This is a genomic window from Streptococcus infantis, from assembly GCF_047464415.1.
Taxonomy (GTDB): Bacteria; Bacillota; Bacilli; order Lactobacillales; family Streptococcaceae; genus Streptococcus; species Streptococcus infantis_AE.
Map to the genome: position 1 here is coordinate 115,343 of NZ_JASHBX010000003.1, position 50,937 is coordinate 166,279.

42 protein-coding genes and 2 pseudogenes (1 of these 44 running past the window's edge) are annotated in these 50,937 nt (G+C 38.6%); 7 read left to right on the plus strand and 37 right to left on the minus strand.

Annotated elements, in window-relative coordinates:
- A protein-coding gene (locus QM460_RS02870; protein ID WP_414289188.1) for a glyoxalase crosses the window boundary here: on the plus strand, positions 1–113 show its 3' portion. It extends 256 nt beyond the left edge of the window; 113 of the gene's 369 nt are visible here — the last part of the coding sequence; its start codon lies off the left edge, out of view; it ends in the stop codon at positions 111–113.
- A gap of 43 nt (positions 114–156) precedes the next feature.
- Here QM460_RS02870 and QM460_RS02875 read toward each other — a convergent pair whose 3' ends face one another.
- From QM460_RS02875 to tgt, 3 genes are all read right to left on the minus strand, one after another.
- Positions 157–498: a metal-sulfur cluster assembly factor gene (locus tag QM460_RS02875; protein ID WP_049530778.1), complete on the minus strand. Its 342-nt coding sequence runs from the start codon at positions 496–498 to the stop codon at positions 157–159.
- A gap of 251 nt (positions 499–749) precedes the next feature.
- Complete coding sequence (locus QM460_RS02880) at positions 750–2,567, minus strand: acyltransferase family protein (RefSeq protein ID WP_414289189.1); 1,818 nt, start codon at positions 2,565–2,567, stop codon at positions 750–752.
- Between the two features lie 132 nt (positions 2,568–2,699).
- Positions 2,700–3,842: a tRNA guanosine(34) transglycosylase Tgt gene (tgt, locus tag QM460_RS02885; protein WP_301559860.1), complete on the minus strand. Its 1,143-nt coding sequence runs from the start codon at positions 3,840–3,842 to the stop codon at positions 2,700–2,702.
- 116 nt (positions 3,843–3,958) lie between these two features.
- Here tgt and QM460_RS02890 point away from each other — a divergent pair, with 116 nt between their 5' ends.
- The gene (locus tag QM460_RS02890; RefSeq protein WP_414289190.1) at positions 3,959–4,816 is read left to right on the plus strand and encodes a DUF975 family protein; all 858 of its coding nucleotides are present in this window, start codon (positions 3,959–3,961) and stop codon (positions 4,814–4,816) included.
- 119 nt (positions 4,817–4,935) lie between these two features.
- On the opposite strand, the pseudogene QM460_RS02895 reads toward QM460_RS02890, so the two are convergent.
- The 4 genes and pseudogenes from QM460_RS02895 to QM460_RS02910 all read right to left on the minus strand — a co-directional run bounded on the left by QM460_RS02895 (position 4,936) and on the right by QM460_RS02910 (position 9,833).
- Positions 4,936–6,307, minus strand: a pseudogene (locus QM460_RS02895) (IS1182 family transposase).
- 133 nt (positions 6,308–6,440) lie between these two features.
- Positions 6,441–7,868: a cytosine permease gene (locus tag QM460_RS02900; protein WP_414289191.1), complete on the minus strand. Its 1,428-nt coding sequence runs from the start codon at positions 7,866–7,868 to the stop codon at positions 6,441–6,443.
- Positions 7,868–8,053 carry a hypothetical protein gene (locus QM460_RS02905; protein WP_153225647.1) on the minus strand — a complete coding sequence of 62 codons (186 nt, stop codon included), beginning with the start codon at positions 8,051–8,053 and terminating at the stop codon, positions 7,868–7,870. The genes QM460_RS02900 and QM460_RS02905 overlap by 1 nt, the downstream gene beginning before the upstream one ends.
- 1 nt (position 8,054) lies before the next feature.
- On the minus strand, positions 8,055–9,833 hold the full coding sequence (locus QM460_RS02910) for a phosphotransferase (RefSeq protein ID WP_153225646.1): 1,779 nt from the start codon (positions 9,831–9,833) through the stop codon (positions 8,055–8,057).
- A 216-nt stretch (positions 9,834–10,049) separates the two neighbouring features.
- On the opposite strand from QM460_RS02910, the pseudogene QM460_RS02915 reads away from it, so the two are divergent.
- Positions 10,050–11,215, plus strand: a pseudogene (locus QM460_RS02915) (IS30 family transposase).
- Between the two features lie 514 nt (positions 11,216–11,729).
- On the opposite strand, the gene QM460_RS02920 reads toward QM460_RS02915, so the two are convergent.
- The 8 genes from QM460_RS02920 to QM460_RS02955 all read right to left on the minus strand — a co-directional run bounded on the left by QM460_RS02920 (position 11,730) and on the right by QM460_RS02955 (position 19,795).
- A complete protein-coding gene (locus QM460_RS02920) occupies positions 11,730–12,092 on the minus strand; it encodes a DUF1304 domain-containing protein (RefSeq protein WP_414289192.1) in 363 nt (120 codons plus the stop codon).
- A 10-nt stretch (positions 12,093–12,102) separates the two neighbouring features.
- Entirely contained in the window at positions 12,103–12,519 is a 417-nt protein-coding gene (locus tag QM460_RS02925; protein ID WP_414289193.1) for a MarR family winged helix-turn-helix transcriptional regulator, read from the minus strand.
- A gap of 167 nt (positions 12,520–12,686) precedes the next feature.
- Positions 12,687–13,550 carry a DUF2262 domain-containing protein gene (locus QM460_RS02930; protein ID WP_414289194.1) on the minus strand — a complete coding sequence of 288 codons (864 nt, stop codon included), beginning with the start codon at positions 13,548–13,550 and terminating at the stop codon, positions 12,687–12,689.
- Positions 13,551–13,701: 151 nt separating this feature from the next.
- Entirely contained in the window at positions 13,702–14,823 is a 1,122-nt protein-coding gene (locus QM460_RS02935; protein WP_414289195.1) for a LysM peptidoglycan-binding domain-containing protein, read from the minus strand.
- A 176-nt stretch (positions 14,824–14,999) separates the two neighbouring features.
- Entirely contained in the window at positions 15,000–15,614 is a 615-nt protein-coding gene (locus tag QM460_RS02940) for an HAD-IA family hydrolase (RefSeq protein WP_414289196.1), read from the minus strand.
- Between the two features lie 3 nt (positions 15,615–15,617).
- Positions 15,618–16,898 carry an MATE family efflux transporter gene (locus tag QM460_RS02945; protein WP_414289197.1) on the minus strand — a complete coding sequence of 427 codons (1,281 nt, stop codon included), beginning with the start codon at positions 16,896–16,898 and terminating at the stop codon, positions 15,618–15,620.
- A 60-nt stretch (positions 16,899–16,958) separates the two neighbouring features.
- Entirely contained in the window at positions 16,959–18,443 is a 1,485-nt protein-coding gene (gene thrC, locus QM460_RS02950; RefSeq protein ID WP_414289198.1) for a threonine synthase, read from the minus strand.
- Between the two features lie 74 nt (positions 18,444–18,517).
- Entirely contained in the window at positions 18,518–19,795 is a 1,278-nt protein-coding gene (locus QM460_RS02955) for a gamma-glutamylcysteine synthetase (protein ID WP_414289199.1), read from the minus strand.
- 372 nt (positions 19,796–20,167) lie between these two features.
- Here QM460_RS02955 and adhP point away from each other — a divergent pair, with 372 nt between their 5' ends.
- From adhP to QM460_RS02975, 4 genes are all read left to right on the plus strand, one after another.
- Positions 20,168–21,187: an alcohol dehydrogenase AdhP gene (adhP, locus tag QM460_RS02960; RefSeq protein WP_049502676.1), complete on the plus strand. Its 1,020-nt coding sequence runs from the start codon at positions 20,168–20,170 to the stop codon at positions 21,185–21,187.
- A 351-nt stretch (positions 21,188–21,538) separates the two neighbouring features.
- Entirely contained in the window at positions 21,539–22,528 is a 990-nt protein-coding gene (locus tag QM460_RS02965) for a PTS sugar transporter subunit IIB (protein WP_414289200.1), read from the plus strand.
- Positions 22,529–22,557: 29 nt separating this feature from the next.
- Positions 22,558–23,370, plus strand: a complete 813-nt coding sequence (locus QM460_RS02970; RefSeq protein WP_153225636.1) for a PTS mannose/fructose/sorbose transporter subunit IIC — start codon at positions 22,558–22,560, stop codon at positions 23,368–23,370.
- Positions 23,371–23,384: 14 nt separating this feature from the next.
- A complete protein-coding gene (locus QM460_RS02975; protein WP_414289201.1) occupies positions 23,385–24,296 on the plus strand; it encodes a PTS system mannose/fructose/sorbose family transporter subunit IID in 912 nt (303 codons plus the stop codon).
- A 234-nt stretch (positions 24,297–24,530) separates the two neighbouring features.
- Here the strand turns inward: QM460_RS02975 and QM460_RS02980 are convergent, their stop codons facing one another.
- The 22 genes from QM460_RS02980 to QM460_RS03085 all read right to left on the minus strand — a co-directional run.
- Positions 24,531–24,950, minus strand: a complete 420-nt coding sequence (locus QM460_RS02980; RefSeq protein ID WP_223339927.1) for a leucine-rich repeat domain-containing protein — start codon at positions 24,948–24,950, stop codon at positions 24,531–24,533.
- A gap of 338 nt (positions 24,951–25,288) precedes the next feature.
- A complete protein-coding gene (locus QM460_RS02985; protein ID WP_004238875.1) occupies positions 25,289–25,534 on the minus strand; it encodes a hypothetical protein in 246 nt (81 codons plus the stop codon).
- Between the two features lie 166 nt (positions 25,535–25,700).
- Positions 25,701–26,279, minus strand: a complete 579-nt coding sequence (locus QM460_RS02990; RefSeq protein ID WP_301392167.1) for a DUF4230 domain-containing protein — start codon at positions 26,277–26,279, stop codon at positions 25,701–25,703.
- Between the two features lie 261 nt (positions 26,280–26,540).
- Positions 26,541–27,857, minus strand: coding sequence for an ISL3 family transposase (locus QM460_RS02995; protein WP_414289202.1), 1,317 nt, complete (start codon positions 27,855–27,857; stop codon positions 26,541–26,543).
- A gap of 138 nt (positions 27,858–27,995) precedes the next feature.
- Entirely contained in the window at positions 27,996–29,330 is a 1,335-nt protein-coding gene (gene pepC / locus QM460_RS03000) for an aminopeptidase C (protein WP_045763910.1), read from the minus strand.
- Between the two features lie 110 nt (positions 29,331–29,440).
- Positions 29,441–30,163, minus strand: coding sequence for a pseudouridine synthase (locus tag QM460_RS03005; RefSeq protein ID WP_414289203.1), 723 nt, complete (start codon positions 30,161–30,163; stop codon positions 29,441–29,443).
- A gap of 346 nt (positions 30,164–30,509) precedes the next feature.
- Positions 30,510–30,734: an accessory Sec system protein Asp5 gene (gene asp5, locus QM460_RS03010; RefSeq protein ID WP_070458808.1), complete on the minus strand. Its 225-nt coding sequence runs from the start codon at positions 30,732–30,734 to the stop codon at positions 30,510–30,512.
- 4 nt (positions 30,735–30,738) lie between these two features.
- The gene (gene asp4, locus QM460_RS03015) at positions 30,739–30,918 is read right to left on the minus strand and encodes an accessory Sec system protein Asp4 (RefSeq protein WP_045763912.1); all 180 of its coding nucleotides are present in this window, start codon (positions 30,916–30,918) and stop codon (positions 30,739–30,741) included.
- Positions 30,911–32,257 carry an accessory Sec system glycosylation chaperone GtfB gene (gtfB, locus tag QM460_RS03020; RefSeq protein ID WP_414289204.1) on the minus strand — a complete coding sequence of 449 codons (1,347 nt, stop codon included), beginning with the start codon at positions 32,255–32,257 and terminating at the stop codon, positions 30,911–30,913. Before gtfB ends, asp4 begins: the two co-directional genes overlap by 8 nt.
- A complete protein-coding gene (gene gtfA, locus QM460_RS03025) occupies positions 32,241–33,761 on the minus strand; it encodes an accessory Sec system glycosyltransferase GtfA (protein ID WP_414289205.1) in 1,521 nt (506 codons plus the stop codon). The genes gtfB and gtfA overlap by 17 nt, the downstream gene beginning before the upstream one ends.
- Before the next feature lie 12 nt (positions 33,762–33,773).
- Entirely contained in the window at positions 33,774–36,155 is a 2,382-nt protein-coding gene (secA2, locus tag QM460_RS03030) for an accessory Sec system translocase SecA2 (RefSeq protein WP_414289206.1), read from the minus strand.
- A complete protein-coding gene (gene asp3 / locus QM460_RS03035; protein WP_045763916.1) occupies positions 36,145–36,624 on the minus strand; it encodes an accessory Sec system protein Asp3 in 480 nt (159 codons plus the stop codon). Before asp3 ends, secA2 begins: the two co-directional genes overlap by 11 nt.
- Positions 36,624–38,156, minus strand: coding sequence for an accessory Sec system protein Asp2 (gene asp2, locus QM460_RS03040; RefSeq protein ID WP_414289207.1), 1,533 nt, complete (start codon positions 38,154–38,156; stop codon positions 36,624–36,626). Before asp2 ends, asp3 begins: the two co-directional genes overlap by 1 nt.
- Positions 38,149–39,720 carry an accessory Sec system protein Asp1 gene (gene asp1 / locus QM460_RS03045; RefSeq protein WP_414289208.1) on the minus strand — a complete coding sequence of 524 codons (1,572 nt, stop codon included), beginning with the start codon at positions 39,718–39,720 and terminating at the stop codon, positions 38,149–38,151. Before asp1 ends, asp2 begins: the two co-directional genes overlap by 8 nt.
- Before the next feature lie 15 nt (positions 39,721–39,735).
- The gene (gene secY2 / locus QM460_RS03050) at positions 39,736–40,965 is read right to left on the minus strand and encodes an accessory Sec system protein translocase subunit SecY2 (protein WP_375555559.1); all 1,230 of its coding nucleotides are present in this window, start codon (positions 40,963–40,965) and stop codon (positions 39,736–39,738) included.
- Between the two features lie 128 nt (positions 40,966–41,093).
- Positions 41,094–42,101 (minus strand): sugar transferase, encoded by a 1,008-nt coding sequence (locus tag QM460_RS03055; RefSeq protein WP_045763919.1) that lies wholly within the window; start codon positions 42,099–42,101, stop codon positions 41,094–41,096.
- 8 nt (positions 42,102–42,109) lie between these two features.
- Positions 42,110–45,328: an SP_1767 family glycosyltransferase gene (locus QM460_RS03060; protein ID WP_414289209.1), complete on the minus strand. Its 3,219-nt coding sequence runs from the start codon at positions 45,326–45,328 to the stop codon at positions 42,110–42,112.
- A gap of 109 nt (positions 45,329–45,437) precedes the next feature.
- Positions 45,438–46,328: a glycosyltransferase family 2 protein gene (locus QM460_RS03065; RefSeq protein WP_414289210.1), complete on the minus strand. Its 891-nt coding sequence runs from the start codon at positions 46,326–46,328 to the stop codon at positions 45,438–45,440.
- Positions 46,318–47,547 (minus strand): glycosyltransferase, encoded by a 1,230-nt coding sequence (locus QM460_RS03070; protein ID WP_414289211.1) that lies wholly within the window; start codon positions 47,545–47,547, stop codon positions 46,318–46,320. Before QM460_RS03070 ends, QM460_RS03065 begins: the two co-directional genes overlap by 11 nt.
- A complete protein-coding gene (locus tag QM460_RS03075) occupies positions 47,516–48,763 on the minus strand; it encodes a glycosyltransferase family 8 protein (protein ID WP_414289212.1) in 1,248 nt (415 codons plus the stop codon). The genes QM460_RS03070 and QM460_RS03075 overlap by 32 nt, the downstream gene beginning before the upstream one ends.
- Before the next feature lie 97 nt (positions 48,764–48,860).
- A complete protein-coding gene (locus QM460_RS03080) occupies positions 48,861–49,739 on the minus strand; it encodes a glycosyltransferase family 2 protein (RefSeq protein WP_414289213.1) in 879 nt (292 codons plus the stop codon).
- A gap of 232 nt (positions 49,740–49,971) precedes the next feature.
- The coding region (locus tag QM460_RS03085; protein ID WP_414289214.1) for an LPXTG cell wall anchor domain-containing protein at positions 49,972–50,937 on the minus strand (966 nt) is incomplete at its 5' end.

A 50,937-nucleotide genomic window follows, 5' to 3' on the forward strand; every position in this document is an offset into this window, starting at 1 on the left:
ATGAACGCCTAGCTGCAGTAATTGATACCACCAGTCCGATCAGTACTCAACCTTTCCCTAACTTTAACTTTGCAAATCCAAGTGGACACTATTTCGCAGTTAGAGGAATCTAATAACAAAACAGCTCTCTGTTTATTAGCAGAGAGCTCTTGTATTTTAGCGTGGTGGTAGTCCAAGCGCTATGCGACCATAGCGACTGATGCGTGTAATCTTCCAGGCAGGTGACCAGGTAACTTCAACCCTGACATCTTCAATTCCTTCAATCTGTTTCAAGCCTGCCACGATTTCGATGGGTAAACTTTCTGCACAGTCACAGGCAGTATCGGTGAAGGTCATGACAATTGTACAAAGACCAGCCTCGTCCAAATGAATCTCGTAAATCAAGCCAAGATTATAGACATCTAGTTCCACATCTGTATCGTAAACTTTTTCTAGTTTTTCAATGATTTGTTCTCCTAATGCTAGAGCACGATCATTGATTTTGATATCTTCTCTCATTGCATTCCCTCCATTTGTAAACTGCACCTATTTTCTCATAATTCTGACAATTTGGCAAGTCTTTCCCAATCAAGACCGGATTCGCCATAAAAACTACAGACTAGAAATTAGTCATAGCTTGGACCAAACTGCCCAAAAACCTAGCAACCTAGAGCAAGAGGATATTGGCATAGGTTAGAGAATGATTGAGCTTCTAAGACATACTTTCTAAACAGAAAAAGTAGAGAAAGGTCATCTCTACTTTTAAAATATTATTTTGACTTCACAGGTTTATCTGCCAAGGCCTTGATAGCTGATGCTATAGTTTCTGCGTAGAGCTTAGCACCCTCTTCTAGTTTGGTATTATCACTTCCAAAGTGAACCTGGTCCGTTCCTTTCCAGATGTCTGGATGATCTTTAGATACCTGATTCCAGTCTGCAACCTCAATGTAAGGATACTTCTGAGCTACTTCACGCACATAATTAGCATACTGTTCTACATAAGGCTGAGTTGCTTGAGTTTTGTCCCCTTCATAAGGTGTCACAAGTACAAGCTGATGGCCCTTAGGTAGATTTGTTATCAAAGAATCGATATCAGCCTTATAATCCTCAGGGTTATTCACTCCAGTAGCAATAACCACTATTTTAGGGAGGACTTTATTCTGACTGCGGTTGAGCATAATAGCATTGGCTTGCTTGGTATTTCTGCTGACTTGACCATCTGTCTGAGCGTCTGGTAGAACCTCTTTTAGTCCAGGTGTTGCACGCAAGGTTACAGAATCTCCGATGATGGATACACCTTCGGCAATATTGTAGCGACTTGCTTCTGCTTGATCCACCATGGTTTTTGTACGGGTAATATTGGTTTGAGCTTGATTGAGGCCATTTACCATCAAATCCGTTTCAAAAGCACCTACTTGGGGAGCAATAAGCATCACAATCAGTGTCAGCAAGCTAAGGAAACCAACGCTACCCGCAAAAATTGGTTGAATATGCGGAATTTCTTTTACCTTTTGCAATAAGCTACTGTTCTTCCCTGCAATGAAAGGTTCAATCACATAGAAAGAAAGGCTTGCAAAGAGATAAGAAAAGATAGTAGTGAGAATCACAGCTGGTAGATTGCTCATCAACTGAGAGAAAATGATATAAAACGGCCAGTGGAAAAGATAAACGGCATAGCTGGTATCAGCTAAGAAGCTAATTACCTTTGGCTCTTCAATCGTCGGAGTTTTCTCATGTAAAAGTCGTGCTGCAACGATCATCAGAAGAGCAGCTAAACTTGCCAACAAGAAGCCAAGCAAGTAGGCAAAAAGATAATTGAATTTCACGAAGAAGGTCAATAAGAGTAAAAGTCCGAGACCAGCTGAAAAGACTAATAAGGTCTGTTTCAAGTCCAGGGTTTGATTCAAACGTTTAAGAAGAGGTGTCGTATGACGGACCCCTATCAAGGTAGCTAGGACACTACCTAGGAAGAATGGATAAACATGAGTTAGACTTGAAAAGTAAAGCGTTGAGTAGGAAGAAACGATAAAGCTACCAATAAACATTGAAAGGAAGCTAACAACAAAGGTAATTGAAGATAGTAGAAAAACCATTCCCCGTAGTTGCCCACCTGTTTTGGCTTGCTTAGACATGAGCCAAACTGCCAAGCCCCACAAGATATAGTAATGAACTTCAACTGCTAAACTCCAGTTATGAACAAAGAGATGAGGAATGAACTGAGATTCATAACTTCCCCCTGTTAACATTTCATAGAAGTTGGTCATAAAACCAAGGACACCAGCAATCTGACCACCAATTCCGGCTACATAATCCTGCCGAACCAAGAAAGTAAAGGGCATAACGACGAGGATCATTAAAACGACCGGTGGAAAAATCCGATAGAAACGTCTTCTGAAAAATCCTAGGATATCAATCTTACCTTTTTGTCCAAATTCTTCTAATAAAAGTGACGTAATTAGGAAACCTGAGAAGGTGAAAAAGACGTCAACCCCGAAGAATCCTCCTGGAAAAATCGTCTGAAAGAAATGGTACAAGAGTACCAAGAGTAAGCCTGTAATCCTGATCAAGGAAAACCATTTAATACGCATACGAGGTTATTCTCCGTTCATTAGAGTAGTAAAAAAACCATCTAATGTTCATTCCATATTACCTTTATTTTATCAAAAAAAGAAGAAAAATCCTAAGAGAAAACTTAGGATTTGAGCTTTAGATTGATAATCTTAGAAATTACGACCTGATTTATTGTAGCCATATTTTTCAACAAAATGCTCACGGAATTCCAAGAGATTGTCATCCATAATAGCCTGACGAACCTGCTTCATAAGATTGAGCAAGAAGTAGAGATTATGGTAACTGGTCAAGCGAATACCAAAGGTTTCATCAGCCTTGAGCAAGTGACGAAGGTAGGCACGGGTGTAGTTCTTACATGTGTAGCAATCGCACTCAGGATCAAGCGGTGTAAAGTCCTCCGCAAACTGGGCATTCTTGACAACCAAACGTCCTTGGCTAGTCATACAAGTACCGTTACGAGCGATACGAGTCGGCAAGACACAGTCAAACATATCGACCCCACGAATAACCCCATCAATCAAGCTATCTGGTGCCCCAACCCCCATAAGATAGCGAGGTTTGTTTTCAGGAAGGAGTTGAGTGGTGAAGTCCAAAACTGCGTTCATCTCTTCATGAGTTTCTCCAACTGCCAACCCTCCGATAGAGTATCCTGGGAAGTCCATGCTGACAAGGTCATGAGCTGACTGACGACGAAGATCTTCAAAGCCTGCACCTTGTACAATCCCAAACAAACCTTGGTCATGTGGACGACAATGAGCTTTTAATCCACGCTCTGCCCAACGGCTGGTACGTTCGATTGACTTCTTCACATAATCATAAGGTTGATAAAATTGAGGACATTCGTCAAAGGACATCATAATGTCTGAGCCTAGATTGTTTTGGATAGAGATGGCTTTTTCAGGTGAAAGGAACATCTTGGAACCATTGAGGTGATTCTTGAAGGTCACCCCTTCTTCAGTGATATTACGGCTATCAGCCAATGAATATACCTGGAAGCCACCACTATCTGTCAAGATAGGCTGATCCCAGTTCATGAACTTATGAAGCCCACCTGCACGCGCAATGAGTTCATCTCCAGGACGTAGCCACAAGTGATAGGTATTAGAGAGAATAATCCCTGACCCCATCTCTTTCAATTCTTCTGGCGATTGGGTTTTGACCGTTGCTTGAGTCCCAACCGGCATAAACATAGGAGTTGGGAAGGTTCCGTGTGGCGTGATAATCTCACCCAGACGAGCTCCCGTGTGTTTTTCTTTCTTAATCAAACGATATTTGATTGGTGAATCTGACATTTTTTACCTCCGAAGCTGGGAAAGACAGTCCCAGTTCTTACTTTGTGCCCAAGGGCATACTGTATGATTCTATCAAAAAAAACAGGAACTGTCACGAACTATGGTATAATGAAAGAATGAAATACCCAAAAATTGATTTAAAAGAAGTTCGTCAACAAGCTAAACAGTTTCAAGCTGAACATCCACGTCTATTGCTTGTCTTTTTATTACCAAGCATTTTTCTGATTCTATCCAGCTTTATAAGTCCATTATCCCTACTTGATGAGAGGATTCTTGAGCAATCCTTCTTTACTTTTTTGATGAGCTTGATCCAGTCCTCACTCTTTCCTCTAGCAGTAGGATTTACAAGTTCTATTATCCTAGCTGGTGCTCTGTTTACAACCATTAATCTCTACAGAATTTCCGAGATAGAGCTTTCCTTTAAAGATAGTCTGTCCTTACTTGACAATCGCTTCTTCACCCAGACCTTTCTGACTCTCTTGCTCAAACGTTTCTATCTCTTTTTGTGGAGCATCCCTAATCTTTTTGGTGTCTACTTGCTCTTCTATAGCAGTGCCATGGCTCGTAAATTTGTAGAACTTCATCCCGAATTTCCAGCCGTAGACGTCACCAATTCAGATATCGAACATTTTCTGCTCACTTTTGCACTCTACTTCTTTGGTAGCGTCTTTCTGATGATTTTGGGAACCATTGCCTATCTGCCGCAATACTACGCTTATTCCCAAGTAGAGCTGCTCCTATGTGATACCCTTGCAATTGGAATTGCCAAGCCAAGTCGTGTACTCAAAACCAGTCGCTTCCTTATGAAAGGCTATAAGTTCCAACGCTTCGTACTTGATTTACAGCTACTTCCTTGGTATCTCCTTATCTGGATCAGCTTCGGAATTGCGAGCATCCCTTCTTTCCCTTATATCTATAGTAGTCAATTCTTCTTTTATCAAAGATTGCTCGAAATCAAGCGGAGAAAAATTTAACGTGAATGATTAAAACCAGCACCTTCTATGGAGAGTGCTGGTCAGAACGAAGACAAACGTCATTTTTGGTGTTTGTCTTTTTATCTTTTCAAAAATAGTTTGTCTCATCACCTACTATTCTATCCAAAAATCTGAATTTGAGAAAAATAAAAAGGGATATTTCCTATCCATTTCACCAGTTTTTTGATATTTAAACACGCCAAAGTAAGCCCAACCTGATCCTCCATTTTGGATTTTCCTTTCTCTCTAGTGTATCTCAAATTATGGTACTCCTTAGCCGTCCCAAAGAGCCGTTCAATTGTTTCTTTGCGCTTCTTATAGAGCTCTTTCATTTCTCTTTGGTGACGAATCTCCTCACAAAATTCAAGGGCATCTTTCCAGACATGTCTCGTTACTACTTTTTGAAAATTCTTGCTTTGGGTACAAACGGATAATAAAGGACAGGAAACGCATACTTTGGGATTACTCTTATACTCACGGTAGCCTTCTCGAGTGGTAGTGCGATAGCTTAACACTTGATTCTCTGGACAAACATAACAGTCATAACTTGCATCATAAACAAAATTACTAGGCCTTAAGTTCCTTTACTCCCTTTGGACGAGTATAAGAAAAGACAGGAATGATGTTTCGCTCTAATAAATAATGGGCAATAGCTGGTGTCTTGTAACCTGAATCCGCAATAATATAGTGGGGGGAGAATGGCTCTAACTTTGAAAAACGGGCAGGGAAAGCCTGACTATCATGAACATTTCCTGCTTCAACCGTATAAGCTAAGGCCCAACCATGCTTATCACAAGCAACTTGAGCAGAATAGGCAAATACTTCCTTGTGTTCGCCCTTATGGAACCAACCACACTCGGGATCCGTTGTTGAGATTTTCTTTTCCTTAGCCTCACTTTCTTTTGCGGGCTTTAAGGACTTTTTTTCGTGTTTTTTCCTATCTAAATCAATCTCAACTGCCAATTGTTCACTCATAAATTTAGCTTGTTGGTCTACCATTTCCTTACGATACTTGTGACTATTAGCTGCCGCTTTGATATGGGTACCATCCACAAATATTTCAGAAGGATCAATTAAGCCAGCATACAAAGCTTGGTTGAGAACTTGGGAAAAAATCTCATAAATGAGTTCTTTATCTTGAAAACGACGGCTGTAATTCTTCCCATAGGTGGTAAAATGAGGGACCTTATCATCTAAAGTTAGTCCGAGAAACCAGCGATAGGCCACGTTTACTTCAATCTCTTTCATGGTTTGGCGCATAGAACGGATACCATAAAAACATTTAATCAAAGGAATTTTGACTAACATGACGGGATCAAGACTAGGACGACCATTATCTGGACTATAGGTGTCTTCTACCAAGTCATAAATAAAGTCAAAATCAACCTTTGAATCTACTTGTCGAAGAAAGTGATCTTCTGGGACCAATTCGTCAATTGTATAGAAACCATACTGCTTACGATTATAATCAGGTTTTTCTTTGTGAAACATAGGGAACACCTCACAACTCTTCTTGCCTCTATTATACGACTTTACACAAAGAAAAGTCCTTAGAAACTTGACTTCTAAGGACTTTGTCTTCAATCTGCCAGCACCTTCTATGGAAAGTGCTGGTTGTTTTTATTTAAATGGTTACTTGATCTCTGTCTTTAATCATGTAGTGTTTTAATGGAGTTAGGCTTGCCAACCAATATAGGAAGCCACCAAAAATCGCCGTAAATCCACTACCTGTTGTGATTAAGAAGATCGAACTTTGAATTTGTTTAGTTAGGGGATTATAAACAAAGAGTACCGCAACTAACAGAGATACGAATACACAAGACAAACCAACTAAATTAAATCCCTTAGTAAAATCATAAGCCTGATGTCCATCTAAGAAATAAGCGGATCGTAAATCTAATTTCCGTTTTCTTATCAAGAAATAATCAACAACAATCATTCCAATAATAGGTCCTTGAATATAAGCTGCAAGCGAGATAAAAGAACCAAAATATTCTTCTACGCCACCCCAAATTGTTAACGCACTCACATAAATCATGGCAATCCAAACCATTAGTTTATAGCTCACCTTAGGCATACCGCTTTTAACAATCATACAGTTCACATAGGATCCTGTCCCTTGAGTTCCAATATTTGCAAAAGCTACTAGCAATAAACTAAGAAGAGCAAAGGTAGGAGTACTCAAGGTTGAAAGCATCGCAGTTGGATCACTCTCGTAAACTCCTGTTCTTACAAACATAGCTAGAGCCATAACACCACCCGTCGCAGCAAAGAATGGTGCTACCACACCATAAGATAAAGAAGTAGCCCAATACCCACTACGTTCTGATTTTGCTAAACGTGGTAAAATTAATGCTTGCGTCGACCAAGAAAAGGCAGTCGCTACATTCCCCTCTCCTGAAATCATAAATCGCTCTAGTGGACTCAAATCTCCTTGTACTGCTGGTTGAACGTTCATAATGTCAGTAATCGGAACTGCTACAAAACAAATTCCAACGATAATCAATCCAACAACTAGCAAAGCAATTACCATAAACCGATTAATACCTTTTATAACCTCTGGTCCACCAAGAGCAATCAAGGTCCCCAATAAAACACAAAGTGTTCCAAGAATTGGTGCCCAAATCCCCTTCTCCAGTCCAAGACCAAAATTATTAGCTAGATGAATCATAGAACTGGCAAAAAGATTTGCAGTTACTGCATACCAACCAAAATTTGCTAAACTGATAGTTGTTGACAAAAATGCCACTCCGCGCTTCCCTAAAACCGCTCGAAGCCAAATCCATAAATCAATTCCGTATCTCACTGCAAACAAGGTGGGAAGACACTCGATAAAGACCCAAATAATATTAAAGCTAAAAATATTGATTAACATCTGGCTGAAGGTCAAATATTGAGCAACATACGCTCCTTGTGTGTAACACCAAGTTGCAATCGCAAAACCACTTGTTGATAAGAATAGATCCCAGAAGGAATATTGCCGATCCTTACTAGTCATTGGAACAATCCCAGTTATGGTTTCTTGTTGAATAAAGTCGGTCGTTTTCGACATTATTTAATTCCTCCTGTCATAGCTAAGATAATCAAGATTAGATTAATTCCAATGATAACACCAATCAAAGCAAAATCTTTTTTTAAGAATGGTTGCGCAAAATCATAGTCTGGAGATTCCATTTCTTCCAGTCTTCGTTTCGTTTCATCTGCTACCAATTGTTCAATTTCAGATACAGATTTCATCTTATTTTTCTCCTAGATATAACTCTAATGAAAGTTGTCCGTATTGTCTGGTAAATCGATACCAAGTATAAAGAAATTCTCCCACAGGTTTTCCAACACTCTCTTGGAATAAGGCCCACAAGAACCAATAATAAGATGTCACTGCCACATAGGCTAAATAATGACGTCTTGTTTTTGTATCTGGAACTTCTTGCAAGTAAATCTCAAGTACTTTCTCAGCTTGTTCAACAGTATAATTCGAACAACCAATGAAGGTACCTAAATCCCCTGCAGGGTCCCCCATACCAGAATACTCCCAATCAATCAGACTCATCTCCTCTTGTTCGTTTAGGAGAAAATTAGGACTATAGGAATCTCCATGACATAAAACTCTCTCAGTGTCATCCTGTTTTAAAAATTCTCTAATAGTTGAAATGTTTTTATCGAGTTCATCAAGTCCATCAAACTCAAAACGATTGCTAGCCTTCAATTTTTCTCTAAAATCATCAATTCCTACAAATAAATCAAAATTATGAGTTGTCTTCTCTCCAGACTGATGTAGTTTTCTCAAGAGCCCCATAGCTTTTTCTACATGATCCCAATTATCATAATCAAGCGGTCTAGCGTTAGGGATAAATTCTGAAATCTTCCACCCTTCGTTTTTATCCATTGCAACAAATGTTCTGTCTATTTGCAGTTTTGCTGCAATTTCCATAGAAGCCGCTTCACTTGATCTGTTGATATATTTTTCAGTTCCTCTACCAGGATGACGATAAACATATTTTTTATCAAGACAATCAAAGCTAAAGGATGTATTGGTCAAACCATCTTTGAGTGGTTTAATATGAACAATATCCGAAGCATCACAATTCAAGGTCTTGCAGATGTTATCAATAATCTCAGAATTAGAATTCATCAAGTAGCGGTCATCAAATTGACGCAACTCATCTAAGGAATCAAATTCTTTAACAATATCCGCTGAATAATGACGAGCTTCTAGATGCAATTCATGAACATTACGGGTATAGTAATCTTCCCAGAGCTGTTCTTTATAGGGCTCGTGTTTAAACTCAGTTTCTAAAATTTTTACGAATTTTTCACTAAAGGCACGGTCAAAATACACATGTCCCACCATAGCCCAAGTGTCTTTACCACCAATCTGTATGTCAACAATCATGTTGTTGGAGTCTTCGGTAGCACAATATTCGTCTGTCTCGCCTTCCACAAATATTGTTGAATAGTAGCCCCTATAAATATACTTCTCAAATGGATTTTCGGCAAAATAATTGTCCGATGAACAAATATAAGTATTTGATAGTTGATCTCTAACCAACATTAATGAAGAACAGTTATTGTATTTATAGTAATCATTATTGACAACGATTTTTACACCATATTTTTCAGCAAGGTAAAACATTTTTTCTTGTAAATAACCTACAATAACCGTAATATCTTCTATACCTGCTTCCTGTAGTTGTTCAATTTCCCTTTCAATCAGGCGTTCCCCTTTGACTTTTAACAATCCTTTTGGTACTTCGTAAGACAATGGTGCAAATCGACTACTCATCCCTGCAGCCATAATCACTGCATTTTGTACTCGATAAGGTTCTAAAGCTTCTTTTCCTAACTCAGATAGGTGACCTTCTTGATCAATCCAATTAGCTTCTTTCATTTCTTTAAGCAGGGAATTAATTGTTCCTAAAGAAACTTCCAATTGTTCCGCTAACTGTCTTTGTGTAAACTCCTCTTGTGGATGCTCTTGCAAAAAAGACAGTAGTTTAAATTGTTTTTCTGAAATCATATTGATAACCTCTTTTTGTTCAATGCTTGTTTTTAAAAATTATAGTATGAACATTCGCTTTTGTCAAGTATTATCCAAATAAACTTTAATAGTAAAGAAGTAGTGGTAATTTCTCAAAGTAACTTCCACTTTCCTGACCAAAGTGGAAATTAGTCTAAAACGGATTTTTATGGTGGAATTAAGTGTGAGACGTTTGTGGTAGAAATGAGGCCTACTATGACCAAACATAAACACCTTACCCTTTCAGACCGTAATGATATCCAATTAGGTTTAGAGCGCGGTGAAACATTCAAAGCTATCGGGCAACTTATTCTAAAAGACCCGACTACTGTTTCTAAAGAAGTCAAACGAAACAAACAAATTAGAGACTCTACCTCTAACAACCTTCCTTGCCCTCTACTTGATAAAGCTCCCTTTGTCTGTAATGGATGTCCTAAAAGAAGACAAAACTGTGGCTATCAGAAAATCTTCTACCTTTCTAAACAAGCTCAAAAGCAGTACGAACAAACTCTTGTTGAAGCTCGTGAAGGAACTCCTCTCAACTCTCAGACTTTCTGGGACATGGACAAAGTCATTTCTGATGGGGTTAAAAAGGGACAACACATCTATCATATCCTCAAGACTCATAACCTTAATGTCAGCTCCTCAACCGTCTATAGACACATCCGAAAAGGATACCTGTCCATCGCTCCTATTGATTTAGCTAGAGCCGTTAAATTCAAAGAGAGACAAAAAAGTAAGCTACCTTCCATCCCTAAAGAAGATAAAAAAGGCCGTTCCTATGAGGATTTACAAAACTATTTAGTCCTTAATCAACTAGACTCTTGCTGGAAATGGACACAGTGATGGGCAGAATGGGAGGTAAAGTCCTACTCACCTTCAATCTATCTTTCTGTAACTTTATCTTCGCTAGGCTTCTGGAGAATAAAACTGCCCTTGAGGTTACCAAACATCTCTATGATATTAAGAATAACCTTCACGAAGCTGACAAGGACTTCTGCCAACTCTTTCCTGTTATTCTGACAGATAATGGAGGAGAGTTTGCTAGGGTTAATGACATCGAAATGGATGTGCGAGGAGAGAGTAAACTTTTCTTTTGTGACCCTAATCGCTCTGACCAGAAAGGGAAAATTGAGAAAAATCACACACTGATTCGCGACATTCTACCTAAGGGAACTTCCTTTAACAATTTAACTCAAGAGGACATCAATCTCGTTTGTTCACATGTCAATAGCGTCAAGCGCGCTGCTTTGAATGGAAAATCAGCCTATGAACTCTTTGCTTTTACTTACGGAGAAGAAATTCCTAAGCTTCTCGGCATTTCTAAAATACCTGCAGAAGACGTCTGTCAATCTTCTAAATTACTCCAACATAAGATCTAAAAACTAACCTTCAACCCCATTCAAACGTCTCACACTAACTTCCACCATAGCGGAACTTAATCTGAAACGCTTTCAGATGTGGGGATTTTGTGCGCTCTTTTTTTCGATTTCTTTTGGTTACAAAAGCGATGAAATCAAGCATTATTAAAACCAGTAGAACTTACCCTGACACGGAGTTCCACTGGTTTTTAGGATTTTTATCAGATTAACTTCCACTTTTATTAGCGGTGGAACTTAGTTTGGGAATTTAGCGTAAAGAAGTAGTCTTGAATAACATGACCACACATTTCCATAAGTTTTTAAAGATTTACAAACAGCACTTCCTTAACCACACTGAAGTGAACCAACTTAAAAACAAAAATTCGTATAAAAGTCTAATCGTAAATAAAAAAGCGAACCATACTTGTTTCTGATACTCAGAATTCTATCTTGTCCGCTTTTTTATTTAATTTATCAAGCATGAGGATTTATAATAATGGATTCTTAAATCCAATATTTTTTCCACCTCCGCTTTTTATCTCAAGAAAAGGATACTCAAGAGTGCTAAGATTGCTGGACCACCTTGCTTGAGAATGATTTTTTTATCTGCTGTTAAGGCACCATAAGTAGCTGCTCCTATGACAAATAAAACAAAGATTGTTACGATTTCTAAGCTATGTGAGAAATAAATTCCGTAAATAAGAAATACCCCAATCAAGGCATTATAAATTCCTTGGTTTTTGAAAAGTGAGGTTACAGATGGTCGAGTCAACTCTTCCATTTCCATATTAAAGACTCGACTGGTGGCGTCTGATTGGGTTACGATACTCTCCAAATAAAAGATATAAAAATGTTCGAGGGCAACGATAGTTGCTAAAATTGTGGTCATGATTGACATGGTTTTCTCCTTAAAATTCTATTTTTTCTAATCCTGATACTAGTTTCGTCAGTAAAGTCGTCAGTTCTTTTTGCTCAGTAGAGGATAAGATGGTCTCCATCTGTTCCTTCACTCGCAAGTGATGTTCAGGCGGATTGACCAAGAGTTGATTCTTGGCTTCTTGGGTTAATTCAACTAAGACTTCTCGCTGATTGATTGGATTTCGCTTGCGACTAACATAACCCTCTGACTCCAGTATCTTAAAATGACGGGTCAATGCTGCCTGGTCAATCTGTAACTTCTCCTGAACGGCAATCTGGTTACAGGGTGACTGTTGCAGTAAAAATTGCAGGATTTGATAGCGGGTCAAACTAATTCCCAATTGTTTCTCAAAAAGTTGAGTGATGGTCTGATCTGTTAAATGGAGCTGGTATAGCAATTCATGCATTTTTAGTATTTTTTTCCTTTCTTCGATATTTGATCTATCAATAGTTGACTTATCAAGTGTATTACAACCAGAGTAAAAACGCAACTGTTTTGCTCACTCCCTAAAAATAGCCTCTTGGTTTCAATCCCAAAAGGCTATTAATTCTATATTCTAGATAAAATCCAGTACTAACCTACCAAATCTGCTCGAAGGATTTCTCCCTCTTTATCGATGACAACTTCGATGGCATGGCCTGCAAAAATTTCCTCGCTATCATCATAGTAGAGAGTCAATTCCCCATCTTCGTTGATTGATAGTTCACTCAAGGAAAGTGAGTTGGTAAAATACTCTTCTGTTAACTCCACATCATTTTCATCTGAATCAATCCAGTCTTGAGCTGTTTCCCACAATTCTTTGACGATATAGTTTTTAATCTGAGCATCATGGACTTGGAAAGTTCCCATAAATTTCTTTAAATCATCAAAAGAACTTGGAGGAAGACTTTCATCTTCACCCGCATCAAACATAGCATGAATCTTACCGCCTTCATAGGTGATGAAGCCTTCAAACCAAGAATAGGCTCTATTTAGGGTGAACTCGCCAAGAGCGTCTTGAATGATAACAGGTTTTTGATAGCTTTCAATCAAGGTCTCTAACCTAGAGTCCGTGGATTGGTCATCTAGGTATTCCAGCAAGCGGTAGCAGTTGTTAGCCACTTCTGACATATAAGGCTCTAGCTCCATGAAGGGGCGTTTTTGACATTTAATACGATGAATTTTGTAGGGTTCAAAACTAAAGCCCCATCGTTTTTCTTCAAATTCTTCTGGAGTCAAGAGCCATTCCAAACGTCCTTCAAGTTCAGAAAAGTCCTGAGTTTCGACATTGACACTAGCTTTAAAATGAACGGACGGTATCTTGCATCCATCTTTTAAAGAGATTGCTCCATTTACATTTTGGAGGGTAAAAATCAAGAGTTCGACAATTTCACCACAAAATTCCTGTTCAAAATCATCTCTTGTTTTCTCAAATGTAGTTTTTAATCGGTTTGTCATCCTTATCATCCTTTCGCTCTATGCTTAAAATCGTTAGTATAACTTTGTATCCGCTTACATTCTAACATGTTTTAGATTTTATTTCACTTATAAATACTATTTTTACAAAAAAAGAAGCTACACTTTTAAATGTATAGCTTCTTATTAATCATTAGTTCATAGAAACGTGAACGTGGTCATAGTGATTTTCTGTTACACTACCACGGTCTGGCATTGGATTCCAAGTGTAGGCTGGTCCGTATTTGCTATCGAATGGTGCATAGAAACGTTGTTTCCAGATGATGTAGCTGATACCACGGCTAGCCATATTTTGGATAGCATAATCTGCAATTTGGTCTCCAAGAGCAGAGCTTACTGGAACCATAAAGTCAATGGCAAGTCCTTTTCCGTGGTCTCCACTATCTCCTGGACGGTAACCACTAAATGATGTGATTCCGAATAAGTTAGCCACTTCCTCTTTAAAGGCAGCCGTTTGTGGCTGAAGACCTGCATTTTCTGATTTTGAAGCTGCAATACTTGCATAATCAGGTGCTGCTGGTGCTGCATAAGTCGCTGATGAACCTTGGCTTGCTTCAGCTTGATAAGTTGATGGTGCTGATTGAGTCTCTGTTACAGTCTCTGTAACTGGTGCTTCTGTTGTAGTCGTTTCTTCCACTACAGGTGTTTCTGCGACCGACTCTTCCACTGGTGCTGAAACTTCTGCAACGGCTCCTGTTGTTGTTTCTGCTGCAGATCCTTCCGTTGGTGTTGCAACTTCAGTAGTGGCTTCTACTACTGACTCTTCTACAGGTGCTACAACTTCTGTTGTTGCTTCTGCCACTGGCTCAGCTACAGTTGTTTCTGCAACTGATTGAGTTAAATCTTCAACCTGTACAGTTTGGTCATCTACAGTGACTTGGTTGGTTGTCAAATCTGCTGTTGCAGTTGTACCTTCGCCACCTTGAACTGTATCAGGGGTTTGAATTTCAACCTCTGTCACTTCTTCTTTTTCATTGACAGTTGTTGTAAGGACTGTCTCAGGGAAGATCAAATCAATATTGCTGATCTTATTCAAGTTAGCAAGAACGTTCACATCCACTCCCAAAGCTTCGGCAATGGTACTTAAGGTATCACCATACTGAATCGTATAGCTTGTTTTATTCTCACTCTTGGTAACATCATTTTGAATTTGCTCAACACTACGCGCTGTCCACACTAATTCTTCTGCTTGAGTTGCCAATACAGGGGCAAGGGACAAGGCTACTGTTGATGCTAAAATAATTCTTTTCTTCATACTATCAAACTCCTTTTCAAATGTAGTACCTGTCTATCATAACACAAAGAAAAAAGAAAAAAAGCCCTTTTGGGGCTATTTAACAGAACTGTACATTCGTTGTAACAATTTACATTACTTGAAATAGTTTGTTAGTTTCTTGTCATCAGGCTGACACATTCTTCTTGAAGAAAATTCTAGAAGGAAAGTGAACTAATATCTTCTAAATGCTCTATCTGTTGATTACAAGCTGCGGGAGAGGCAAGGAAATTGATACTCTGAATCCCACTGTTTTGAGCAAATTCGATATCCAAAGTCCGATCACCGATATAATAAGTTTGCTGAGGATCTAGTTCATACTTATCTAGCAAATAGATCGCAGCTTCTGGACTAGGCTTCCGAGAAAAGCCACTTTGATTGGTTAAAATTTCTGTGAAATAGTGGGCCAAACCCAAATTCTCCAAAATAGTAAAAGCATTGTCCCCTTTATGGGTATAAACAAACTGCTCAATTCCTTGCTGGTCTGCCCAAGCTAAGATTTCACGTGCCCCCGGCATCAGGACAACTTGAGCATTCTTCTCAGCCAAACTCTGAGCACGAACCTGATTGAGCATATTAGCATCCAAGCCTCTTTCTTCTCCCACCTTTTCCAACAGATCTTGAACGGAAGTTTTTAGAATAAAGGCACGAACCTCAGCCTTATCATAAGGAATGTCAAACTGGGCAAAAGTCTCTTCGATTCCTGCTAAGATAGCCTCATAAGAGTCTAACAAGGTCCCATCTAAATCCCAGATAAATCCAATTTTTTTCATATGTCATCCTTTCAAAGAGATATATTGCTTATAACGATAGCGCAGGAAGAACCAGCGAAAACCATTATCCAAAAGTGTTCCTGCCCAAATACCAGGCAAGCCCCAACCAAGAATAATTCCCATCAGATACCCTGTTCCGATACGGATACACCACATCCCGATACTTGTCGCATAAAAGGGGAGGCGTGCATTTCCCAACCCCTGCCAGACCGCTGTATAAATGACTGTCCCCGTCGTCATAGGAGTTCCTAGTAGTGAGAACAGTGTCACCATAACACTGGCTTCAATAGCCACAGGATCACTGGTGTAGAGGTGACTTAGTGGTGTCCCAAGAGCATAGATACTAAGCGTCAAGGGCAACATGAGAAAGAGGGATAGCCAAAAAGTTTGCTTACTTAAGTTGTCTACCCTTGCCCAATCATCTTCTCCAACTGCTCGAGCTACTTGCATAACTATTGCCGTAGCGACACCAACGGCTGGCATATAATTAAACTGAGTCAAGACTTCACCAATAGCATTCCCCGCGACAGCCTCCGTCCCAAAGGAAACAACCAAGGCAATAATGACTACATCACCAGCCCTCATCATGAGACGTTCTCCCGCTGCAGGTAAAGCCAAAGTCAGTAAGTCTTTGTCCAGTCCAAAGCTTGGTCTCGTATATGGAAGTTTTAATTGCGACCACAAAATCACAACCCCGATTAAACGTGACAAAATAGTCCCCCAAGCAACACCAGTTATGCCCATATCAAGAACAAAAATAGCTAGACTTGAAAAGAGAATATTCAAGGCATTGGATAAAAGACTCACATAAAGGGGAAGGCGCGGATTATGGGTGGCGCGAATCAAGGCTCCTAGACTCGTCATCAAGCCTAAGAGGACGATTGTGCCACCGACCAAAGCTAGGTAAAGTCCACCACTTTCAGCGACTGCCTCTTCTGTTCCCAAAAGACCTATCATCTCTTGTCCTGCAAAGATGGACAAGGCTCCTAAAAATAAACTCAAGAGTAGGGTGATTTTGAGTGCTTCTGTCACATGGTAGGCTAGTCTAGACTGATCTTTCTGTCCCAAACTTTTGGAAATGACACTGGAAATAGCCGCTCCCAAAGCAATAAAAATCGCTTGGTAAATGGTGATAATATTGCCCGCTACAGACACACCCGAAATGGCGATTAATCCCAGATGTGCTACCAGATAGCTATCGACCATCCCCATGAGCATCTGCAAGAAATTTTCACCCATGGCTGGCAGGGCTATGTTGAGAATATCCTTATTTTTCTTAAACAATCCTTCCTCCTGATGAAAAGAAACTCAGTTAGTTTCCCAACCGAGTTTACTTCCTCTGTCTTAAAGTCCTAGATAAGATTCTACTGCAGCCTGCATCTCTGCTGCTGCAACAGTTGTCTTGTGACGGACTGGAGCTGTTTCGAGGCCATCAACTGCAGGTGGCACTGCTACTCCTGAAATTTCATGTAGTTGAGCCAAGGCTTCAAAATCGCCCAAACCTGATTTCCCTGTTACAGCTTCTACTGCAACTACTGGGAATTTATATGGACTAGCTGTTGAAGCAATCACGGTCTTAGCCACATCGCCTGTCGCCGCTTGGTATTTTTTATAAACAGCTGAGGCAACCGCTGTATGTGGATCCTCAATGTAGGCATCTGTTTGATAAACACGCTTGATTTCTGCTGCTGTTTCCGCTTCAGTCGCATACTCTGCTGCAAAAAGGTCAAGAATCTCTGCATCAAAATCTGTCAATTCATACTGACCTTGGTTATTCAAAGCATTCATGAGTTCAGCTGTCTTAACCGCATCATTACCCAAAAGGTGGAAAATCAAGCGCTCCAAGTTTGAAGAGACCAAAATATCCATAGATGGGCTAGTGGTTACCTTAAACTCACGCTTCTTGTCATAAACACGAGTTTTGAAGAAGTCTGTTAAAACATTGTTGTCATTTGAAGCACAGATCAATTTACCAACTGGGAGACCAATTTGCTTAGCGTAAAAGGCAGCCAAGATATTTCCGAAGTTTCCTGTCGGTACGGTGAAGTTAACCTTGTCACCAGCCTTAATCTCACCAGTTTTAACAAGCTGAGCGTAGGCATAAACATAATAGACAATCTGTGGGACCAAACGACCGATATTCATAGAGTTAGCTGATGAGAACTGGAGCTTGTTAGCTGCTAATTTTTCACGAAGAGCCACATCGTTGAACATATGCTTGACGTTGGTTTGGGCATCGTCAAAGTTTCCATCAATAGCGATAACATGGGTATTTTCGCCCGTTTGAGTGGTCATTTGTAACTCTTGCACCTTGCTGACACCGTCTTTTGGATAAAAGACGATAATTTCAGTTCCAGAGACATCCGCAAATCCTGCCATGGCAGCTTTTCCAGTGTCTCCAGAAGTTGCAGTCAAGATAACAATCTTGTTTTCCAAACCGTGTTTCTTAGCAGCCGTCGTCATAAAGTATGGCAAGATAGACAAGGCCATGTCTTTAAAGGCAATGGTTGAACCATGGAAGAGTTCCAAGTTGTATTGACCATCAAGTTTGACAAGAGGGGCAATGGCTGGTGTATCAAACTTGCTGTCATAGGCATTGGTGATACAGTAGTCCAACTCTTCTGCTGTAAAGTCATCCAAGAAGGCTGACAAGACAAGCTTAGCTACTTCCTGGTATGAAGCGTCCTTTAATGTTTCAAAATCCAAATCTACCTTTGGATAGCTAACTGGAGTGAACAAGCCTCCATCTGTCGCCAAACCTTGCAAAATCGCTTGGCTGGCTGTTACGGTATTTTTCGCATCACGCGTTGATTGATAAACTAATGTCATAAATCTCTATCCTTTATCTATAGTCTCATCCATTATAACATGATTTTTCAGAAAATTCTTCCTTTATAAGAAAATTATAGAGTCAATTTTTCTTTCAAAGGCTCTAAATAGGTTGTTTCTTGCTGACCTCTCATTTCAAGACCTTGCTCTGCTATAGCTAGCAAGTCTTTGGAGAACTGGACAATTCCAGCTGTCTCCTCGTCTGAAAGCTGTTTCTTAGAAAACTGGCGTCTCAATGACTTGTAGTCACGACCAAAGTGCTCAAAGAAAGGAGCTGTCTCTAGGTAAGCTTCAAGCTTGTCTAGATTTACCAACAAACCTAGATGAAAGGCTGCTGAAGCAAAGGTTCGGTCTAGGGGTTGCGTACAAACACTACGAAATTCGACCGTTCCTCTAGTCGTCAAGTCTTGAAATTGGTAACTACGGTGCGTTTGAAAATCCTTCTCTTGAGGAACAAGCAGAGTTTCTTTTCCATTTAGAGTATAGGCCGAAACTTCCTCAGTAGCTAGGTAATCTCTAGCCCGAATCGGAGAAAAATAGTAGGTTTCCCCATCTCGTTCTGCTGTAAAAATCGCAGAGCGGTCTAGATAATCAAAGAAATCATCCTCATCTTTGAAGAGTCTGGCATTGACACCAACATTCTCTGAATAAATCCCATGCATGGAAGCTTCCCAAAAAATATCCCGTGAAATCTTAGTATCCCATTCTGCTCCCGAAAACTCAGAATTGGCAAATAAGTAAGCTTTTGCTGCTTCAATCTGAGTGAAAGCATTGATAACTCGTAGGTAGTTAGCAGTCGATACATCCAACTGAACTTGACTCCCACAGATAAAAGCACCGTATTGTGGAAAGTCATGCAAATCAGCTCTATCTTGGCGACTTCCCATATGCAAGTAATCCATCAGCATCTGGTAGCGTGGATAAGCCACCGGTCGATTGTCATTCTGATCCCAGTTTGGATGAATCCCCCAGCCCTGGATAGCATGATCCTTTTCGCCTAGTTTTTCCTGAATGACCTTCATATAAGCTTGAAATCGACCTTGGACCTCTTGGATTTTCTGGGCTCTGCCAAAGGCAAACTCCAAGGTCGTGTAAGAAACCTCAAACAGAATCCGATCCTGACTTTTTGGTTCTACAAGTTGAATCGGATTTCCGTCCTGGTCCTCTTTTTCAACTTCCAGGCTAAGAGCATTCACTAAAAATCGCATCAAGTCCTTTGTGACTTCAATATCTGTGGGTTTCCCTTTCGTATGTACGATAGGAAACTCCAACTCAATACCAATGTAGAGTTCTGGATTTTCTTTGATATTTTTTAAATAACGGTTTTTCAATAACTGAATAGAAGGGGACATAGATACCTCTCACTCTAAATTCTCTAACTAGAAAGATCAATTGCTTTCTATATTATACCAAAATCCCCTCGAGAAGAAACTCAGAAAATTTGCTGAAAACCTTAAAGAGGCGATATAAAGTCAACTCTTCTAGCGTTTATAGGTATTTACTCGCCAATGCATCAATCTTACTTGTTCAATTTTCACAGTCTTATCAACCGGTTAAGCGATTACATAGTTTTTTACCTCAAAACTATTGTACTATAGTAAATATCGTGACATACTTCACATATAAGTAAATAAGAGGGCGGTTCAAATTCGACTTCACTTGAAAACCTCTCAAGCCAAGCCCCTTTTCCACTGCACCTCAACGACTAATTAAGGAGGATAGCTATGAAAGCTGTTGTTGTAAATCCAGAAGGCACTGGTGTTGCTATTGAAGAAAAAGTGCTCCGTCCGCTCGAAACTGGGGAAGCACTTGTTGAAGTTGAGTACTGTGGTGTTTGCCACACAGACCTCCACGTTGCCCATGGTGACTTTGGAAAAGTTCCAGGACGTGTTCTCGGTCACGAAGGGATTGGTATCGTAAAAGAAATCGCTCCTGATGTTAAGAGCCTAAAAGTTGGCGACCGCGTCAGCGTAGCTTGGTTCTTTGAAGGCTGTGGTATGTGTGAATACTGTACAACTGGACGCGAAACTCTTTGCCGTTCAGTAAAAAATGCTGGCTACTCAGTTGATGGTGGTATGGCAGAACAATGTATCGTAACTGCAGATTATGCCGTTAAAGTTCCAGAAGGTCTCGATCCAGCCCAAGCTTCTTCAATCACTTGTGCCGGTGTCACCACCTACAAGGCTATCAAAGAAGCAAAAGTTGAGCCAGGCCAATGGGTTGTACTCTATGGTGCTGGAGGACTTGGTAACTTAGCTGTTCAATATGCTAAAAAAGTATTCAACGCTCACGTTATCGCAGTAGATATTAACAACGATAAACTTGCTCTAGCTAAAGAAGTTGGTGCTGATATCGTTATTAATGGTCTTGAAGTCGAAGATGTCCCAGGGCTTATCAAAGAAAAAACAAACGGCGGTGCTCACTCAGCTGTCGTAACAGCTGTATCAAAAGTTGCCTTCAACCAAGCAGTTGACTCTGTTCGTGCAGGCGGTCGTGTAGTAGCTGTCGGACTCCCTTCAGAAATGATGGATCTAAGTATCGTTAAAACGGTTCTTGATGGTATTCAGGTCATCGGTTCCCTAGTTGGAACACGTAAAGATTTGGAAGAAGCTTTCCAATTTGGTGCTGAAGGTCTCGTTGTTCCAGTCGTTCAAAAACGTCCTGTCGAAGATGCCATTGCTGTCTTTGATGAAATGGCTGCTGGAACCATCCAAGGTCGTATGGTTCTAGACTTTACTCACTAAGATAAATAATAAATGCCAAAACGAGGTCGGGACAGAAAATCCCACCTCGTTTTTTTGTAATAAAATTTTGACACGACAACTAATTGGACTTGGGGCATTTTTTAGACGCCCAAGAGCACTACTGACGTAAACTTCCTAGTCCCTCTGCTTTTTTATATTAAATTTTTTTACCATTTTATAGATGATTTTATAAAAATTTGATATATCAATATTTGTAAAAATGGAAATTTGAGATTTTTTTCACTCTTTATTATAATTAGTTGCTTTTTTTCTGAAATCGATTTATACTTAAAGAGTCTTAAAGTTTTCTTAAACTACAAGTCAAACATTTTATAAGGAGGAATGACAATAATGAGTATCGGAATCATTATTGCGAGCCACGGTGAATTTGCCGCGGGTATTCATCAGTCAGGATCTATGATCTTTGGTGAACAAGAAAAGGTTCAAGTTGTAACCTTTATGCCAAACGAAGGTCCAGATGATTTATACGCCAAGTTCAACAATGCTGTGGCTGCATTTGACGCAGAAGATGAGGTTCTAGTCCTGGCTGACCTTTGGAGTGGTTCTCCATTTAACCAAGCTAGCCGCGTAATGGGAGAAAACCCTGAGCGTAAATTTGCCATCATCACAGGACTTAACTTACCGATGTTAATCCAAGCATATACAGAGCGCCTCATGGATGCTAATGCTGGAGTGGATAAAGTCGCTGCGAACATCATTAAAGAGGCCAAAGATGGCATCAAGGCTCTTCCAGAAGAGCTAAATCCAGCTGAGGAAGTTGCAACTGCTGCAGCTACTCCAGTTGCCCAAGCTGCTATTCCAGAAGGAACTGTTATCGGAGACGGTAAATTGAAAATCAATCTTGCTCGTCTTGACACACGTCTTCTTCATGGACAAGTCGCAACTGCTTGGACACCAGATTCAAAAGCTAACCGTATCATCGTTGCTTCAGATAACGTAGCAAATGACGACCTTCGTAAAGAATTGATCAAACAAGCGGCTCCTAACGGAGTTAAGGCTAACGTTGTTCCAATCAAAAAATTGATTGAGGTTGCTAAAGATCCTCGCTTTGGTGAAACACATGCCCTTATCTTGTTTGAAACACCACAAGATGCCCTTCGTGCTATCGAAGGTGGTGTGCCAATCAAAACTCTTAACGTTGGATCAATGGCTCACTCAACTGGTAAAACAATGGTCAACAACGTATTGTCAATGGACAAAGACGACGTTGCTACATTTGAAAAAATGCGTGACCTCGGTGTTGAATTTGACGTACGTAAAGTACCAAACGACACTAAAAAAGATTTGTTTGACTTGATTAGCAAAGCTAACGTTCAATAATTAACATTAAATAGAAAAGGAATAAAACCATGTCAGATATTTCATTCATTTCTGCTATCTTGGTTGTAGTTGTTGCCTTCTTCGCAGGTCTTGAAGGTATCCTCGACCAATTCCAATTCCATCAACCAATCGTAGCATGTACCCTTATCGGTCTTGTAACTGGTAACCTCGAAGCTGGGGTTATGCTTGGTGGATCACTTCAAATGATCGCCCTTGGTTGGGCTAACATCGGAGCTGCCGTAGCTCCTGACGCTGCTCTTGCTTCTGTTGCTGCTGCAATTATCATGATCAAAGGTGGTAACTTTACTACTGAAGGTATCGCAGTCGCAACTGCAACTGCAATCCCTCTTGCCGTAGCTGGACTTTTCTTGACTATGATCGTTCGTACAATCTCAGTTGGTTTGGTTCACACTGCTGACGCTGCTGCTAAAGAAGGAAACATTACAGCTGTTGAACGCGCTCACTACTTTGCCCTTGCTCTTCAAGGTCTACGTATTGCTATCCCAGCTGCACTCTTGCTTGCAATGCCAACTGAAGCCGTTCAAGGCGTATTGGAACTTATGCCAGAATGGCTTAAAGGTGGTATGGCTGTCGGTGGTGCTATGGTCGTTGCCGTTGGTTACGCTTTGGTTATCAACATGATGGCTACTCGTGAAGTATGGCCATTCTTCGCTATCGGTTTTGCTCTTGCAGCAATCTCTCAATTGACTTTGATTGCCCTTGGTGTCATCGGTGTTGCCCTTGCCTTCATCTACCTCAACCTTTCTAAACAAGGTGGAAACGGTGGCGGAGGAGCTGCAACTTCTAACGATCCAATCGGTGATATCCTAGAAGACTACTAGAAAGGGGAACAATCATGGCTGAAAAAATTCAATTATCAAAATCAGATCGCCAAAAAGTTTGGTGGCGTTCACAATTCCTTCAAGGTTCTTGGAACTACGAACGTATGCAAAACTTGGGTTGGGCTTACTCTTTGATCCCAGCTATCAAGAAACTTTACACTACTAAAGAAGACCAAGCTGCTGCTCTTGAGCGTCACCTTGAGTTCTTCAACACTCACCCATACGTAGCTGCTCCAATCATGGGGGTTACTCTTGCACTTGAAGAAGAACGCGCTAACGGTACTGAAATCGATGACGCTGCTATCCAAGGTGTTAAGATCGGTATGATGGGACCTCTTGCTGGTATCGGTGACCCAGTCTTCTGGTTTACAGTACGTCCTATCCTCGGTGCCCTTGGTGCATCACTTGCTGCGACTGGTAATATCGTCGGACCACTTCTCTTCTTCTTTGGATGGAATGCAATCCGTATGTCTTTCCTATGGTATACACAAGAGTTTGGTTACAAGGCTGGATCTGAAATCACTAAAGATATGTCAGGTGGTATCTTGAAAGACATCACTAAAGGAGCTTCTATCCTTGGTATGTTCATCCTTGCCGTTCTTGTACAACGTTGGGTATCCATCAACTTCACTATCAACCTTCCAGGTAAACAATTGTCAGAAGGTGCCTACATCGTCTTCCCAGAAGGTCCTGTTACAGGTGGAGAATTGAAGGGAATCCTCGGCCAAGCACTTAGCGGATTGAGCTTGGATAGCGTTCAACCACAAACCCTTCAAGGACAGTTGAACTCATTGATCCCAGGATTGATGGGACTTCTCCTTACTTTCCTTTGCATGTGGTTGCTTAAGAAAAAAGTATCTCCAATCACAATCATTCTTGCCCTCTTTGTAGTTGGTATCGCAGCTCGTTTCTTCGGTATCATGTAATCTCGGTGAGAATTTACAAACAAAAAAAGAATCAGGTTTATCACCTGATTCTTTTGGCTCTTTGTCAAATAGTGTTGATGAAGAACCTAATGAAAAAAGAATCCAACAAAAATTGGACTACCTGTCTCCGGTTGGATACCGAAGACGGTAGCCCTAGGGTGTTTTTATTAAATTCTCACTTTTTGGGGTCAGTCCCTAAGCCTGATAGTAATTTTTTGTTCATACTATTCCCCTTTAGTCATTTACTACTTTAAGTTGCATTGCTTTAGCTACTTCTTCTGCCTTTGATCCCTTAGGTGTATGGATTTCTACATCTGGGTTACAGTTATCCACAAAATAGAAGTATTCTGTAATTTCTGTTACACTTGCTGGAATTGTAATAGATTTAATTGATGATGTCCCCCAGAATACTAATGTTCCAATACTCTTTGTTCCTTCTGGGAATACAACTGATTCTAATGAACTGTCAGAGTTGAAAACATCATCTTCTACTGTTTCTATTGACTTACCAAAGTGGACATACTTTAACTTATTGTCAATCGTAAACGCACCTTTTCCAATATATCGTACTGTATCTGGTAAAACGATTGCCTCACAATGTTTCAAGTTCGCAAGACCACGTTCTCCAATTGCGATAACAGGTTTACCTTTAATTTCCTTTGGTACACGAACAACCTTATCGTCAGAAGTACAACTATAGATGACATAACCTTCTTTCCATAAATATACGCATGTTAGTATATTAATATCTTTAAGGATTTATAACTATAGTTCCTTAATTTTCCCAGTAAAAAAACGAAAGGCACCACAAGTTATTTATGTGTTTTCTTTAAACGATTCATGTACTTCTGTCGCAACTTCTCACCCGCCTTTAATTGCGGTTGCGATAGATTGAGGACCTAAATATGCATCCCCTGTTATTAGTTCATTTCTATTGTATTCTGATGTTGACCGAAAGTCAAATTTTTACCTTTCATCTAGAACACTAAAGTCTACTTTTGTTCAATTGCTGCAACGACAAGGTCACATGGAATAATATGTTCACTACCTGCCACTTCATGCGTTGATCTTCTTCCACTTTCATCTGATTCACCAAGTTCCATTGTAATAACCTTTACACCAGTTACTTTCCCACTCTCATCACGCAATACTTCTTTAATATTCTCTAAGAAATGGAATGTAACACCTTCATTGTGTGCATCTTTGATTTGTAGTGTAGCTTCTAGTATATTGTTCATATGGTCATCATTCTTTTGTTTTAGGTTTCAGCGCTTTTAATATAATGGATGTTGGCCTTTTTGTATACACTAAAATAGGGTTGGTGGAAAATTTCCATCAACCCTAAAAATTATAGAACCACACAAAACCCTGACCAGAGATGGCCAGGGTTTTGTATTTCAAAAATTATTCTGTAAATTCTATAGTTACTTTTACTTCAGAATCCATTGAAGAAAATATTGTTTTATAATAATTGATTGCAGATTCTTTAATTTCACTCTTAAATTTATCTAAATACTCTGCTTGTTTATCACTAGAAAGTTGGTTAGCGACCAATTTCCCAGTATCAATATCTTCTGTAGTTCCACTTAATAACTCTCCATGACTATCATATAAATCATAAGGATTATCTTTTGAAAGTTCAACACCAATTACTTCCAATTTTGGAACAATAACCTTATATTCTTTTTCGCTTATTTGTTCAACCTTTACACTACTTTTAATTCCAAATTTAGCTTTATAATTTAAAATTACTAATGCTGCTTTTTTAGAGAACGGCACATCTAACCCAAAAACTTGAGTTGTTTTTGTTTCAGAAATAATTTCATTAATTCCCGCATTCAAAAATACAACTTCATTCACTTTTTCAATACTTTCGATATTAATTGACGATTTGACTTCTGATTTATGTTCCTTAGGTAAGAAAAATAGCACTCCAATAGCTATAATAGCTATTAATACCACATTCAATAGTACACTAAACATATTAACTTTCTTCTTTAATATAGACAAGATAAAAAAACCTCACTTTAAATAATCTATCTAAATTTTACACATTCTAAAGAAAATAGTCAATATTTTTTCGTACTATCTTCTAAAATTAATTGTGCCTATTAAAAATGAAATTAGTTTGTTGCATTTGATTATATTTTTTGAACACCAAATCCATTTAAAATTGAGTGCTATTTTGAGCACTAAAAAAGGGCTCTTTGTCAAATAGTGTTGATGAAGAAATTTAGGAAGGGATTAAGCAACTAATTGTTGCTTAATTCCTTTTTGTTTTGGGCCAAACATTTTTGTTATTAAAATAATCCTATTTCTAAAATGGTAATAGTTTCTAAAGCCGTAGGCATTTCTTTTAAGCACTTTTATTTTATTATTTATTCCTTCAATAGGGCCATTTGTTCTAGTTGGATACTCACAAGTATTTTGAATATATGGCAAGTAAGTCATAAGAGTCTTTAATACTCTTTTTAAACCAGGAGATAGGTCTAATTGCGTAGCTGCTTCAATCGTTTCCTTGAATTCTATATAATCTCTATCCTGTATACATTCACGAAGTGAATGTACAAACTCATAATCATTTTTAAGAGATGGATTTTTTTCTAAGATATAATCTACGATTCCTTTACTTGTTATGAAGCTTTCAAAAAGCTTATAACGATTATATTTATAGTTCTGAAGTTCATTAGAGTTCTTTAAAATTAACTTCCAATAATGTTTTAACTTTCGATATAATTTAGAGTCTTTATAGCGATGCTTATTCATGACACGTACCCGAGTTCGATTTAATTCTCTATTTAAGGCTTGTACGATATGAAAAGGATCAATGATAATTTTAGCGTTAGGAAACATTTCTTTTATTAATTGAATGTATGGCAAGTACATATCGATGGAGATAGTTTTCACCTTTAATCTAGTCTCAGGCTCAAAACGATAAAAATATTGTTTCAAACTGTAAGATTTTCTACCTCGTACAACATCGACCAACTTGTGTGTAGTGCTATCACAAATAATGAAGCTCATATTGCTATCGGAAGATTTAACAGATTTAAATTCATCAAAACACAAATGCTCAGGTAAATCATGTAATGGTTTAATCGTTAATAATCGTGCTGTATCATCTATGATACGTCTAACGGTATGAATTGAAACATTTGTTTCTTTGGCAATATATGTTTCAGATACTGTTTCACTTATTTTTGCCTTAATTTCATTTTTTAATCGTTTCGAGATATGACAGTATTTTTCTACAATTCGACTAGTATCTGCAGTAAATGAAGAACCACATTCTCTACAGAGAAATCTCTGCTTTCGTAGATTTAAGTAGGCCGGAAGGCCTGAAACAGAACAGAGAGTGATACGAGAAGTTTTCGTCCCGTTTTTAACTATATTGTTATTTTGGCTAACGCACCCACAAACGGCACAAAATTCTGGTTTATGCGTATATGTAGCTGAATAAAAGAAAGATTTTCTCTTTTTAAATATCTTCTCTTGAACTTTATTATCCCAAATAATGTTTTTATCTTTGATTTGTAGTGTAGCTTCTAGTATATTGTTCATATGGTCATCATCCTTTTGTTTTAGGTTTCAGCGCTTTTAATATAATGGATGTTGGCCTTTTTGTATACACTAAAATAGGGTTGGTGGAAAATTTCCATCAACCCTAAAAATTATAGAACCATTCTTTTTATATCTCATTTATTCTGCCAAGGCACCCATTGGATCCCATGGTGCAAGGACGATTGGTTCTGCTTCATAGGCAGCTTGTTCTTCTTCTGTTAGTAATTCCTTACGAACAACGATTTGGTAAGTGTATTCATCCATCCAAGCGTCTGAGGCAACAAAGTATCCATCTGTACCGACCTTGTCTCCCCAAGAGTTTTCAACTTTCCACTTGACTGATTTACCGTTTTCGTCCAAATCAACACCTGTCAAGACCATAGCGTGGGTCATTAAGCTTTCGCTGTAGTCCAAACGTCCAGCCTTGTCTTGAGTGAGTTGAATATCCATACTTGATTCAAAGTCATAAACATCTGTCGCAAGGATTCCTGCTTTACGGTTGCTGAGCTGGCCGACATCTGAACCAAACCAAACAGTTTCTCCTGTTTGCATTTGGGCAATCGCCAATTCTTTCAAACGTTCCATCGGTACGTTGATGTAGCGAACTGCACGGCTACCAACAACATTTCCCAACATCTCAACTGTGTAAGATTTACCGTAAGGTTTGTCAGCAGTTGGAGCATTGATCACAGAAACGTAGTCTTCTAGTGGAAGGTCAACGTATTTCTTGTAAAACTCTTGTGGTGTGATGCCTTTTTCGCTTTGGTAGTTGTTGTCCTTATCACGATAAGCAAAGTCAAATTGACGTGGTGGAAGTCCTAGTGACATGGCAAGGAAGTTAAAGATTTCTTGCAAGAGGTCTTCTTTTTTAGCTTGAACAGCTGCTTGATCTGCACCAGAAGCAAGCAAATCACGCAAGATTTGAGCATCTTGACGAAGCAATTTGTTAAGGATGGCATTAAGCTCACGACTGCTGCTAGATGAAACAGACTCAGGATAAACAGACTTAGGAACGACACCATATTTCTCAAAGAGAGCCACAACCATATCCCATTGTCCACCATCTTGTTGTGGAGTTTGGAGTAGGAAGCTAACCTTACGGCTTGTCAATTCTTGGTCTGCAGTCGCAATGACTTGCTCCAAGAACCAGTTAGATTTTTCATACTTGTCCCAGAAGAAGGTGTGGGCTTGTGACAATTCAAAGTTTTCAAGTTTGTATTGAGAGATGAGTTTGTGACGGAAGGTATTGAGGGCCGCAAACATCCAGCAACGACCTGAAGCCTTCTGGTTAGTGACCTTGTCCTTTGTCAAATCAAGTGAGAAAACAGGTGTGTTATCTACATGGCTTTGACGACGCTCAAGGGCTGCAAAAATTCCATTGTGGCTAGTAGCATTTTCGATAGCTTGGTATTTGACATTTGCTTCATAATTAGCAAATAATTTATCTGTAAATGATTCTTGAATCGCGTTCATAAAATCCTCCTTTTATTCTACAGTCTATTATAACTCTTTTCACAAAGGAAGCAACCAAAAACTGAAAAAGGCAAGGATATTTTCCTCACCTTTTTCAACGATTACACAGTTTACCTAACACTTTCGAGCAAGCCTTCTAATTCCTCTTTGGTCAAGCGACGCCATTCCCCACGCTTCAGATTTTCATCCAAGGTTAAAGTTCCCATGGTCAGACGTTGCAAGTCCACCACTTCCTTACCACAGTAGGCCACCATCCGTTTAACCTGGTGGAATTTCCCTTCTGCAATGGTCACGCGAACCAGACTTTGGTTTTTTTCTCTATCAATAGACACAAGCTCCAGCTTGGCAGGCTGACAGGTGAAGCCCTTGAGCGGAATACCTTGCGCAAATGTCTCAACATCTGCATCTGTCATCATTCCCTTGACCTGCGCCAGATAAGTCTTATTCACATGACGTTTTGGTGAAAGAAGAGCATGAGCCAGATTACCATCATTTGTCAAGAGCAAGAGTCCATGCGTATCGATATCCAAACGCCCTACTGGGAAAACTTCCTTTGAACGAGCTAAGTCATCCAACAAATCCAACACAGTCTTATGTTTTGGATCTTCAGTTGCTGAAATAACACCCTGGGGTTTGTTCAGCATATAGTAAACAAACTCCTCGTAGGTTAGCTTTTGCCCGTCAAAACAAATCTCGTCTGTCTCTTCATTGATTTGTAGCTTGGCAGATTTTTCCTTTTTACCATTGACCGTCACGCGCCCAGCCTTTAGAAAGTTTTTAACCTCTGTCCGACTTCCTACGGTGCAGGCAACCAAATATTTATCTAATCTCATAGTACTATTATACCATGAACAAGCTTAATCTTATACTCTTCGAAAATCTCTTCAAACCACGTCAGCGTCCCCTTGCCGTACTCAAGTACAGCCTGCGGCTAGCTTCCTAGTTTGCTCTTTGATTTTCATTGAGTATTAGTACAAAAATAAGCCGCCTGATTGGGCGACTTTATTTTATAGGGAGATTATTATGAAAAATTTTTAGGAGTTAAAGTTAAGTTCTTCTTAACTTATGCTTACAGTATAAGCTAGATTCCTAAAAGTTTTCTTAAAAATTTCTCCTCAAACTTAAATTTCTTTAAATATTCACTGTTAAAATCAAACGTTCTAGTAATACAGTTAACGATTAGTTAAAAGTTAAAACCATAAAGAGGAGCAACAACACAAATAGTGATATGCTAACAAGCAAGGTTAAGACTTTAACAAGCGTATTGCTTTGCCAATAGCTGGGCTTGCCGATATTACTAGTAGCATCCATAGAAAAAATTTGAGTTTGTCTTGGTTGAATGGTCACAAGGATGATTAAGGAAAGAGCTAAAATAATGGTTAAAATTATCAATAATTCAGTCATTTAACTACCTCAAAAGTCCTATCAAAGTAAATAATAAACCAATCAAGATAACTAACCCCAACAAGAAAGAGAAAGTTTTACTAATCTTTTCACCACGTGTAGCTTTTTCTTTTTTGATGGGTTGTTGTTTCATCTCTTCCATACGACCTTCAACATCCTCATAAAATAAATCTTTTTTAGTCATGGCTTTCTCCTAAAATCGTTTGCATCCTATCCTGGTATGTAATTGGATCTACATAATTAGCATAATATCCTTGCTCACCTAGCGCCTGTCCCATCTCTGTAACGTTAGAAAGAGCTAACTCAATGGTTTGAATCATGTCTTCAACTGCTTCCTTAGCGAAAATATGATTTGGGGCAATATAACGACGGTTATGCGCTGTTTCTTCAAAGGCTAGAATCAGTTGGTTGTTCTCAAAGGCCTGGCGTACAGCCTGGAGAAGTTCATTACCGTAGTTGATATCCAAATAGATATCTGATAACTGATAAAGCTCCTGAATCTTTTGGGGACTGGCATTTTGATAGAGTACGACATTGGGGTAGCGGATCATATCCAGTAACTTGGTCGACATTTCTGTTACTGCTGCGATTCGGAAAGTAACCTTTGGCAGACTTTCCACTAGCTTTTCGACTTGCTCTAGTTGATCCGAATTGGTCACTATCAAGGCATCTGGACGAACAAAATTATCGCGCTTAAAGTGATAATGATAACCCAAGTGACTAAACTTATGATGGAATTTTTCATCCGTCAATTGCAGAGCACGTTCATAGGTTGCATAATCTGGAATGATAATGGTCTTAGCTCGAAGCTGATCATTCTCCAAGATCAGTTGCATATTTCCTGGTATATCATTATGCAATGGTTCTTGCCAAACTAGGATATCCTGACCTGATTTTTCTGGAAAATGGAAGGAAGTCAAAAACGATGTAGATAGGGTATTAAAGAGAATGTGGTCAAGATTCACTTTCAAACCTTGTAAGAAGTCTATAATAAAGGCCACTCGACCAGAAAAATGGCGCAATCCTTGACCTTCCAAGGTCAGGAGAATATCACCTGTGACATGGTTTTCCAAAATAACTTCTTTTTGATCTACATTCCGATAAGAAGTCATGATAGCTTGACCAGATCCATCAAAGGTGGTCTTAGCAAAGCAAGCTCCAAAACGATTGTAGTGATCTACTTGAAAGATGCGGCCTGCTGGTGTTTTCCATTCGACTTTTTTCACCAAACGAGCCTGTAAGCCATCTGCAAAATGAATCACTGCTCGTTCTTGATTGAGGTCATTGATGGTCCCAAATTGATTATTCCCTGCAATCTCCCAAAAATCTGGAACGGGAACTTGGTTAAAGTACAAGGGTTTACCACTGTCATACCCCAAATAATAGGTGAAAGGTGAGACAACTCCATCTGGTAAAAATCCATCGGGTTCAATAACCACAGCCAAATCAGACAGTCCTGCTTCAGTCAGACTATAGTGCAAATCTTGGCTTTCTTGATTGTATACATCAAATAACTGAATCATCCACTACCTCCTTGATTGTATTTTCCCATTTGTTCAAAATCTCTTGAGTCAAGAATTTCTCAGCAATCTGGTAGGATTTTTCTCTCATACCTTCCAAACGATTTTCCAAATACAATTGGCAGATTTTTTCTGCATAAGCTTTCTTGATTTCATCTTCTACATGGTCAAATGAGCTTGGAATCAAGTAACCATTTTCGCCATCTTCGATGAAGGTTTGATTTCCATAAGGAACATCAAAACCAATCAATGGCAAGCCAGAACCAATTGCTTCCATGAGTGTCAAACCAAAGCCTTCACTTGTAGAAGCGGTTAGATAAACTTCATACTGTGAATAGATTTGGGAAAGTTCTGCATGACCCTTGAGTTTAATATACTCTTCTGCCTGACCTGCAGCAATAATCTCATGTAGACGTCCTTCTTCGCCACCACTACCGTAGATATCAAAGGTTAATTCTGGCAATTCCTTATGAGCCTCAATCACAGCCTTGACAAGCCAGTCAATATGCTTTTCCTTGGCTAGACGCGAAGCTGTAATGAGAGAAAATGGCTTACGACTCTCTTGTGGTTTTATTAATTGGTCAACACTTCCAACTGGAATGGTCACAATATTAGGAGCATGTGTGGTATAGTGAGCAAACTGTTGCTCTAGAACTTCCTTTTGACGATCCGTTGAAACGATAAAGAGATCGACCTTATCTGCATTGGTAAACTGGTAGTCATAATAGTTGTTCCAAAGGATATAATCATCATTGGTCGCATTTTCACTATAGTGCTCAGCGTGAACAACAACAGCAAGGTGAGCTGCACGCGCTTCTTCAAAGACCACCTGACCAATCCCTGTCTCACGATCCAAAATCACTAGATCTGATTTACTTAACCCAAGTGTCTGCATGAAGTAACGGAGCAAGGCAGGCTTCCCGTATAAAATGCGATCCTTGAAACGGTAGACTTCCTCAGTCCCTTGATTCATGAACATCTCATAAGCTGGAGTCCCATCTTCATTGTAGAAGGTTCTTTGGTAGAGATTCGCTGCATTGTCTTTAGGAGCAAAATACTCTGTGCAGTAGCGTGTATATGAGAAGTAATCCTTGCGGATCAATTTGCCAGCATACACATACTCTACATGTTGGACAAAATCCTTCTCCTCATCTACCAAATAGCAAGTGATAAACTTGTCTTCATCTGAGAAGAAGATTCGTTCAATTTTCCCATTTCTTTCACGACGGCTTTCTACACCTTCAAAATAAGCCAAAACATCATCTACCGTCACACTGGTCGGTGCAATCTTGATATCTGTGAAATGAGTGTAGAGCCAAATAACCTGTTCATCATCAAAACCGATATTTGCGGTTAAATGCTGGATATTATCGCCCAAAATCATGTCTGTAAAGATAAACTTCGACGGCAGATTCAGGCTGCGAAAAATACCCGCACGATAAGCTTGGGCATATTCAACACCACTGCTGGCCCAGCCAATTCCTAAATTTATATTGTAAATTGTCATATTGTCCTCTTTTTATGGAAAATAAGTCATAATTTCCCCATCAGGCGAAATGTCTACTCGACTCAATAGAAGATTTCGAACCATATCCTTCTTGACCTGCTTTTTCATCTCTTCAAAGCCATTGTAAGCTTCTTGATAATACTCAACGATAGGATTCTTTTGAGCAGCTGATTGACCACCAATCGCTAGACTCAATTGTTGCAGGTAGTCCACCTGTTCTACCCAGTTATCATCTATTGCTTTTAGCAATGCTAAACGCTGAAAATGAGAAAAGAGATCAAGTGTTTCTAGAAGTGTTCGTTTCTCTTGTAGACTCTTTTGAACTGTTGTCTCCAGAACTAGCTTAATCGCATCCTTATCCGTCATATCTAACTCTCGCGGAACTGCATGGTAAAGAAAACTGATATTTTTAACGATAAAATGATACAGTTCTTCTCTACTTTCAAAGGATTCTTCTGACAAGCTTTTTCTTACGAACTCATCTAGTACATCTACCACAAAACCATCTAGATCCTCAGTTCCATCAATCAAGCGGTTTCTTTGACTATAGACCATCTCTCTTTGGATATTCATGCTCTCAGCATACTCTAAAGTTTGACTCCTTGATGATCTAGCAGCGCTATCGCTTGCTTTCTGCGCTTTTTCTACTAATTTTCGATAGCGTCTTCCTTCTAGGGGTTCAGGACTTATCTGTTGGTTTACTGTATAATCCTTATACATCTTATGCACCCAAGGAGGACCAAACTTCTTGATCACATCGTCTTCTAGTGAGACAAAAAATTTTGATAAACCAGGATCTCCCTGCCGACCAGAACGTCCTCTAATCTGTAAGTCAATACGTTTACTATTCATCCGTTCTGTACCAATGACAACTAATCCACCAAGCTCAGCAACTCCTGGGCCAAGCTTAATATCAGTCCCACGACCAGCCATAGATGTCGCAACTGTTACAGCTCCCATGCGACCCGACTCTGCAATCATCTGAGCTTCACGCGCCGCATTATGGGCATTTAAAACGTTATGAGCAATTCCTTCCCGTAACAATAGGGAGGAGTAGAGTTCAGACATTTCTACGGATCCAACAAAAATCAATAAAGGATTACCCTTTTCATGATAATATTTAATCTCAGCAAGTGAAGCATACACTTTTTCAGGTAGGGTAACATAGAGATTATCTGGATAATCAATTCGCTGATTCTTACGATTAGTAGGAATTCGAATGACTGACATACCATAAGTTTCTAAAAACTCTTTCTCTGCAACCTTTCCAGTCCCAGTCATCCCAGAAATTTTTTTAAACTTCTTAAATAAGCTTTGGTAGGTAATCGAAGCCATTGCCCGAGTTTCTTCAGACAAAGAAACATGCTCTTTTGCCTCGATGGCTTGGTGTAACCCACCCTGTAATTTGGTCATTTCTAATAAACGTCCCGTACCTTGATCCAGCAACACAAGTTCTTCGTCTTTCTCACCCTTACGAATAATATAGTCTTTATCCCTTTTAAATAAGGTATGAGCTCGTAGAGCAAAGATTAAGTGTCTTGCTAGTACACTATGCTCCTCGGAATAGAGATTATCAATACCTAAAAAGCTCTCCGCAGTTTTAGCACCCTTAGTAGTGAGCCATACTTCTTTTTTTTCTTCTTTAAAGATATAGTCTTGGCCCTCAACTAGAGTTGTCATCAAAGTGTCAATAATTTCATAGAAATTAGACTGTACTCTAGGTGAGCCTGAAATAACAAGTGGTATTTGAGCGCTATCTAGCAAGACTGCATCAACTTCATCTATGATGACAAAGTTAAATGCTGGCATATATTTTTTATCCTCACTAGAAGCTAGATTATCAAGCAAATAGTCAAAACCAAGACCACTGTTGGTAGTATACACCACATCTGCACTATAAACTTCCCGCTTATCCTCTGGTGTTAACTCTTCATCATCATCATCTTCAGGAAAAGGAATCCGAATCGTCAATCCTAGGAATTCGTAGACTTGTCCCATTTCTTCTGCATCACGCTTAGCAAGATAGCCGTTAGTAGTCACTAGCATGACACCTTGCCCTGACAAAGCATTGAGGTAAACCGGCATAGTAGCAGTCAGAGTTTTACCCTCACCTGTATTCATTTCAGCTACATTCCCTTGGTGGATGACAATCCCACCCATGACTTGTACATCATAGGGGAACATCCCCAAGATTCGCTTATCAGCCTCTCTGACAACCGCAAAAGCCTCTACTAGAATATCATCTAAGCTTTCTCCAGCAGTTAATCTCTCTTTAAATTCTTGTGTTTTACCTGCTAATTCATCATCTGTTAGCGAGGCCATCTCTTCTTTTTTTAGATTGATTTGATGCAAGATTTTTTTCACCTTGCTCAATTGTCTATTGTTATTCCACATCTTGTTTAGAATAATCCTCTTCTATTGAAAATGAATGAAAGTCAACTGATTGAAGACCTGCGCTCAACAGCTGTACTTTGTAATGATAGGCCTCTTCTGGATAGGTAAAGGTGAAATCAAAATCTTTTTCAATCACTTGATCGACCTGCTTATCATAACGATCCATAAAAATGAGTCTAAAATATAAACCATTTTGAGGTTGAACAGTCATCTGACTAACCAAACGGTAACGATGGCCCTTTTTTAAAAGAGGTAAGGTTGGGGTTAAGCGATTTCCCTGAAAATTAAAACTTGAGGTCCACTCATGAATCATAGTACCAGAATTCACCATACTATTTTCAAAATAAACATGATCACGTGAATGGTAGATAACGACTGACCCATATAAAAAGCTATTCTCTGCTAAAACTCCTAAGCTAGCCCCTCTAAATTCTCCCCAATAAATTTCTTTATTCCGTTTGATAATCATTAAAACTTTCTCCCAAAATTTTGCTCTAATACTATCTTATAAAAATTCATAAACCATGTTGTACTTGTAGCACTATCATCGTTATGGCGACCCGAAGTACCTTTTACCATGATGTGAGCCCCCGAATGATAAAGGGCCTCTACTAATCCCTCAAAAGCGCGTGGATCATAATCTTCCTCTTTCATATATGAGAGTCCAAAAATTGTTTGGCTAAAATCTGCTTTTTTAAAGGCAGTCCAAAAGCGGTCATCCAGTGCTCTCATGGCATCTATGCTAGCATCCCCCTTAGAATGATGACGTAAGATATCAAAAGCAGTCGGGAAAAGTCCAGGTGCTTCGAGTCTACCTCTTTCAGCTATCAAGCCAAGATTGGTTAAGGGTTTAGCAACTATAACTGCTCGGGGTTCAAAAAAAGAGCTATAATACATAGAACCATAGGTCCCCATAGACATCCCTGAAAGGATTAATTCCTTATTTGAAAATCCTAACAAATCTAAATACTCTTGAATAACATTTCGAATCCCATTTTCAAGATATTCATCGCCTAAATAGAAGGCTCCACCATCTATTCGAGGATCAGAAAATAAGATAAAAGGGGCTCCCAAATATTTCATAATACCGAAACCTTCAAACCCTTCTGCTCGACGATAACCAGAGAAATAGATATTTAAAGGTGGCTTAAAGTCTCCTGGATAGAAGAAGTAATTGATTTCCTCACGCTTGTCATTATGAATAATGCCACCACCAAGAACATACTTACCAAATTGGTAGCGCGTTAAACGCTGGTGAAGAGCTCCTATTTTCAGATGTCCTGCTCCTCTAGCTTCTAAAGAAACGCTGATAAATGAAGAAAAATCATCGTCCAACACCAGGGCAGACTGCATATCTTCAACTGTGAAAACTCGTTCTTTGACAAAATTAGCAGTAGATCCATCTTGAATATTTCTAACAATGAGGCGAATGTCACAAGTTAAATCCTTCTCATATTCTAGCCAGAGCTCAACTGGATTGAAATCGCTAGCTCGGATATTATACTTCCAGCTGATCAAGGGGCGGAAGTCGTCACCGTACTTCCCTAATAATTCTAAATTTTCATAACCATTATAACGAACCTGCCCCGTAAAAGCAGGATTGACAATCATATCAATCGCAACTAACTTATCCCCATACTGACCTCTAAACAAGGCCTTAGATAAAAGTCGTAAAAGTTCTGCTGGATTTGAAAAATCTGTTGATTGAGCACAAGTTTTTTTCAAAAAATCTTGAACATCTTCTGATTGAGGCGCAACTGTATCGGGATAGAAAATAGTATAAGGAGTCACCATTCTCATCAAAGGAAGCAGATCAGATAGATGCTCAGGATTATCAACTAAAACAGCTGAAAAAGTCTTTAATCCTTCCATTTTCATGACCTTCCTTATGGCAGTCGTTGATCTTGGCCAAAAGAAATGCCAATCCATATTTTCAGGAAGTTCATAGTCATGGCTCCAATTTTTAGTTCCTATCTGCAAAATCTGTAATTTATTACTCACTATTTGCCTCCTCTAACCATTTTTCCCACTTATCTATAAATTGATCACCTGTATTTTGTCGAATCTTATCAATTGAGTAAATTAAGGCTTGATTCCAATATTCCAAGGTATCTAAAAAGTAGTGTCCCGCTTTACTAAACTCTGATAAATCCGATAAGATATAACCATTTTGTAAATGGGTAACATATTCTGACTCGGAAAAATTGATTTGAGGAATTCCTGCGCTAATCCCTGCAATCTGAGTGTAAATATTAGCGACTGGATTTAAATCAACAATTAAACGAGTGTACTCTAACTCTCGAATCAAACCCATCTCATCATTTAGATTGATAATCTTAAAGCGATAATCATCTCTAGTATTTTCCTCTAGTGTATTTTCTGCATCAGATAGCACAGAATCTTTTAATAGATCCCTTGGGTTAAGACGTTCCATAATCAGCGAATCGAGTTGATTTTGCAAAGCTTCAATTTGATAACCTTCTGCATTGAATAATGAAAAAACAACCTCCGTCAAAGGATTTTTCGAGACAAAATGTAAGATTTCATACAAAACTTTTGGATCTTGTTGCATCTGTACATCTAATTGGACATAAATTTTTGATTCCTTTAATCGTTGACTAACTCCTAATTTCAAACGCGTATCAAAAGAAGGTAAATGATGCATTTTTGAAGCAAATTGGGGATAAGTCTCTTGTAATCGCTCAAGAAAATCTTTCCGATCACTAATCAAAAATCTGGACTTCTCCACTACCTGACGATGATCTTGTAAATTATCTGCTTGATTTCTTTCAATAAAGAAACTTATAATTTTAGGAGCCTCTTCTGGCAATCTTTCTAACAATTGATTTTGAAACTTGGTGTTAGCTGCCAAAACAAATGAATCTCCAACCTCATAATCTCGATTTAAAAATTTTGTTAAGAATTCCCAGATAACCTCATCTATACTGTCATAAGTTAATTTTCCAAAACGGTAGCCTACTGCTGGATTTACCTTTACAATCGGCTGTTCTCCTTGCAAATTTTCCCTTAATTGCCACTGACCAATAGCGTTGTAATAATAACGAGTAGCTGGTCTTTGATCCCTATACTCTACAAGACCAGACAAAAAACCACGATCATCAAAATAGCAAATAAAATCAACTTGGTTATCTTTAAAATAAGTGATGTAGCTGATAAATCCTTCTGAACCATATTCAATTTCAGCATAAAGTGCCCCTTGCTGTTTAACTGCAATTACAAAGGGAGTATAGATAAAGTCACAATCTTCATCCCACGCTAAATCCTTTAATTGTAAAGGATGCATCTCCTCATTTTCAATATTTTGTATAGCATCAAAAACAGAAAAAACTTCCGACTCTAATAGATCTTGTCTATGTAGCAAGTAACGCAGATGAGGATGATAAGTCAACCATAGTATCTTAGATTCTAGTTCTTGGCGTTTAAAAATTCGAATTTGGTGCAACACATCATCAAATTCTAAGCGATAAGGAGTCCTATACCAAGGTACAATACTTGCCTGCCAAGATTGATTGTTATTTTCTAAAAAAGGGATGAAATAATACATATATTCTCCTCACAATTATGAATCGATTTCTAAGAGTGGTCTATAGTTCTCATTTAATGTCAAGGCATCAATTTCTTCCTTGATATTAAACACCATTCCATTAAAAATAAAGAATAAACCTGGAAGCATCGTTAGTTGCATATAGCGCGGATCATATAATACAATCAACATTGGTAATCCTGCCATCAGAACAGTATAAGTAGAGCCAATAACTGCAAAACGCAAGATCAACCAATTGATATAACGGCTTGTTTCTTCTCCTGGATATATATTATAGATATACTCCCCAGATTTTTTCATCTTCTCAGCAATTTCTTCTCCATTCATATTAATAAAAGAGAAAGCAAGTCCCAATATAAACAGTACCACAATATATGTATACAGCCAGACTGGTCGTCCAATTGCAAATTGGCCTATCCAATCCTGTATCCAGGAAGTATTTGGAAAAATAACTTGGAGTAACATTAGAAAATACTGCGGAATAGATACCAAGGACATGGCGTACATAAAAGGCATTCCCCCTGCAGGATTTAGCTGAATATCCAAATAAGAATAGCGTTTAAAACGATTGTGAATCGTAATCTTATTCACTAAAATGCGGTAGCGTGCCCTTTGCATGATGACAGAAATATATAAAAAAGTAAGAGAAAGTATAAGCAATAGTCCAACAAATAAAGGGCCAACCTGTAATTCTATAATGCTATTGAGTATATTTTGTGGCATACTAGCTACCATACTAGACATCAAGATAACTAGAGAGCCCCCTACACCAAACAAAGAATTCAGATCCGATAACCAGACTAAGAAAAAAGTTCCTGAAATTAAGAGTAAAACGTTCAAAATCAATACTAACCCATAATTCACCCCTGACTGAATTGGGAGATTTAGGGTAATGGCTAACGATTGGATCAAAGCTATTACAAAAGTTAAGATCATTTTTCTTCGATCTTGAACTTCAATTGGTAAACTCCCCAATCCAAGTTTTTTAGACATGCTAAACATTTGCCACAAAATCATAGCCGACATCCATGGAGACAGTCCAACTGAAAATAGGGAAAGACTCCGAAGATTGCCACCTGTTATAGCAGTTGAAAAGGCTAAGAAAGCTGTAGTTCCACCCAAAAAATTCGTGTCATTTACGTTTACAAAGGGAAGGGTCAATCTACTTCCTAAAACGTAAATAAATAAGAAGGAAATCGTCCACATGACTCTTTTAACGACGACCGATGTCAATTTTTTCTTCAAATTTTTCTCCTACTTTATTTAACCAATGAGATATTCTAATAAAAATGGCTAAATCTATAAATAAATCTTTTGCCAATAATGGTATTCCCTCATCCTAATGGATGAGGGCATTCCATAACGATCATGCTCTAGATATCCAAAACTTGCATCACTGCATCAATCAATAGTTTTTTTGTAAAGTAGCCTTCTTTCAAGGCATAACTAACTTTATATACATTTTCAACCATGTATTGATAAGCTTCTGCTGTTGTTTCCTCTACTAGACGATTGGCCTCTTCCAAACTATCCACTACATAACCTAAGCCTTTTTCCCTTATGAAACTGGCATTTGAGAGATAGGATGGCACTACTACTGGAATTCCAGCAGCAAGATAGGTGCTAACTTTATGAGAGATATTCAAGCGATAGTAGTCTGCCTCATCCACTGGATTTTCACTGGTTCCCCATACTAAACCAAATCCTCCCTCTGACAAAGCAAGAAGCAACTCTGGATCGGTTTTCCAACCTCTAAAGGAAACTGTTGGGTTACGATTCTCTTGATTTGATTCTGAGAAAATATCGAGAGGGGTTGAGTAAGCCCAGTTGGATAAGTGCTCAAAACGCTCCACACTACCCGCAAAAGATAGTTTTTTCTGAAAAGCAGGTTGTCTCAAAGGATAGTCATGAACATGGTCCCACATGCCTTGGATAATAATCTTTTGAACTGTCAATCCTTCCTGAATGAGCCGTTCCTTCATTTGTTCTGATGGAACAACTACTAGATCCGATTGATTGTACATTTCAATGTACTCAGGCATCAAGTAATAATTTGATGGGAACATAAGGGGTGGAACATCATGAATGAAGGTAATAATTTTCGTATTTAAAATCTTACATTTCCTAATGAAATTTTGATCGTACTCCCTACCATTCCATGATGGAGATTGATAAACGACAATATCACCGTAACCCACTCGAGCCATGACACCATCTAAACGGCTATTCAACTCACCTTGACTATCACTATAAATATCGTAAAAGTAAAAGCCAAGCTCGTGAAAGTCTAACTTTCTTGCAATTTTAACGGTTTCATTCTGGGCGATCAAAGCTGTACTCTGACCAGACATACCGTAAATATTTGTAATATTTATCTTCATAATCCTATTTAAATCCTTACGACAACTTGCTTATTATAAATTTCATCCTCAACTAGCTGAATTTCTTGATCAAAATTATGCTCTGCGGTATGCTTATGTGAGAATTTTACTTTTGAAGTTGCTCCCATCTTAAACCACTCATATTCGGAATCAATATGACCTAAATCAATCGCTTGTATACCTTTTTTGCTTAAATGATAAGCCAAAACCTTAGCTGTAGGACCAAGCATCAAGAATACTACTTTACCATCGGCATGCTTCTCTATCGCTTCTTGAATTGACTGAACTTTACTGTAGGCATTTCTAGAAGGGCAGATAATACGCTCAACTGACTGAGCATTGTCAAAAAGGTCATTACCAACTCCTGAACGTGAGTTTTCACCTTCGACGATCAAGATATCTCGTTTATCCCAAAGTTTCTTTAATTTTTCAAAGTGAGCCACTGAAGCAGACTTATCTTTGAGGTCCATATAAGGACGAGATATAAAAGTCGAACCATAAAAGCTTGCTGTACAAAATCTATGATAAGCTTCTTTATATTGCTCCAAATGCATTTGCCAAAAATTGACAGCTTCTGACTTGTAGCGTTCTAAGTCTTCAAAAACATCTGAAAGACAAACTAGCAATTCTGGTGAACTTTCTAGTTGGATCATATTTCTAAGCTGTTCTGCCAGTGTCACATCGTAGTCTTGATAAGGAATCCCGTGTCCCATCATGATATCCATTTCTCCATCCCCATAGCGAATAACAGAAGAATGGTGTTCTAGTATATAATCAAGACTCTGCTGGATATCCAGTACCTTTGGATAGGATTGAAGCTTTTTTACAGGTAGCTCTCCATTTTGACAGTAGGCTTCAATAGCTAGAGCTATCTCTTCCGGATACTCTTGATCATAGAGGAACTGACCTTGCTCACCATGGGCTACACTTTCAAAAGCAAATACTGGTTTTCCTGCTTGTTGGAAACGTCCAACGATCCCGTCAACTTCGATATCAGCATTAATATCCAGTAAGAAGTCACAGCCTTCAACTAAACTATCAATCAAAGCTGGTTGCCCTGCTATATCCGATAAGACAGAGACATTGGGGTAGGCTAGTAGATCTGTAATACTATCAGCTACCATGACTGGGGCAGCTACATAAAACTTGACATCTGGTAGATTTTCAATCAAGTATCCCATATTTCTCAAGTCACTTGAGAAGGTATAAACTAGTGCTGAATGTTGAATCCCTGTGTAGTGATTCACCTGTTCTTGTGTCAAATAAGGAGTTACCTCGTTCATGTCCGACCAATCTTGGGCATTGTAATACCACCAAACATTTCGATAAATGGAGCGTTCATACAATCCCCATGGTTTTCTCTCTGTCAAATAATGAATAATCGGTGGATAAGTCCCAGGTTTTGGTCGATAATCTGAAAAATGCATGTGCAAGGTACTACAATTATATTTAAAGTCTAAAGCCAACCAATGGTCTTTAAATAAGATATTCAAGATACTTTGAACATCTTGAGCAACCTTGTCATGCAACTCATTGGTCATTTCAATTAGCTGCTTGCGTATTTCTTCTTGTTTCCAAAGACGATTATTGATTAGCATCACACCTGAATTAAAAATATGTTGACCAAAATAAATTTGTCCACCCAAATCTTTAACAGCACCCAAGGGATAGTCTCCCAATTCGACAGCAAACAGGGAACTTAGGTCTCTTGTGACAACCAAATCACAGTCCAGATATAGGACCTTATCTTCCTCAACAAAATCCGAAATAAAACAAGGTAAAAATGCTTCTTTATGAACATTTGTTACATATTGGTTGAGATGGGAACCATTAACACGGGCATTGACGATTTCACAGTCTAGTTTCTTTAATTTACGATTAAGATTATAAAACCATTCTGTCGGAAAATCGCTGTTCATCAGATAAAAACGAAGCCCTCGATTATGACAACAGATTGATTTGATTGTCGTTAGCACCTGATCAGCAGATTGATAATTAGCAGCTAATGCAATTGCTTTTTTTTCAACTTTTTTTCTCTGTAACTCTTTTATGGCTTCTATCATTTCCAGAGGAGATTGAGAAGGAACCACTGTTCTCTTTAACTGATTTTTATTGGTCACATCAAAAGTCAATACTGGTTTTCCTGCACTGATATAGCGATTGACAATAAATTCCATCGGACTTCCCTTATGAATATCCAGATAAGCATCTGACTTCTCAATCATCTCATCAATCACCACTCCTACCATATTAGGGTACAAATAAACATTTGGATACTGATCAAAAGACAGAAGAATGTCCCCCATATCTGTATAGGTACCAATATGGAAAGCAACCTCTGGAAGTGACTGAACCAATTCTTCCATATAGAGTAAATCCTGACTATCTGTAAATATAAACAGATTAGTATCGTGGCGTTCATAAACTCTTTTAATGGTAAAACGTCCTACATAATGGGCAGCAATCTGATCATAACTAACATCTCGAAAAGCCCACCATAAATCCCAGTAACGATAACCAATTAACGTTTTCCATGGTTTTTGATGAGTTGTGTAATGGATAATAAGGGGTGCTTTATCCAATTCAAAATGTGAATCCCAGTGACTATAAAAAGCAACCAAATCATGGCCTACTTGAAGATTGAAACTTTTATCCAACTCCAACCAACGATGTTGAAAAACCAAATTAAAGATTGTCTGATCTCCATTAAAGCCTTCAGGAGTAGCTTGTTCAATACCTGACATATACTCTACTGTCTTATCAAACAGCATAGTGGTAATATCCTTCTCCCTCCACTTTGGGCTATCAATCACTAACATCCCAGAGTTAAAACCGTTTCCATCCGCATCTCTCACTGCTGCTAAAGAGTAGTCACCTAAATCTAACTCAAATAATGGACTCAAATCTCCATGGACAATGATATCACTATCTAAATAGACTACTCTCGCTTCTGTAATCAAGCGTGGAATTAAGTATCGAGCATAAGCTATCGGTGAAATGTGCGCACGAGTTTTCCACTCAGAATCAATCGTATCACCAATATAAACATCCTCTACAATACTTCCTAACTTCTCCACTTGAATTTTAAGTTCATGGAACCAATCACTAGGAATATTCTGATGCAGAATATAAATTTTAACCTGTTGATTATAATACAAAATAGACTTTATCGTCGTAAGCATTGGAGTAAGATAATTCTTATCTCCAGCAAGAACAATTGCTTTCATATAAATCCTTTTATGAGTTACCCAGTATAAGTATACTATTTACTAAATTCATTAAAAAATAGTTTCTAACATTCTTCCACACTAGATTTTCGACAACTACTTTGCCACCTTATTTAATTGAATAATGTTCAAGAAAATATACATTTTCCCTAATACGTCGGGCAGTTTCCGTAGATTCCAAATCATTTTCTCCTGCTTCGTATAATGAAAATTTCAATCCTTCCAAATACCAACGGGCATGCTCACTAATATCATACCCTAAGGCCGCTAATATGGCTAAACGCTCCATTCGTGCTTCGGGAGCAAAACTAAGTTTTTCTTCTGACATTTTGCAACCTGTTAAACTAGTATCGTACTTACGATAGGTGTAAAGACTTTTCTTTATAAAAATTATTTTTTCACATTGTAAAAACAATTTATACATGATAAATGCATCTTCAGCCAACTTATTCTCAGGGAATCTAACATGATTAAACAGTTTCTTTTTAAATAATTTTCCCCAAGCTGTCACAAATGACAAATCAATTTTTTCCAATTCTGGAATTTTCATGATCAGTTCATCACGTCCATAAAGTTGCTCTACATAGTCTTCATCCGTAAAATGTATGTAAAAGCAGCCGTCTTTTTCAGAATATTGATGATAGCTCCCAATGGCTATATCTGCATCATACTCCTTCAATTTATTAAAAAGGATTTCTAATTGATGCTCATTTACAATATCATCTCCATCTACAAAAGCCACAAAATCTCCATTTGCAATGTCGATTCCAAAATTACGAGCAGAAGATAATCCCCCATTTTCTTTTTCAAAATAACGAAAACGCGAGTCTCTGGCTACATATTCTCTACAAATCTCTGCAGAATTGTCTGGGGAGCCATCATCAATTAACAAACATTCAAAATTTTCATAGGTTTGATGGTGAATACTATCCAAACATTCTCGAAGATAATTCTCCACGTTAAAAATGGGCACAATAACACTGATCAATTCATTTTCCATTCAGTTTTTCTCCTAAAAATTTTCGAATTTCCTCTACCATTTTCTCTGGTTCAGCAGATGAAAAAATCTGACTTCTTCCACTTGAGTCATGACTGGTAGTGTCGAAAGCGAAGATTGGTTTATTTTTGTCATGAATTTCTTCAATAATAGACCCTACAACTCCGCCATGATTGATATCCAAATAGAAATCCATCTTATCCAAGGTCTCCTTCTTGTTAAAAGGACTAAAGTTCGGATAAATTGAAAGATTCAAAAATCGTTGCATATCAACTACACTCTCAGCAAAATCTGTTGGAGCTAATATTGTAACATGAACTTCTGGCAATTCAGATAATAGGTATTCTATGGATTCTAGACCAGCACTATTTGTGAAAATACAAGTATGATATAAGGGAGCCTTCACCAGTTCTGTAAATGAACGTCTGATGATATCTGTTTCTAACAATACATCATTCCAGTTCAAACCATAATAAAACCACCATAACTTACGAAAACGTGTCAAGGTCAAATGAGTCCATGGTTTAAATTCTGTGGTATAGTGGATAATCTTTGGTTCACAATTTCCGTAATAGTGAGACTGATACCATTCCCCATTCCCACTTAAATGGAGAAATTGATCCAAACCAACCATGAAATTGTATTCTTTATCCAAATGTAGCCACTGATCGCCGAAATGCATATTGAGAATCCCTTGGTCTCCATAGACATGTTCATGGTGTTGGGCAGTCAACTCTAGCAGACTTTGTGTCAAACGATTTTCTCGCCATTTCTTTGCATCAATCACCATCACACCTGAATTAAAGGTTGTTAACCAACCACTCTGATCAAAATCCTGAACAGCTGCGATAGCGTAGCCCTGTAAATCCAAGTAGAATAAGTCATCTAGTTTTGCATTGACAATCGTATCCGAGTCTAAGTAGAGAACCCTATCTTCTATCACTTCATCTGCAATGAAATATCTAAAGAAAGCCGCATAGGACAGGATTGCATTCGGCAAGTGGAAATCGCGAAGATTATGAGCTGTTTTTTTGACATTGACAATCTCAGAACCAATAACCTTCAAACGATTTCTCATCAACAAAAACCATTCACTAGGCAAATCGTCATTAAACACATAAAATTTCACTTTATGATTATGAACCGATACTGACTTTATCACGGTTTCTACCTTATCAAGGTAATGAATATCAGCTCCAAGAGCGATCACTTTTTGATACATTGTTATCTCCACCTTCTTCTATTTTTCTAATCAATTCATCTATCTCACCAACTGTAAAGATCGTGCTTTCCCCGTGAGAAAAATGATTGGTAGAATCAAATGAGTAGATCGTCTTACCTTGTCGTACCATCTCCTGTAGCACTTGGTCCATAGCTGGTCCGTAGTTAATATCTAGATAGACATCTGTTTTATCTATGATGTCTTGCTTCATTTTAGGATCGGCACATGGATAAATGTAACAATTTGAATAGCGTTGCAATTCGATAACATTAGGAGAAAAATATGTTGGAGCTACAATATGAAATTGGACATCTGGTAATTTTTCAAGTAAATAACCTATACTCTCGATGTCTCCTGTATTGGTAAAAACACTCACATGTTGGGAGATGGGTGAAATTAAGTTTTCGAATTGTTCTTGCAAGACATAAGAATCCAAGAGGATATCATTCCAATTCAAGCCATAATAAAACCACCAAATTTCCCGAAAACGATTAAAGCGAAAATGCTTCCATGGTTTATTTTCCGTCGTGTAGTGGATAATATTAGGAATACCATCAAATAATCCGTACCAGCCGAAATCTCCCAAATAGTGTCTATGGGCATCTTGACCTACTTGTAAATTGTAGGTTAGATCCAAACGTTTCCATCTATCTTTAAACAGCATATTGAAAATGCCCTGATCCCCATAAACATGTTCATGATGAGCTATAGTTAACTCAAACAACTGTCTGGAAATATTTTCTTCACGCCACATATCCGTATCAATTAGTAGTACGCCTGAATTAAACTCCTCATCAGTAGTAGGAATATCTGGAACAGCTCCAAGGGGGCAACCATCCAAATCAAGATCAAACAATGCTGTCAAACTAGATGTTACGATAATATCACTATCAAGATAGAGGGCCTTCTTTTCAAAAACAAAATTTGGAATAAAATATCGAAGATAGGCAGCAGAACTAAGATGGGGAGTAGGAAGATGGAAGTGACTAATTGTATCATCCGTGATTTTTATATTGACAATCTCCGAATTTAATACAGACAGTCTTTTGTTCATCAATTGAAACCACTCTGTGGGAAAATCACTGTTAAAAATATAAAATCTTATATCCCTATTATGGCTACAGACTGACTTTACAGTTGTTTCTACCTTATCCATATAATTGCTATCGGCTCCAAGTACGATAGCTCTTTTTGGGTTAGTGATATCCCCCTGCATTTTACTCTCCTCTATCTTTCATTTCTCATTTAAAGGGTACTTAGCCCCTCATAGTTCTGCATATTTTTCTTGTTTATTATCAATTTGGCTTTCAAGCCTATTTCTTACACAAATCTAATCTAAACAGAATCTCTCTATACTCATCAGTATCTGTGAGATTATAAGTTTCACATAAGTACTTATATTCATTCAGGATATTTATAAAACGAGTTCTCATAACACTGGTATCAATACCAGCAAGAACAAGATCCGCAAGTTTTAAACTAAATACTTGCAAGATATCCTGCACCCAAGATATATCAAATTGCGAAGTCATGATACTACCTTGTCTAACACGATAAATATAAAGATTATCATTTACAAAAATTGTTTTCTGACTTTTTATAAACAACCTATGAATAGTTGCCTCATCGTCAAAACGCCGACCATTCGTAAACGGGACTTGCAAGAGCAAGTCTTTTTTAAACAGCTTAAACATAGGCATAATAAAGGCCGAAGCATTTAGATGCCAATAACCTGCTTGACGATTAATTAATTCTTGAGCTGATAATTCTTCAATACAAAAATCTCTTTCTAGTACATAGAATTTACACTGTCCATCATTCTCATCATAAATAAAATAATTGCCGATTACGATATCTGCTCCTGTCTCTTCCACTTGTCTGTACAAAGTATCTACCATTCTTTTTTCAGCGATATCATCTGAGTCTACAAAAAGGACATACTCCCCAAGTGCTTGAGTAACACCGAAATTTTTAGCCAGAGCCGCACCCCTATTTTCTGTGTGGAATACACGAACTCGACTATCCAATTCAGCAAATCTATCACATATTTCCGCTGAAGCATCTGTAGAACCGTCGTTTACTAGAACTATATCCAGATTTGTATAGGTCTGATTCAGAACACTTTGAATGCACTCTTCCAAATAATTTTCCACATTATACACAGGTATAACAACACTAATTAGATGTTCCAATTCTACTCCTTTATCCTTGTTTCAAAATTTATTCATAAGCATATTTTCTAAAAGTCGAAACTCTTATTGTTAAAAACTATCATCATACATTATACCATTTTTTAGGCTATTTCACAAAGCATGGCAACTATGGCATCTCACTTTTGAAGAACATAAAAACCTCCAAAAGTTAAAAACTTTTGGAGGTTTTACGACAACCTAATCAGTCTATTTCGGCTATCTAAAGCAAGATTTATTCTTCATCACGTTTACGACGTTTAGCTACCAAACCTAATCCTGTTAGACCTGCTACAACTCCGAGGAGAGCAGATGAGATTGATGAAGTTTCACCAGTATTTGGTAATTGCTTACGTGTCTTAGTGGTTTCAGTTTGAGGAGCTTGACTAGCTGAAGTCGAATGAATCGTTGATGTTGAAGCACTTGCACTTGTTGAAGCCGAATGAGGCATTGATGTTGAGGTGCTTGCACTTGTTGAAGTAGAATGAGGCATTGATTGACTAATGCTTGTTGACAATGATAGTGATTGTGATACTGATGTACTAATTGAATCCGATGTAATAATACTATCAATATCTAAGCTATCAAGTGACAAGCTTTCTGGCATTCCCTTACTTGTAACAACAGATGAACTTGCTGAGGTGCTTGCGCTTGTTGATGCCGACGTACTTGCTGACGTGCTTGCACTTGTTGACGCTGACGTACTTGCTGATGTGCTTGCGCTTGTTGAAGCGGATGTACTTGCTGAAGTACTTGCACTTGTTGAAGCGGATGTACTTGCTGAAGTACTTGCACTTGTTGAAGCAGATGTACTTGCTGACGTGCTTGCACTTGTTGATGCCGATGTACTTGCTGATGTACTTGCGCTTGTTGATGCTGACGTGCTAGCAGATGTACTTGCACTTGTTGAGGCCGATGTACTTGCTGAGGTACTTGCACTTGTTGAGGCTGACGTACTTGCTGACGTACTTGCACTTGTTGAGGCTGACGTACTTGCTGAAGTACTTGCACTTGTTGAAGCAGATGTACTTGCTGACGTGCTTGCACTTGTTGAAGCGGATGTACTTGCTGAAGTACTTGCACTTGTTGAAGCAGATGTGCTTGCTGATGTGCTTGCACTTGTTGAAGCGGATGTACTTGCACTTGTTGAAGCAGATGTACTTGCTGATGTGCTTGCGCTTGTTGATGCTGACGTGCTTGC

Bases quoted from the DNA above. Each gene is read 5' to 3' on its own strand.
- QM460_RS02875 (WP_049530778.1), bottom strand. From the start codon at position 498: ATGAGAGAAGATATCAAAATCAATGATCGTGCTCTAGCATTAGGAGAA.
- QM460_RS02880 (WP_414289189.1), bottom strand. From the start codon at position 2,567: ATGCGTATTAAATGGTTTTCCTTGATCAGGATTACAGGCTTACTCTTG.
- tgt (WP_301559860.1), bottom strand. From the start codon at position 3,842: ATGTCAGATTCACCAATCAAATATCGTTTGATTAAGAAAGAAAAACAC.
- QM460_RS02890 (WP_414289190.1), top strand. From the start codon at position 3,959: ATGAAATACCCAAAAATTGATTTAAAAGAAGTTCGTCAACAAGCTAAA.
- QM460_RS02900 (WP_414289191.1), bottom strand. From the start codon at position 7,868: ATGTCGAAAACGACCGACTTTATTCAACAAGAAACCATAACTGGGATT.
- QM460_RS02905 (WP_153225647.1), bottom strand. From the start codon at position 8,053: ATGAAATCTGTATCTGAAATTGAACAATTGGTAGCAGATGAAACGAAA.
- QM460_RS02910 (WP_153225646.1), bottom strand. From the start codon at position 9,833: ATGATTTCAGAAAAACAATTTAAACTACTGTCTTTTTTGCAAGAGCAT.
- QM460_RS02920 (WP_414289192.1), bottom strand. From the start codon at position 12,092: ATGTCAATCATGACCACAATTTTAGCAACTATCGTTGCCCTCGAACAT.
- QM460_RS02925 (WP_414289193.1), bottom strand. From the start codon at position 12,519: ATGCATGAATTGCTATACCAGCTCCATTTAACAGATCAGACCATCACT.
- QM460_RS02930 (WP_414289194.1), bottom strand. From the start codon at position 13,550: ATGACAAACCGATTAAAAACTACATTTGAGAAAACAAGAGATGATTTT.
- QM460_RS02935 (WP_414289195.1), bottom strand. From the start codon at position 14,823: ATGAAGAAAAGAATTATTTTAGCATCAACAGTAGCCTTGTCCCTTGCC.
- QM460_RS02940 (WP_414289196.1), bottom strand. From the start codon at position 15,614: ATGAAAAAAATTGGATTTATCTGGGATTTAGATGGGACCTTGTTAGAC.
- thrC (WP_414289198.1), bottom strand. From the start codon at position 18,443: ATGACATTAGTTTATCAATCAACGCGTGATGCGAAAAATACCGTAACA.
- QM460_RS02955 (WP_414289199.1), bottom strand. From the start codon at position 19,795: ATGTCCCCTTCTATTCAGTTATTGAAAAACCGTTATTTAAAAAATATC.
- adhP (WP_049502676.1), top strand. From the start codon at position 20,168: ATGAAAGCTGTTGTTGTAAATCCAGAAGGCACTGGTGTTGCTATTGAA.
- QM460_RS02965 (WP_414289200.1), top strand. From the start codon at position 21,539: ATGAGTATCGGAATCATTATTGCGAGCCACGGTGAATTTGCCGCGGGT.
- QM460_RS02970 (WP_153225636.1), top strand. From the start codon at position 22,558: ATGTCAGATATTTCATTCATTTCTGCTATCTTGGTTGTAGTTGTTGCC.
- QM460_RS02975 (WP_414289201.1), top strand. From the start codon at position 23,385: ATGGCTGAAAAAATTCAATTATCAAAATCAGATCGCCAAAAAGTTTGG.
- QM460_RS02985 (WP_004238875.1), bottom strand. From the start codon at position 25,534: ATGAACAATATACTAGAAGCTACACTACAAATCAAAGATGCACACAAT.
- QM460_RS02990 (WP_301392167.1), bottom strand. From the start codon at position 26,279: ATGTTTAGTGTACTATTGAATGTGGTATTAATAGCTATTATAGCTATT.
- QM460_RS02995 (WP_414289202.1), bottom strand. From the start codon at position 27,857: ATGAACAATATACTAGAAGCTACACTACAAATCAAAGATAAAAACATT.
- pepC (WP_045763910.1), bottom strand. From the start codon at position 29,330: ATGAACGCGATTCAAGAATCATTTACAGATAAATTATTTGCTAATTAT.
- QM460_RS03005 (WP_414289203.1), bottom strand. From the start codon at position 30,163: ATGAGATTAGATAAATATTTGGTTGCCTGCACCGTAGGAAGTCGGACA.
- asp5 (WP_070458808.1), bottom strand. From the start codon at position 30,734: ATGACTGAATTATTGATAATTTTAACCATTATTTTAGCTCTTTCCTTA.
- asp4 (WP_045763912.1), bottom strand. From the start codon at position 30,918: ATGACTAAAAAAGATTTATTTTATGAGGATGTTGAAGGTCGTATGGAA.
- gtfB (WP_414289204.1), bottom strand. From the start codon at position 32,257: ATGATTCAGTTATTTGATGTATACAATCAAGAAAGCCAAGATTTGCAC.
- gtfA (WP_414289205.1), bottom strand. From the start codon at position 33,761: ATGACAATTTACAATATAAATTTAGGAATTGGCTGGGCCAGCAGTGGT.
- secA2 (WP_414289206.1), bottom strand. From the start codon at position 36,155: ATGTGGAATAACAATAGACAATTGAGCAAGGTGAAAAAAATCTTGCAT.
- asp3 (WP_045763916.1), bottom strand. From the start codon at position 36,624: ATGATTATCAAACGGAATAAAGAAATTTATTGGGGAGAATTTAGAGGG.
- asp1 (WP_414289208.1), bottom strand. From the start codon at position 39,720: ATGTATTATTTCATCCCTTTTTTAGAAAATAACAATCAATCTTGGCAG.
- QM460_RS03055 (WP_045763919.1), bottom strand. From the start codon at position 42,101: ATGAAGATAAATATTACAAATATTTACGGTATGTCTGGTCAGAGTACA.
- QM460_RS03060 (WP_414289209.1), bottom strand. From the start codon at position 45,328: ATGAAAGCAATTGTTCTTGCTGGAGATAAGAATTATCTTACTCCAATG.
- QM460_RS03065 (WP_414289210.1), bottom strand. From the start codon at position 46,328: ATGGAAAATGAATTGATCAGTGTTATTGTGCCCATTTTTAACGTGGAG.
- QM460_RS03070 (WP_414289211.1), bottom strand. From the start codon at position 47,547: ATGTATCAAAAAGTGATCGCTCTTGGAGCTGATATTCATTACCTTGAT.
- QM460_RS03075 (WP_414289212.1), bottom strand. From the start codon at position 48,763: ATGCAGGGGGATATCACTAACCCAAAAAGAGCTATCGTACTTGGAGCC.